Origin of the sequence: Bradyrhizobium sp. NAS96.2 (assembly GCF_001908235.1) — a bacterium.
GTDB lineage: Bacteria > Pseudomonadota > Alphaproteobacteria > Rhizobiales > Xanthobacteraceae > Bradyrhizobium.
Genome location: NZ_LGHK01000019.1, coordinates 1 through 57,671 on the forward strand (window position 1 = coordinate 1; position 57,671 = coordinate 57,671).

Annotated in this window: 48 protein-coding genes and 1 pseudogene (1 of these 49 running past the window's edge); 28 read left to right on the top strand and 21 right to left on the bottom strand. The window is 64.7% G+C overall.

The genetic code is table 11. From position 1 onward, the window contains the following. The first annotated feature begins 282 nt into the window (after positions 1–282). From dapF to AC628_RS04810, 3 genes are all read left to right on the top strand, one after another. Positions 283–1,161 (top strand): diaminopimelate epimerase, encoded by an 879-nt coding sequence (dapF, locus tag AC628_RS04800; RefSeq protein ID WP_074125600.1) that lies wholly within the window; start codon positions 283–285, stop codon positions 1,159–1,161. 5 nt (positions 1,162–1,166) lie between these two features. Next, positions 1,167–2,438, top strand: coding sequence for a tRNA (N(6)-L-threonylcarbamoyladenosine(37)-C(2))-methylthiotransferase MtaB (gene mtaB / locus AC628_RS04805; protein ID WP_074125601.1), 1,272 nt, complete (start codon positions 1,167–1,169; stop codon positions 2,436–2,438). 269 nt (positions 2,439–2,707) lie between these two features. Continuing rightward, complete coding sequence (locus AC628_RS04810) at positions 2,708–6,175, top strand: ATP-binding protein (protein WP_074125602.1); 3,468 nt, start codon at positions 2,708–2,710, stop codon at positions 6,173–6,175. Positions 6,176–6,341: 166 nt separating this feature from the next. On the opposite strand, the gene AC628_RS04815 is transcribed toward AC628_RS04810, so the two are convergent. Together AC628_RS04815 and AC628_RS04820 are read right to left on the bottom strand one after the other, a co-directional pair. Further along, positions 6,342–7,481 carry a DUF2336 domain-containing protein gene (locus AC628_RS04815; RefSeq protein WP_074125603.1) on the bottom strand — a complete coding sequence of 380 codons (1,140 nt, stop codon included), beginning with the start codon at positions 7,479–7,481 and terminating at the stop codon, positions 6,342–6,344. 105 nt (positions 7,482–7,586) lie between these two features. After that, positions 7,587–8,288, bottom strand: coding sequence for an RluA family pseudouridine synthase (locus AC628_RS04820; protein ID WP_074125604.1), 702 nt, complete (start codon positions 8,286–8,288; stop codon positions 7,587–7,589). 49 nt (positions 8,289–8,337) lie between these two features. On the opposite strand from AC628_RS04820, the gene ftsY reads away from it, so the two are divergent. Then, positions 8,338–9,285 carry a signal recognition particle-docking protein FtsY gene (gene ftsY, locus AC628_RS04825; RefSeq protein WP_074125605.1) on the top strand — a complete coding sequence of 316 codons (948 nt, stop codon included), beginning with the start codon at positions 8,338–8,340 and terminating at the stop codon, positions 9,283–9,285. A gap of 37 nt (positions 9,286–9,322) precedes the next feature. After that, positions 9,323–9,922, top strand: coding sequence for a septation protein A (locus AC628_RS04830; RefSeq protein ID WP_074125606.1), 600 nt, complete (start codon positions 9,323–9,325; stop codon positions 9,920–9,922). Between the two features lie 178 nt (positions 9,923–10,100). On the opposite strand, the gene AC628_RS04835 is transcribed toward AC628_RS04830, so the two are convergent. The 6 genes from AC628_RS04835 to ccmA all read right to left on the bottom strand — a co-directional run bounded on the left by AC628_RS04835 (position 10,101) and on the right by ccmA (position 13,888). Then, a complete protein-coding gene (locus AC628_RS04835; RefSeq protein WP_074125607.1) occupies positions 10,101–10,478 on the bottom strand; it encodes a ComEA family DNA-binding protein in 378 nt (125 codons plus the stop codon). 169 nt (positions 10,479–10,647) lie between these two features. Then, a complete protein-coding gene (locus AC628_RS04840; RefSeq protein WP_074125608.1) occupies positions 10,648–11,241 on the bottom strand; it encodes a DsbE family thiol:disulfide interchange protein in 594 nt (197 codons plus the stop codon). Next, entirely contained in the window at positions 11,238–11,417 is a 180-nt protein-coding gene (ccmD, locus tag AC628_RS04845; protein ID WP_083632584.1) for a heme exporter protein CcmD, read from the bottom strand. The genes AC628_RS04840 and ccmD overlap by 4 nt, the downstream gene beginning before the upstream one ends. Before the next feature lie 2 nt (positions 11,418–11,419). Continuing rightward, positions 11,420–12,223, bottom strand: coding sequence for a heme ABC transporter permease (locus tag AC628_RS04850; protein ID WP_074125610.1), 804 nt, complete (start codon positions 12,221–12,223; stop codon positions 11,420–11,422). A gap of 64 nt (positions 12,224–12,287) precedes the next feature. Then, on the bottom strand, positions 12,288–12,956 hold the full coding sequence (gene ccmB / locus AC628_RS04855) for a heme exporter protein CcmB (protein WP_074125611.1): 669 nt from the start codon (positions 12,954–12,956) through the stop codon (positions 12,288–12,290). A gap of 329 nt (positions 12,957–13,285) precedes the next feature. Further along, a complete protein-coding gene (ccmA, locus tag AC628_RS04860) occupies positions 13,286–13,888 on the bottom strand; it encodes a heme ABC exporter ATP-binding protein CcmA (protein WP_074125612.1) in 603 nt (200 codons plus the stop codon). Between the two features lie 242 nt (positions 13,889–14,130). Here ccmA and acnA point away from each other — a divergent pair, with 242 nt between their 5' ends. The 3 genes from acnA (at position 14,131) to AC628_RS04880 (ending at position 19,115) form a co-directional block, all read left to right on the top strand. Then, the gene (gene acnA, locus AC628_RS04865) at positions 14,131–16,851 is read left to right on the top strand and encodes an aconitate hydratase AcnA (RefSeq protein WP_074125613.1); all 2,721 of its coding nucleotides are present in this window, start codon (positions 14,131–14,133) and stop codon (positions 16,849–16,851) included. A 202-nt stretch (positions 16,852–17,053) separates the two neighbouring features. Next, positions 17,054–17,815, top strand: a complete 762-nt coding sequence (locus AC628_RS04870) for a DUF1223 domain-containing protein (RefSeq protein ID WP_074125614.1) — start codon at positions 17,054–17,056, stop codon at positions 17,813–17,815. A gap of 928 nt (positions 17,816–18,743) precedes the next feature. Next, a complete protein-coding gene (locus tag AC628_RS04880) occupies positions 18,744–19,115 on the top strand; it encodes a DUF2794 domain-containing protein (RefSeq protein ID WP_050400886.1) in 372 nt (123 codons plus the stop codon). Positions 19,116–19,340: 225 nt separating this feature from the next. Here AC628_RS04880 and AC628_RS04885 read toward each other — a convergent pair whose 3' ends face one another. From AC628_RS04885 to AC628_RS04895, 3 genes are all read right to left on the bottom strand, one after another. After that, positions 19,341–20,132: a Bax inhibitor-1/YccA family protein gene (locus AC628_RS04885; RefSeq protein WP_050424276.1), complete on the bottom strand. Its 792-nt coding sequence runs from the start codon at positions 20,130–20,132 to the stop codon at positions 19,341–19,343. 234 nt (positions 20,133–20,366) lie between these two features. After that, positions 20,367–22,949 carry an ABC transporter permease gene (locus AC628_RS04890; protein WP_074125616.1) on the bottom strand — a complete coding sequence of 861 codons (2,583 nt, stop codon included), beginning with the start codon at positions 22,947–22,949 and terminating at the stop codon, positions 20,367–20,369. Continuing rightward, positions 22,946–23,665: an ABC transporter ATP-binding protein gene (locus AC628_RS04895; RefSeq protein ID WP_074125617.1), complete on the bottom strand. Its 720-nt coding sequence runs from the start codon at positions 23,663–23,665 to the stop codon at positions 22,946–22,948. The genes AC628_RS04890 and AC628_RS04895 overlap by 4 nt, the downstream gene beginning before the upstream one ends. Positions 23,666–23,720: 55 nt before the next feature. Between AC628_RS04895 and AC628_RS04900 the strand changes: the two genes are divergently transcribed. From AC628_RS04900 to AC628_RS04955, 12 genes are all read left to right on the top strand, one after another. Further along, positions 23,721–24,380, top strand: coding sequence for an arylesterase (locus AC628_RS04900; RefSeq protein ID WP_074125654.1), 660 nt, complete (start codon positions 23,721–23,723; stop codon positions 24,378–24,380). A gap of 168 nt (positions 24,381–24,548) precedes the next feature. Next, positions 24,549–25,085 (top strand): RNA 2',3'-cyclic phosphodiesterase, encoded by a 537-nt coding sequence (thpR, locus tag AC628_RS04905; RefSeq protein WP_074125618.1) that lies wholly within the window; start codon positions 24,549–24,551, stop codon positions 25,083–25,085. Between the two features lie 149 nt (positions 25,086–25,234). Next, positions 25,235–26,422: a cell division protein ZapE gene (gene zapE / locus AC628_RS04910; RefSeq protein WP_074125619.1), complete on the top strand. Its 1,188-nt coding sequence runs from the start codon at positions 25,235–25,237 to the stop codon at positions 26,420–26,422. Positions 26,423–26,656: 234 nt separating this feature from the next. Further along, on the top strand, positions 26,657–27,625 hold the full coding sequence (mdh, locus tag AC628_RS04915) for a malate dehydrogenase (RefSeq protein ID WP_021078790.1): 969 nt from the start codon (positions 26,657–26,659) through the stop codon (positions 27,623–27,625). 160 nt (positions 27,626–27,785) lie between these two features. Continuing rightward, positions 27,786–28,982 (top strand): ADP-forming succinate--CoA ligase subunit beta, encoded by a 1,197-nt coding sequence (gene sucC, locus AC628_RS04920; protein WP_074125620.1) that lies wholly within the window; start codon positions 27,786–27,788, stop codon positions 28,980–28,982. 2 nt (positions 28,983–28,984) lie between these two features. Then, positions 28,985–29,461: a DUF1579 family protein gene (locus AC628_RS04925; protein WP_074125621.1), complete on the top strand. Its 477-nt coding sequence runs from the start codon at positions 28,985–28,987 to the stop codon at positions 29,459–29,461. Between the two features lie 93 nt (positions 29,462–29,554). Continuing rightward, positions 29,555–30,436 carry a succinate--CoA ligase subunit alpha gene (gene sucD / locus AC628_RS04930; RefSeq protein ID WP_074125622.1) on the top strand — a complete coding sequence of 294 codons (882 nt, stop codon included), beginning with the start codon at positions 29,555–29,557 and terminating at the stop codon, positions 30,434–30,436. A 256-nt stretch (positions 30,437–30,692) separates the two neighbouring features. Further along, the gene (locus AC628_RS04935) at positions 30,693–33,653 is read left to right on the top strand and encodes a 2-oxoglutarate dehydrogenase E1 component (RefSeq protein WP_074125623.1); all 2,961 of its coding nucleotides are present in this window, start codon (positions 30,693–30,695) and stop codon (positions 33,651–33,653) included. Positions 33,654–33,826: 173 nt separating this feature from the next. After that, positions 33,827–35,065: a 2-oxoglutarate dehydrogenase complex dihydrolipoyllysine-residue succinyltransferase gene (gene odhB, locus AC628_RS04940; RefSeq protein ID WP_074125655.1), complete on the top strand. Its 1,239-nt coding sequence runs from the start codon at positions 33,827–33,829 to the stop codon at positions 35,063–35,065. 72 nt (positions 35,066–35,137) lie between these two features. Beyond that, complete coding sequence (locus AC628_RS04945; RefSeq protein ID WP_074125656.1) at positions 35,138–35,887, top strand: SDR family oxidoreductase; 750 nt, start codon at positions 35,138–35,140, stop codon at positions 35,885–35,887. Between the two features lie 86 nt (positions 35,888–35,973). Beyond that, the gene (gene lpdA, locus AC628_RS04950) at positions 35,974–37,374 is read left to right on the top strand and encodes a dihydrolipoyl dehydrogenase (RefSeq protein WP_074125624.1); all 1,401 of its coding nucleotides are present in this window, start codon (positions 35,974–35,976) and stop codon (positions 37,372–37,374) included. Between the two features lie 138 nt (positions 37,375–37,512). Next, positions 37,513–38,052, top strand: coding sequence for a hypothetical protein (locus AC628_RS04955; RefSeq protein WP_074125625.1), 540 nt, complete (start codon positions 37,513–37,515; stop codon positions 38,050–38,052). A 144-nt stretch (positions 38,053–38,196) separates the two neighbouring features. Here the strand turns inward: AC628_RS04955 and AC628_RS04960 are convergent, their stop codons facing one another. After that, a complete protein-coding gene (locus AC628_RS04960) occupies positions 38,197–38,787 on the bottom strand; it encodes a DUF4337 domain-containing protein (protein WP_074125626.1) in 591 nt (196 codons plus the stop codon). A gap of 146 nt (positions 38,788–38,933) precedes the next feature. After that, positions 38,934–39,905 (bottom strand): tyrosine recombinase XerC, encoded by a 972-nt coding sequence (locus AC628_RS04965; protein WP_074125627.1) that lies wholly within the window; start codon positions 39,903–39,905, stop codon positions 38,934–38,936. A gap of 123 nt (positions 39,906–40,028) precedes the next feature. Between AC628_RS04965 and AC628_RS04970 the strand changes: the two genes are divergently transcribed. Continuing rightward, positions 40,029–42,239: a primosomal protein N' gene (locus AC628_RS04970; RefSeq protein ID WP_074125628.1), complete on the top strand. Its 2,211-nt coding sequence runs from the start codon at positions 40,029–40,031 to the stop codon at positions 42,237–42,239. Between the two features lie 102 nt (positions 42,240–42,341). Here AC628_RS04970 and AC628_RS04975 read toward each other — a convergent pair whose 3' ends face one another. Then, the gene (locus tag AC628_RS04975) at positions 42,342–42,833 is read right to left on the bottom strand and encodes a septal ring lytic transglycosylase RlpA family protein (RefSeq protein WP_074125629.1); all 492 of its coding nucleotides are present in this window, start codon (positions 42,831–42,833) and stop codon (positions 42,342–42,344) included. A 630-nt stretch (positions 42,834–43,463) separates the two neighbouring features. Here AC628_RS04975 and AC628_RS04980 point away from each other — a divergent pair. From AC628_RS04980 to AC628_RS05010, 7 genes and pseudogenes are all read left to right on the top strand, one after another. Beyond that, positions 43,464–44,024: a F0F1 ATP synthase subunit delta gene (locus tag AC628_RS04980; RefSeq protein WP_074125630.1), complete on the top strand. Its 561-nt coding sequence runs from the start codon at positions 43,464–43,466 to the stop codon at positions 44,022–44,024. Continuing rightward, entirely contained in the window at positions 44,024–45,553 is a 1,530-nt protein-coding gene (gene atpA, locus AC628_RS04985; RefSeq protein ID WP_074125631.1) for a F0F1 ATP synthase subunit alpha, read from the top strand. Before AC628_RS04980 ends, atpA begins: the two co-directional genes overlap by 1 nt. A 91-nt stretch (positions 45,554–45,644) precedes the next feature. Further along, positions 45,645–46,523, top strand: coding sequence for a F0F1 ATP synthase subunit gamma (locus tag AC628_RS04990; protein ID WP_074125632.1), 879 nt, complete (start codon positions 45,645–45,647; stop codon positions 46,521–46,523). A 26-nt stretch (positions 46,524–46,549) separates the two neighbouring features. Continuing rightward, a complete protein-coding gene (gene atpD, locus AC628_RS04995; RefSeq protein ID WP_074125633.1) occupies positions 46,550–47,992 on the top strand; it encodes a F0F1 ATP synthase subunit beta in 1,443 nt (480 codons plus the stop codon). 116 nt (positions 47,993–48,108) lie between these two features. Then, a complete protein-coding gene (locus AC628_RS05000; protein ID WP_074125657.1) occupies positions 48,109–48,516 on the top strand; it encodes a F0F1 ATP synthase subunit epsilon in 408 nt (135 codons plus the stop codon). A gap of 205 nt (positions 48,517–48,721) precedes the next feature. Continuing rightward, a pseudogene (locus AC628_RS05005) lies at positions 48,722–50,376 on the top strand (adenylate/guanylate cyclase domain-containing protein). Between the two features lie 151 nt (positions 50,377–50,527). Beyond that, the gene (locus tag AC628_RS05010) at positions 50,528–51,526 is read left to right on the top strand and encodes an AraC family transcriptional regulator (RefSeq protein WP_074125634.1); all 999 of its coding nucleotides are present in this window, start codon (positions 50,528–50,530) and stop codon (positions 51,524–51,526) included. Between the two features lie 82 nt (positions 51,527–51,608). On the opposite strand, the gene AC628_RS05015 is transcribed toward AC628_RS05010, so the two are convergent. The 7 genes from AC628_RS05015 to rsfS all read right to left on the bottom strand — a co-directional run. Further along, positions 51,609–52,109, bottom strand: a complete 501-nt coding sequence (locus tag AC628_RS05015) for an RNA pyrophosphohydrolase (protein ID WP_074125635.1) — start codon at positions 52,107–52,109, stop codon at positions 51,609–51,611. Between the two features lie 45 nt (positions 52,110–52,154). Beyond that, complete coding sequence (locus AC628_RS05020; RefSeq protein ID WP_074125636.1) at positions 52,155–52,658, bottom strand: RNA pyrophosphohydrolase; 504 nt, start codon at positions 52,656–52,658, stop codon at positions 52,155–52,157. 80 nt (positions 52,659–52,738) lie between these two features. After that, positions 52,739–53,962 (bottom strand): divergent polysaccharide deacetylase family protein, encoded by a 1,224-nt coding sequence (locus AC628_RS05025; RefSeq protein ID WP_074125637.1) that lies wholly within the window; start codon positions 53,960–53,962, stop codon positions 52,739–52,741. 147 nt (positions 53,963–54,109) lie between these two features. Continuing rightward, complete coding sequence (locus AC628_RS05030; RefSeq protein WP_074125638.1) at positions 54,110–55,486, bottom strand: S41 family peptidase; 1,377 nt, start codon at positions 55,484–55,486, stop codon at positions 54,110–54,112. Beyond that, positions 55,483–56,889 carry a murein hydrolase activator EnvC family protein gene (locus AC628_RS05035; RefSeq protein WP_074125639.1) on the bottom strand — a complete coding sequence of 469 codons (1,407 nt, stop codon included), beginning with the start codon at positions 56,887–56,889 and terminating at the stop codon, positions 55,483–55,485. Before AC628_RS05035 ends, AC628_RS05030 begins: the two co-directional genes overlap by 4 nt. Before the next feature lie 37 nt (positions 56,890–56,926). Continuing rightward, entirely contained in the window at positions 56,927–57,409 is a 483-nt protein-coding gene (gene rlmH, locus AC628_RS05040; RefSeq protein ID WP_074125640.1) for a 23S rRNA (pseudouridine(1915)-N(3))-methyltransferase RlmH, read from the bottom strand. A 129-nt stretch (positions 57,410–57,538) separates the two neighbouring features. Further along, on the bottom strand, positions 57,539–57,671 hold the 3' end of the coding sequence (rsfS, locus tag AC628_RS05045; protein ID WP_074125641.1) for a ribosome silencing factor. 236 nt of this gene lie beyond the right edge of the window; the window shows 133 of its 369 coding nt (coding positions 237–369); the start codon falls outside the window, past its right edge; it ends in the stop codon at positions 57,539–57,541.

Consider the following 57,671-nt stretch of genomic DNA (forward strand, 5'->3'; position numbering starts at 1 on the left):
CGGCCGGCGACTGGGCAGGCGCCGGGCTTGCCAATGCGATCGCGGCCAAAGGGAGCAGCGCGACCAGGGCCGCGCGGAGCGTGTTGATACGGTTCATTGATACTTCTCCATCCCCTTCCTCAGACGGCCGCTCGATCTGTCCCGGCGCGCGCGGTCCGCGAGGTGCGATATTCCTAACACGCGAGTTCTGCATTCGTCCCATGACAGATGTGTCATAGGGCCATTCAGACTGGCCTTCCGGCCACCACTCGCCATATAACCGGGCAGAATTTGGGAAAATCGATGAGCGCGCTCGCCAATCACGCATTCGCCAAGATGAACGGCATCGGCAACGAGATCGTCGTCGTCGACCTGCGCGATTCCGAAGGTCGGGCACAAGTCTCGGCGGCGGAGGCGCGCGCGGTGGCGTCGCCGGCCGGAGCGCCCTATGACCAGTTGATGGTGCTGCAGCCGCCACGGCTCGACGGCACCGAAGCGTACATCACGATCTACAACAATGACGGGTCGGAGGCCGGGGCCTGCGGCAACGGCATGCGCTGCGTGGTGCGGCGGATCTTCGAGAAGACCGGCCAGACCACGGCGACGTTCCAGACCCGCGCCGGCCTGCTCAATTGCTGGCAGGGGCCGGCGCCCGATCTCTACACCGTCGACATGGGTGCGCCGAAGTTCGGCTGGCAGGACATTCCGCTGGCTGAGGAATTTCGCGACACCCGCTACATCGAGCTGCAGGTCGGGCCGATCGACAATCCGGTGCTGCATTCGCCCTCGGTGGTCTCGATGGGCAACCCGCATGCGATCTTCTGGGTCGATGACGTCAATGCCTATGACCTCGAACGTTTCGGGCCTCTGCTGGAAAACCATCCGATCTTCCCGGAGCGCGCCAACATCACGCTGGCCCATATCGTCGATCGCGATCACATCACGATCCGCACCTGGGAGCGCGGCGCCGGCCTGACCAGGGCCTGCGGCTCGGCGGCCTGCGCCACGGCGGTCGCGGCGGCGCGGCTGAAGCGCGCCAACCGCATCGTCGAGATCACGCTGCCCGGCGGCAAGCTCGGCATCGAATGGCGCGAGCGCGACGATCACGTGCTGATGACCGGCACCGCCGATTTCGAATATGAGGGCCGCTTCGATCCGGCGCTGTTCGCCAGCGTAGCTTAATTGCGATGGGCGTCGATGTCGTCACCTTTGGCTGTCGCCTCAATTCGTTCGAATCCGAAGTGATTCGGCGCGAGGCCGAGCAGGCGGGACTTTCCGACACCATCGTCATCAATAGCTGCGCTGTCACCAATGAGGCGGTGGCGCAGGCCCGGCAGTCGATCCGCAAGCTGAAACGCGAACGCCCCGAGGCGCGCATCGTGGTCACCGGCTGCGCGGCGCAGACGCAGAGCCGGATGTTTGCCGAGATGGCCGAGGTCGATCGCGTCGTCGGCAATGACGAGAAGATGCGCGGCGACGCCTGGTGCGCGACACGTTCAGCATTCGATATCGGCGCAAGCGAGAAAGTCGCGGTCGCCGACATCATGGCGGTGAGGGAGATGGCACCGCATCTGCTCGACGGATTCGAGCGCGGCCTGCCGCGGGTGTTCGTGCAGGTGCAGAACGGCTGCGACCATCGCTGCACCTTCTGCATCATCCCCTATGGTCGCGGCAATTCGCGCTCGGTGCCGATGGGCGCCGTGGTCGACCAGGTCCGCACGCTGGTCGAGCGCGGCCACGTCGAGATCGTGCTGACTGGCGTCGATCTCACGAGTTATGGCGCCGACCTGCCCGGCGCGCCGAGGCTCGGCCAGTTGACCCGCCAGATCCTGCGCCATGTGCCCGAGTTGAAGCGGCTGCGCATCTCCTCGATCGATTCGATCGAGGCGGATCGTGATCTGCTCGATGTCATCGCCGACGATGCGCGGCTGATGCCGCACCTGCATCTGTCGCTGCAGTCCGGTGACGACATGATCCTGAAGCGGATGAAGCGCCGCCATTCCCGCCGGGACGCGATCGATTTCTGCGCGCAGGTGCGCCGGCTTCGGCCCGATATCGCGTTCGGCGCCGACATCATCGCGGGCTTCCCGACCGAGACTGACGAGATGTTTGCGCGCTCGCTCGATCTGGTCGAGGAATGCGATCTCACCTTCCTGCATGTGTTCCCCTATTCGAAGCGCCCCGGCACGCCGGCCGCCCGGATGCCGCAGGTCGCAGGCGGCGCGATCCGGGAGCGCGCGAAACGCCTGCGCGCAGCCGGCGAAGCCGCGCTGGCGCGACGGCTTGCGGCGGAAGTCGGCGCGACCCGCGGGGTGCTGATCGAAAGCGATAGGCAGGGCCGCACCGAACATTTCCTGCCCGTCGCGATCGATGGCGATGTGCCCGGCGTGGTGCGCCGGCTTGTGGTGACAGGCCATGATGGTGCCCGTCTCGTTGGGTCGTGCGACGACGCCACCTAGAGCACGATCCGAAAAGTGCGAAGCGGTTTTCCTCGCGACAAACGCGGAGCGTTTGCGGGAAGATCATGGTTAAACAACGAGCTGAAGCGCGATGTCCGGTCGATCATCCAGTTCGCTCAACGGTGTTGCAAGAGGGCAGAGCGCCTCCTTGATCGGCCTGGGTCATTGTTTTCACGCTTTGTGAACGCGTCCAGTCTGAGGTAAACCATGCTCCGGCCTCGTCGTATGAGGCCCGTAGTCGCCGATCGCCCGCAGTCGGACGGATCACCATGCCGGAGAAACAGCCAAGCGCGGATATGGAGGCTGCTCTCAAGCACTGGCTCGAAACCGTTGACCTCGGCCAGTACAGCGAGCTCTTTGTGCAGCATCGTATCGGTTTGGACGTCCTGCCCGATCTGACCGAGCAGGATCTGATCGAACTTGGACTTCCACTCGGAGATCGCAAGCGCTTGCAGCGCGCGGTCGCTTCCCTGACCCGTTCAGCAAAAAGTGCGGCCGGCAGTCGGAGCGATGTAGAAAGCGTAGCGGCGAGCGCCGAGCGGCGCCAGCTCACCGTGATGTTCTGCGACATGGTCGGATCGACCTCGCTGTCCGAACAGTTCGATCCCGAAGACGTCCGCGACATGATCGCGAGCTTCAGGGAAAAGTGCGTCAGCGTGGTCAAGCGGTACGAAGGCTTCGCGGCGCGCTACCTCGGGGACGGCATTCTGGTCTATTTCGGCTATCCGAGCGCCCATGAGGATGACGCAGAGCGGTCGGTGCGCGCAGCGCTCGAAATTGTGCGGAGCCTGTCGACGGCGAGAGCGAATGACGTCCACGGAGTCGCCAGTCATGGGCCCAGTGTGCGCATCGGGATTGCGACCGGCCTTGTTGTCGTCGGAAATCTGGTTGGGCGGGACACCGAAGAGCGCGATTCAGCAGTCGGCGAGACGCCAAATCTGGCTGCCCGTCTGCAGACCCTGGCACCTCCAGACGGCGTCGTCATAGCGTCTTCGACGCAAGCCCTGCTGAAAGGAAAGTTCGACTACCAGGACCTCGGATTTCACGCGCTGAAGGGGATATCCGCGAGGGCTCGGGCCTGGCTCGTAGTTCGACCCTCCCGCGCGGAAACGCGATTTGCGGCAGCCATGGGCCCCAGACTGACGCCGCTGGTCAACCGCACCGAAGAGGTGGCGTTGCTGCTCACGCGCTGGCAGCAAGCGAAAGCCCGTGCGGGCCAGGTCGTGCTGCTGACGGGCGAGCCGGGGATTGGAAAGTCCCGGATCGTCCAAGAGCTGCGGGAGCGGATCGCAAGCGATCCGCATGGACAGGTTTCGTTCCAGTGCTCTCCGTATTACAGCAGCACCGCCTTTCACCCCTTCATCGAGCAGCTCAAATTCGCGCTCGGCCTTGATGGCGAGAACGCATCTGCGCTGTGGCTGACAAACCTCGAAGCTGATGTCGCCGCCTCGAACGGAAATGCGGAGACAGTGGTACCGATCCTTGCGGCATTGCTTTCAATTCCCACCGGGGATCGATATGCAGCCCTCGATCTCTCGCCGCAACAGCAGAAGGATGCGACCGTTGCCGCGCTCGTCAACCGTCTGCTCGCGCAAGCACGCAAGCAGCCGCTGCTGATCGATTTTGAGGACGTGCATTGGATCGATCCCACCTCGCAGGACGTGCTCGATCTCCTGGTGGAGAACGTTCGCAACGCGTCGATCCTCATCGTGGTCACCGGTAGATCGGAGTTTCAGCCCGGCTGGACCGGTCACGCGCATACCATGACTGCGAACCTGAAACGCCTCGGTCGACAAGTCCGCACGACACTGGTCGAACGCGTGGCGGGAGACAGGCAACTCCCCCGGGAGGTGGTCGAGGATATCATCGTCAAGACGGATGGTGTGCCACTCTTCCTTGAAGAACTGACCAAAGCCGTCCTTGAGTCGGACGTCCTGACCGAGCAGCATGGACACTACGTCTTGTCCGGTCCATGGCATCAGCTCGCGATTCCCGCAACACTGAACGATTCCCTCATGGCCCGCCTTGATCGGATGGGGCCGTTCAAGAAAATCGCGCAGATCGGCGCCACCATCGGCCGTGAGTTTTCCTACGAGATCCTTTGCGCGGTTGCCGATGCGCCAGCGGACCAGATCGAAGCTGCCCTGGACCATCTGGAGGCGGCCGGATTGATCGTCCGCTTCGGTTTCCTGCCGGAGGCGTTGTACTCATTCAGGCATGTGATGATCCAGAATGCGGCGCATGAAAGCCTGTTGCACAGGGAAAGACGAACGCTGCATGCGAACATCGCGCGTGTGCTGGCCGATAAATATCCGGAAAAGACCGAACGCGAGCCGGAACTCCTCGCCTACCACCTGACCGAATCTGGCCAGAGCGAGCCGGCCGCGAGTTTCTGGCTCAAGGCAGGCAAGCAGGCCGCCATGAAGGGCGCCACTTTGGAGGCGATCGGCCATCTCCGTCGTGGGCTTGCCGTTCTGCAAGCCTCGCCCGGCATGCAGGGCCGAAACGAGTCCGAGCTCGAGCTTCGCATCGCCCTGGGCACGGCCCTGATCGCGGCCAAGGGATATGCCGTGCAGGAGGTCGAGGAAAATTATGTTCGAGCGCTCGAGCTCGGCCGGCATCTCGACGACAAGGCGAAGATCTTTGCGGCGACGCGCGGACTTTGGGTGTGCCATTTCATTCGCGGCGATCTCGCGCGGGCGCATGAGCTGAGCGCAGAGCTTCTGAAGTTCGCGAGGCGCGAGGCATTGAACCGAAAAATATCTCAGGCGCAACAGACCGGATATCTGATCGAGGCGCATCGGGCGATTGCGATGACCATGCTGTACCGCGGGCGATTTGTCGCCGCCGAACATCATCTTCGGCGCTTCAGGAGCCTGTACAGTCCGGAACTGCATGGCGCGCTCACGGCAACGCACGGCATCCACCCTGGCGTCGTCTCGCTGTCGTACATGGGATATCTCTTGTGGTTTCTCGGCCATCCTGACGCGGCGCGCCAGTATAGCCAGCAGGCCATTTCGGAGGCTGAAAACCTTCGCCACCCATTCACGCTGTCGTTTGCTTTGACTTTCGGCGCTTACGTTTGCCAGCATCTCCGCGATGTCGAAGGGACCCGCGATTACACCAACAGGGCACTAGCCTTGTCATCGGAACACGGCTTCCTGCATTGGAAGCATCAGACGACCATCCTGCGAGGATGGGCGATGACCGAGCTTGGAGATGTCGATGAGGGATTGAACCAGATGCGAATGGGCATCGACGGCTACGAGGACATGAATGCCTGGCTCGCCAGTTGCTGGTTCAGGAGCCTGCTCGCGAAGGCTTTTGCAAGTGCCGGCTTGCTGGATGCTGCCTTGCGCGAACTCGACACCGCATCGGCGATCGGCGGAAGAACGGGAGAGCATTTTTACGAAGCCGAGATCTATCGGCTGCAAGGTGAGATGACCCTCAATTACGCGAAACCATCGTCCGTCGAATACGCCGAGCGATTATTCCTCGCCTCGGTCGAGCTGGCGCGCAGGCAAAGCGCGCGGTCCTTTGAGCTGCGGTCAGCTGTCAGCCTGGCGCGCCTATGGCGGCATTCCGGCAAACACGCGCGAGCGAGCGAGCTGCTCCTACCCGTCGTCCGAACGTTCACGGAAGGTCTGCTTACGTCCGACGTCAAGGAAGCGCTCGAGCTGGCGAATGAACTTGGCGCGGAAATGCCCGGAGATCATGAATGGAGCAGGCGTGACTGAGGCTACCGAGGTACCCTAGGGCGGGCGACCCAGTACGCCGCGGCCTCTCGATTCAAGCTCCGGTGTCTCTGCATGCGCGGGTGATGACACCGAGAGCGTGGCTGTTTGACAGGTCACGTCGGAATGGGGCCGCGTCATCGCGCATGATGTACTCGGCGTGACGCACTCAGTGCGTGCGTCCGCCGGGTCTTGCAGGCTGCGACGAGCGAACCTGCCAGAATCGCAGCAGGCGATCGGCGTTTTCGCGGGTCATTTTCGTGAACTGGCCTTTCGCATGGGCGAGCTCGACGGGGCCCATGGAGCCGGTCGTGTACCGGCATTCCATCACCGCGGCGGTGGTTTCCCAGCTCAGGCCAGCCGCGCGGCACGGCACCAGCAGGCCCTCACTGCGCAGGCTTTGCATCAGCGAGCGGATCACCTCGATGCTCGACTGCGCAAGATCCGCCAGCGCGACGACGGTCTCTTCATATTTTCGCTGCCTGGCAAAGCCGAGCAGGGCCGCCTCGTCGAGCTCGCCGCTGTCTTTGAGCTTGGCGATGTGGCGCCTGGCCGCGGTGAAATCGCGGACCTGCGACATATCGCGCTCGACGCCGGCGGCGACCGCGGCGATCGCGTGCCGGATTTCCTCGAACAAATACGGCGGGGCGCGTTCCAGCAGACGGCCGCGAACCTCTTCCGTCGCGCGGCGCAGGAGCTGAAGGCGGAGCTCCGACGGCAGGTCGGCGCGGATGCCGGTCTCGACGGCGAGGACCGGATCGTACTCGGCCTGCGCGAGGATGACGGCAAATCCGTCCGGCGATACCTTGGCGCCGGGATTGCTGACCAGGCGGTGGCTCACGCTGGCAAAGCGACGCGCCAGAAGCGCATCGGTGACGACTTCCTTCAACCACCAGCGGCCGGCGACGGCGAGCAGATGCTGCTCGCTCTTGGTCTGCGCGATCTCGACCAGGTCGTCCGCGCTGAGCCGCGACGACTCCTGCAGAACCGGCCGCGCGATCCTGATCTCGTCATTGCCAGCGAGACGGCGAATGATCGCGGGCGGAGCCTGGGTCACCGGTGCGAGCTGCTCGCTGATGTCGGTGAGCGCCATCCGGGCGCTGATGTCGGCGAGCGCCCTCAGCTCGATGGTCTTGACCAGCCGATCAAGCACGTTGTCGAACAGCTCGACCTGCTCGCTGTTGAAACTGCCGGCGGAGGCGAGGAAGAGGTCGGTGACGCGCTTGGCGCTCGCGATGCATTTTTCGGCGGAGCCGGCGCGTATCGCCGCCTCGACTTCGTCGATAATTGCCTGCCCGGCAGTCAGCATTGCTCGTCCTGAGCCCGTCGTGATGCGCTTTTCTAAGCCGCCTGCAGGACTATCGGACGAGGCTGAAAGTTCCGTAAAGGATAATGGTCCGTAAAACCCCGGAGATCACTGGCCGGTCCAGCCGCAGGCCCTGAGCCGCTGCCACATATGCTCCGGCGCCGGTGCGACCACATGGACCGGGTCCTTGTTGCGGGAAATCGGGATGCCGATTTCGCGGGAATGCAGATGCAGGGTCGGTTCGCCGAAGCGGGGGCCATTGCCATAGATATTGTCGCCGACGATCGGCCAGCCCATCGCCGACGCATGCACCCGGAGCTGATGGGTGCGGCCGGTGACCGGCTCCATCGCCAGCCAGGCGAGACCGTCGCCGCGTCCCAGCACCTTCCAGTTGGTGATCGCCTTCTGCCCGTCCGGATCCGGCTTCTGCCACCAGCCGCGCTCGGCGTTGAGCCGGCCGAGCGGCATGTCGATGGTGCCCTCGTCCTCGGCGGGGCCGCCCTCGACCACGGTCCAGTAGGTCTTCGAGATCTTGCTGTGCTTGAACAGCAGCCCGAGCGAGGCGGTCGCCTTGCGGTGACGTCCGAGGACGAGGCAGCCGGAGGTGTCCTTGTCCAGCCGATGCGCCAGCACCGGCGGCCGCGGCAGGCCGAACCGCAACGCGTCGAAGGAGGCCTCCAGATTGGGGCCGCCCTTGGGGCCGCGATGCACCGGCATGCCGGCCGGCTTGTCGATCACCAGCATCAACCCGTCACGGTGGAGCACCCGGCCCAGGATTTCTTCCGCGGTCAATTGGGGAACATCGATCAATTCGTCGAGACTTTCGTTTGTGAGCCGAAACGGCTAACACGTCCGCGCCATGAACGATACCACTGCAGGAACTCCAAAACAGAGCTGGTGGCAGCGCCTGAAGGGCGGCCTGAAGCGGACCTCGAGTTCGATCGGGACCGCGGTCGCGGACCTCGTCACCAAACGCAAGCTCGATTCGGCCATGCTCGATGACATCGAGGATGTGCTGCTGCGCGCCGATCTCGGGACCGATGTCGCGGTCCGCATTGCGGAGGCGGTCGGCAAGGGCCGCTACGACAAGGCGATCTCCGCCGACGAGGTCAAGGACGTCGTCGCGACCGAGGTCGAGAAGGTGCTGGCGCCGGTGGCGAAGCCGCTCGAGATCGATGGCTCGAAGCAGCCGTTCGTCATCCTGGTCGTCGGCGTCAACGGCTCCGGCAAGACCACGACGATCGGCAAACTGTCAGCCAAATTTGCCGCCGAGGGCCGCAAGGTCATGCTGGCCGCCGGCGACACCTTCCGCGCCGCCGCGATCGAGCAGCTGAAGGTCTGGGGCGAGCGCACCAAATCGCCGGTCATCGCGGGCGCCCAGGGCTCGGATTCGGCAAGCCTCGCCTTCAGCGCGCTGACCGCGGCCAAGGAGCAGCAGCGCGACGTGCTGCTGATCGATACCGCCGGCCGGCTGCAGAACAAGTCCGAGCTGATGAACGAGCTCGAGAAGGTCGTGCGCGTCATCAAGAAGGTCGATGCATCGGCGCCGCACGCGGTGCTGCTCGTGCTCGATGCCACCGTGGGACAAAATGCGCTGTCGCAGGTCGAAGCGTTTCATCGTACGGCAGGCGTCACCGGCCTCGTGATGACCAAGCTTGACGGCACGGCGCGCGGCGGCATCCTTGTCGCGCTGTCGGAGAAGCACAAACTGCCGGTGCATTTCATCGGCGTCGGCGAAGGCGTCGAGGACCTCGCGCCCTTCACGGCGAAGGATTTTGCCAAGGCGATTGCCGGGATCGAGGCATGACCTCGAAAATCATGCCTCAAACCAACACAGAGAATTAATGGACAAGACCCAGCCGCATCCGCTGTTCAAACTTGCGACCGAGCTCGGGCCGCTGCTCGTGTTCTTCATCGCGAACGCCAAGTACCATCTGTTCGTCGCGACCGGCGCATTCATGGTGGCGATCGTCGCGGCGATGATCGCATCCTATGTGGTGACCAGGCACGTGCCGATCATGGCGCTGGTGACCGGCGCGATTGTGCTGGTGTTCGGCACGCTGACATTGGTGCTGCACGATGAGACCTTCATCAAGGTCAAGCCGACCATCATCTACGGCCTGTTCGCGGCCGTGCTCGGCGGCGGGCTGTTGTTCGGGCGCTCCTTCATCGCCGTGATGTTCGACCAGATGTTCAACCTGACGCCGCAGGGCTGGCGCATCCTCACCATGCGCTGGGCGCTGTTCTTCGCCGGCATGGCCATCCTCAACGAGATCGTCTGGCGCACCCAGACCACGGATTTCTGGGTGAACTTCAAGGTGTTCGGCGTGACGCCGCTGACCATGATCTTCGCCATCGCGCAGATGCCGCTGACCAAGCGCTATCACCTGGAGCCGGTCTCGCTGGAAACCAGCGAGGCCGACGCCGGCGATTTGCGGAAGTAGATCGAAACGCAGCGCGGGCAATTGCGCCGCGCTGCGTTCGAGGTCTCAAAGCGCGATGAGATTGGGTTGAATCGGCATCGCGCTTTGGCTTCGTGTTTGAGCATGATCTCCGCGCAAACGCTTCGCGTTTGTCGCGAGGGAAAACCGCTTCGCACTTTTCCGGATCATGCTTCAGAGCTCAGCTCCTCTGCTTGGCGACGATCTTGTCCTTGATCTTGTCGTAGGTCGCCTGCGGCAGGATGTTCTTCTGCACCAGTTCATCCTTGCCCTTGTAGGGGCGGCCCTTGATGATCGCGGCCGAATAGGCCTTGCCGACGCCAGGCAGCGCGTCGAGCTGGTCGGCGCTGGCGCTGTTGATGTCGAGCAGGTCGTCCTTCGCCATCCCCGTCGTCTTCGCGTCGGGTGCCGCCGTCTTCGGCGCCGGCGCCATCTTGCCGGTTTCCGATTTGGTGGCGGGCGTAGCCGGCTGAACGCTCTGGGCTATCGACGGCGTGGCCGTCAGCATGCCGAGCGTAAGCGCGGTGGCGAGCAGTGAAGCGAGCGTGGTCTTGCGCATATGTCCCCTCCAAAGGAACGTTGATGTCAACGCTGCTGAGTTGGGGTTGCGTTCGTGGCGTTGCCGTGGCCGCGAAATGAACCGCAGATAAACGTGTCGAATTATTTTGTCGCAGGCATTTCGCTCGCCATTCACCAGCGGTTCACGGCACCGCTGAATGACGATGCGCTTACTGTCCGGCGCGCAGCGCCTTCTCGATCTCGGCCTTGAGCACGCTGTTGACGTTCTCGTGCGTCACCGGTCCGACCAGCTTGTAGATGATGGTGCCCTCGCGTCCGACCAGGAAGGTCTCGGGCACGCCATAGACGCCCCATTCGATCGAGGCGCGGCCGTTGCCGTCGACGCCGACGATGCCGAACGGGTTGCCGTAGCGGCCGAGGAAGCGCCGCGCGTTCTCGGGCGAGTCCTTGTAGTTGATGCCGATGATCTGGAAGCGCTTGTCCTGGCCGAGCTCGGTCAGCAGCGGCGCTTCGTCGTGGCAGGGTACGCACCAGGACGCCCAGACGTTGACGACCGAGACTTTGCCCTTGAACGCGGCGGGATCGAGACCGGGGACAGGTGCGCCGTCCTGCACCAGCCCGTCGAGCGCGGGCAGCGCGGTCTGCGGCGCCGGCCGTCCGATCAGCGCCGACGGAATCCGCGAAGGATCGCCGCCATAGAGCCGCAGCAGGAACAGCCCTGCGAGGCCGAGGAAGATCAGCAGCGGCAGCACCACCAGCAGGCGGCGGGCTTGCGGCGGGCTGTTGGTCGCCTGTTCGCTCATCTGATATCCGCCGCGCTGCGGCCGGAGCGGCGCATGACGCCGCTGGCCTCGATCTCCTTGAGGCGTGCCTGCTGGCGGCGATAGTCGGCGATGATCCAGACGATCAGGAGCAGCACCACGGCTGCGACCAGCGCATAGGACGTCACGATGAAGGAAGCGTAGGGACCAAGCGACATCGTCACGCCGCTCCAATTTCTTTCGAGGCGCCGGCATCACGCGAGCCGGCACCCGCCTCGCTCGTGAACGAGACGCGGCTGGCCTGCATCATCTGCAGGCTGCGCACACGCCGGCGCAGGATCTCGTTGCGCATCGCCGCGAGGTGCAGGGTGATGAACAGCAGCGAGAACGCGATCGCCATCACCAGCAGCGGCCACAGGAACGCCTTGTCGAGCGTCGATCCGCCCATCCGGAGCACGGATGCCGGCTGATGCAGCGTGTTCCACCAGTCGACCGAGAACTTGATGATCGGGATGTTGATCGCGCCGACCAGGGTCAGCACCGCCGCCGCCCGTGCCGCGCGCGAGGGATCCTCCACCGCGCGCCACAGCGCCATCAGGCCGAGATACATCAGGAACAGGATCAAGACCGAGGTCAGCCGCGCATCCCACTCCCAATAGGTGCCCCACATCGGGCGGCCCCACAGCGAGCCGGTGACGAGCGCAAGGAAGGTGAAGGCGGCGCCGATTGGAGCTGCGGCTTTCGCGGCGACGTCGGCGAGCGGGTGCCGCCACACCAGCGTGCCGAGCGCAGCCACGCTCATGACGCTCCAGACGAACATCGACAGCCAGGCGTTCGGCACGTGGATGAACATGATCTTAACCGTGGCGCCCTGCTGGTAGTCGTCGGGCGCCATCGCCGACTGGTAGAGCCCGATCGCGAGCAGGAACGCGGTTGCACCCGCGAGCCAGGGCAGGATGCGCGCGGTCAGCGCCAGAAACCTGGTCGGGTTGGCGAGGTCGGTCAGCGTCTCGGTCAGCTTCATGGCACCCTGATAGTCGTCCGCTGTGAGCGAGGCAATTGGCCGAATTCCCCTCGGCGAGATTTGATCAGTCCAGCCCGTGCCGCAGGCTCGCGGCGGCCGCAAACGGGCCGATCACGAGGCTGGCAAGCGACAGCGCGCAGAGGATCGAGAACGGTGTTCCAAACGGCAGCGGCCCCGAAATCGCCGCCTGCGAGGCCGCGACGCCGAAGATCAGCACCGGGATCGACAGCGGCAGCACCAGCACCGCCAGCAAGAGGCCGCCGCGATGCAGCGTCACCGCCAGCGCTGCCCCGATCATGCCGGTGAAGGTCAGTGCCGGTGTTCCCGCCAGCAGCGTGGCTCCGACCGCAAGCGTCGCGGTGCCGTCGAGATTGAGCAGCAGGCCGAGCACCGGGGTTGCGACGATCAGCGGCAGCCCGGCGGCGATCCAATGCGCCAGCGCCTTGGCCGCGCAGGCGAGTTCCAGCGGTGTCCGGCTCATCACGATCAGGTCGAGCGAGCCGTCCTCATGGTCGGCCGTGAACAGCCGGTCGAGGGTCAATAGGCTCGCCAGCAATGCGCCGAGCCACAGGATGGCGGGGCCGAGCCGCGACAGCAGCGCGAGATCGGGCCCCACCGCAAACGGCATCAGCACCGTGACGGTGAGGAAGAACAGCACGCCGATCAGCGCGCCGCCGCCGACGCGCAGCGCAATGCGGATGTCGCGGCGGATCAATGCGGCCAGCGCGCTCATGCCGCGCCTCCGTGTTGATGGCCGTGTGAGCCGATATCGTGCCGCGCGACTGGTGCGCTCCCTCCCCCACGCAACCGGGGTTTACCCCGGTTGCTCGTCGTAAGTTTGCGCAAGTCGGGCAGGCCCGACTTGCGTCGGGGGGAGGGCTGGGGAGAGGGGTGGCCCCGGGCGAGATCGTCGGCAGAGATGTCGCTTTTGCAATCTCGGTCGCTTGACGTTGAAGGTTGTGCGGGGAGCGCGTGCCGTGTGGCACCCCCCTCCCTGACCCTCCCCCACAAGGGGGGAGGGAACGGAGAGACCGGTGCTCGGCGCTGAGACGTGCTGCTTGCTCATACCGTGCCTCCCATCCGCAGGTCGCGCGCTTCGATGCCGAGCGGCAGATGGGTCGCGGCGACGATCAGGCCGCCGCTGGCCAGATGGTCGCGCATCAGGGCGACGAACAGCGCCTGTCCGGCCGTATCGAGCGCCGATGTCGGTTCGTCCAGCAGCCAGACCGGCCGCCGCACCGAGAGCAGGCGCGCGATCGAGAGGCGGCGGCGCTGGCCCGCGGAGAGGTAGGCCGCCGGCAGATGCGCGGCGTGGTCGAGCCCCACGGCGGCAAGGCACCGGCCGGCATCCTCGGTCTTGCCGCCGAGGAATTCCCGCCAGAAGGAAAGATTTTCCGCGACGTTGAGCGCCGGCTTCAGGGCATCGCGGTGGCCGAGATAGTGGGCCTGCTCGGGCAGGCTGAGCTCGGCGTCGCCGCCTTCGAGCGCGACCGTCCCCTCGGCTGGAACCAGGAGCCCGGCGAGCACCCGCAGCAACGAGGTCTTGCCCGCGCCGTTAGGGCCGGTGACGGCGAGCGCCTCGCCGGCCGTAGCCGAAACGTCGAGGCCGGAAAACACCTCGCGTCCGCCGCGCACGCATTTCAGATTTCGTCCCGAGAGCCGCATGGTTCGTCTTGTCACAGCCCTCTGAAATCTTTCGCTACCGCGTGAGAATTTTTGGGTCGCGCGATGCCGGCGCACGCTTGTCGGTGTGGCGGTGCCTCTAGAAAGGTTCTATAAGCCCGGAACTTGATGCAGCACACACAATCGGCGGCCGCAACCCACCCCCCGGGCCATCCCTCGGCCAGTGTCGTTCGCCGGTGTTTAGTTACCCTTGCCGGGTATAACTGAGAATTGGGATTCCTCGTATGACCTCACTCGACAGCTTCAAATGCCGCAAGACCATGAAGGTCGGCGCCAAGTCCTACGTCTATTACAGCCTGCCCCAGGCAGAGAAGAACGGACTGAAGGGTATTTCGAAGCTGCCGTACTCGATGAAGGTTCTGCTCGAGAACCTGCTGCGCAACGAGGATGGCCGCACCGTCAAGAAGGAAGACATCGTCGCGGTGTCGAAGTGGCTGAAGAAGCGCCAGCTCGAGCACGAAATCGCATTCCGTCCAGCGCGTGTGCTGATGCAGGATTTCACCGGCGTCCCGGCCGTGGTCGATCTCGCGGCGATGCGCAACGCGATGCAGAACCTCGGCGGCGATGCCGAGAAGATCAATCCGCTGGTGCCGGTCGACCTCGTCATCGACCACTCGGTGATCGTCAACTTCTTCGGTGACAACAAGGCGTTCGCGAAGAACGTCACCGAGGAATACAAGCAGAACCAGGAGCGCTACGAGTTCCTGAAGTGGGGCCAGAAGGCGTTCTCGAACTTCTCGGTCGTGCCGCCCGGCACCGGCATCTGCCACCAGGTCAATCTCGAATATCTCGCCCAGACGGTCTGGACCAAGAAGGAGAAGATGACGGTCGGCAAGAAGACCGGCACCTTCGAGGTCGCCTATCCCGACTCGCTGGTCGGCACCGACTCGCACACCACGATGGTCAATGGCCTTGCCGTGCTCGGCTGGGGCGTCGGCGGTATCGAGGCCGAGGCCTGCATGCTCGGCCAGCCGCTGTCGATGCTGCTGCCCGAAGTGGTCGGCTTCAAGCTCAAGGGCCAGCTCAAGGAAGGCGTCACCGCGACCGACCTCGTGCTCACCGTCACCCAGATGCTGCGCAAGCTCGGCGTGGTCGGCAAGTTCGTCGAGTTCTTCGGCCCCGGCCTCGACTATCTCTCGGTCGCGGACAAGGCGACCATCGGCAACATGGCGCCCGAATACGGCGCGACCTGCGGCTTCTTCCCGGTCGATGCAGCGACCATCGATTATCTGAAGACCTCGGGCCGCAAGGCCGATCGCGTCAAGCTGGTTCAGGCCTATGCCAAGGCGCAGGGCCTATTCCGCACCGCCAAGTCGACCGACCCGGTGTTCACCACCACGCTGACGCTCGATCTCGGCGACGTCGTGCCGTCGATGGCCGGACCGAAGCGTCCCGAAGGCCGCATCGCGCTGCCGGCGGTGTCGACCGGTTTCGCGACCGCGCTGGTTGGCGAATACAAGAAGCCCGAGGGCGAGCAGAAGCGCTACGCCGTCGAAGGCCGTGACTTCGATCTCGGCCATGGCGACGTCGTGATCGCGGCGATCACCTCCTGCACCAACACCTCGAACCCGAGCGTGCTGATCGGCGCCGGCCTTTTGGCGCGCAAGGCGGCCGCCAAGGGCCTGAAGGCCAAGCCGTGGGTGAAGACCTCGCTCGCGCCGGGCAGCCAGGTGGTGGCCGAATATCTCGCCAATTCCGGCCTGCAGGCCGATCTCGACAAGGTTGGCTTCAACCTGGTCGGCTTCGGCTGCACGACCTGCATCGGCAACTCCGGCCCGCTGCCGGAGGACATCTCGAAGTCGATCAACGAGAACGGCATCGTCGCCGCCGCGGTGCTCTCCGGCAACCGCAACTTCGAAGGCCGCGTCTCGCCCGACGTCCAGGCGAACTACCTCGCCTCGCCGCCGCTGGTCGTCGCGCATGCGCTGGCCGGCACCGTGACCAAGGATCTCGCAGTCGAGCCGCTCGGCATCGGCAAGGACGGCAAGCCGGTGTTCTTGAAGGACATCTGGCCGACCGCCAAGGAGATCAACACCTTCATGAAGAAGTACGTCACCGCGACGATCTTCAAGAAGAAGTACGCCGACGTGTTCAAGGGCGATACCAACTGGCGCAAGATCAAGACCACGGAAAGCGAGACCTATCGCTGGAACATGGGCTCGACCTATGTGCAGAACCCTCCTTATTTCGAAGGCATGAAGAAGCAGCCGGACCCGGTCACCGACGTGGTCGACGCGCGGATCCTCGCGATGTTCGGCGACAAGATCACCACCGACCACATCTCGCCGGCCGGTTCGATCAAGCTGACCTCGCCCGCCGGCAAGTTTCTCAGCGAGCACCAGGTGCGTCCCGCCGACTTCAATCAGTACGGCACGCGGCGCGGCAACCATGAAGTGATGATGCGCGGCACCTTCGCCAACATCCGCATCAAGAACTTCATGCTGAAGGGTGCCGACGGCAATATTCCGGAAGGCGGTTTGACCAAGCACTGGCCCGACGGCCAGCAGATGTCGATCTACGACGCCGCGATGAAGTATCAGGCGGAAGGCGTGCCGCTGGTGGTGTTCGCCGGCGCCGAATACGGCAACGGCTCCTCGCGCGACTGGGCCGCGAAGGGCACGCGTCTGCTCGGCGTGCGGGCGGTGATCTGCCAGAGCTTCGAGCGCATCCATCGCTCCAACCTGGTCGGCATGGGTGTGCTTCCGCTCACCTTCCAGGACGGCACCTCATGGTCCTCGCTCGGCCTCAAGGGCGACGAGAAGGTCACGATCCGCGGGCTGCAGGGCGATTTGAAGCCGCGCCAGACGCTGACTGCGGAAATCGTGTCCGCTGACGGTGGCAAGCGGGATGTCCCGCTGCTCTGCCGCATCGATACACTGGACGAGCTCGATTACTATCGCAACGGCGGCATCCTGCATTATGTGCTGCGCAAACTCGCGGCCTAAGGCCTTTTGTTTGAGCATGGTCCATTCGGGCCATGCTCCAACGCGGATTTGTGATCGGTGCCTCACTGCTTAGTGAGTAGCGGCTAAAAAGAAGGCGGCCTATGAAAAGGCCGCTTTCTCGCGTTTTGGGGCACGCAAGTTCAGGGACAGACTTCATGCTCCGTACAATTACGGATGGAAATCATCACGACTGGTTCGCAGTATGACAGCGATGATGGCCTATAATTCGATCTCGCGATGGTCCAGTGCGCTCGGTATCTGCGCGATCGTCGCGATCATCCGCCCCGCTCACGCCGATCCGCGTGCTGTCGTTGAACTCTTCACCTCGCAGGGATGCTCGTCCTGTCCGCCCGCGGACAAGATCATCGGTGATCTCGCCAAAGACCCCAACGTCATCGCGCTCAGCATGCCGATCGACTATTGGGACTATCTCGGCTGGAAGGACACGCTGGCCGATTCCCGCTTCAGCGCGCGCCAGAAAGCCTATTCCCACATGCGCGGCGATCGCGACGTCTACACGCCGCAGGCCGTGATCAACGGCTCCGCGCATGTCATCGGCAGCGATCGCGCCAGCATCGAGGACGCCATCGAGAGCACCGAGAAGAGCGGCACCGTGATGTCGGTGCCAGTGACGATGACGCTGACCGGCAAGCAGATCAACGTGTCGGTCGCGGCGTCGAAGTCGCCCGCGGTGTCGCGCGGCGAAGTCTGGATCTGCTCGATCTCGAAGTCGGTGCCGATCTCGATCTCGCGCGGCGAGAACCGTGGCCACGAGATCACCTACCACAATGTGGTGCGCAATCTGCTGAAGGTTGGTGACTGGAACGGCTCGTCCGGCAGCTGGACTGTGCCGCTGGAGAACATCACGCGCGATGGCGTCGATGCCGCCGCGGTGTACGTCCAGGACGGCAATCGCGACAAGCCGGGCCCGATGCTCGGCGCCGCATTCACCTCGCTGCACTAGCGCGTTGCTGCGCGTTAGTCGCGTCGTTGAGCCGCACGCAGCTGCCGTGCAGCCTTTGCGTGGCGGCGAACATGCATTCAGAAATCTGCTGCAATGAAAGCGCCGAGGCTTGCGAGCCTCATCGCGCTGGTCGAGCAGGCCCCAAAAACAAAAAGGACCAACTTTCGTTGGCCCAGTGTTGGGATTTAACTCCCCTGCGAACAGGCCCGATCCCGACGGCCCCGGGGGGCTGGGGGCTGAGGAATCCGGAACCGAAAGGACCGGGCCAACGCAGGATTTCCTTTTCGCAGGGCAGCGGGGCGGGCGATGGGCGGAAGTGGGGCAGCAATATGATTCCGCTAACGTTCCCGTGAATCTTTTGGCGCGGCCCTGATTCAATCCCGCGGGGCCTAATTCGTGTTTGGGCGGCTTAATTCAAGCGGCCAGCCCCCTGGCTCTCGATTCCCGATCTGAACCAAGTACCGCAGCCGGTATTGTTTCAGCGGGAATTACTGAGGAGGAAGCCATGACGAAAGTTTTGGCGCTTGTTGCTGCGGTCGGCCTTATGGCCGCGACGTCTTCAACCGGCTACGCGCGCGGCGGAGGGGCCTCAATGGTCGCGCCCGGAACATCGTTCCATACACGTGGAGCGGTTGCAGGCCATCCGGGAGCGTCGGGTTATGCGCCGGGTCATTTGTTCCGCGCGCATGGTAGCCTTCGCGGCCATCCGGGCGCTTCGGGCTACGCGCCCGGACACAGGGCTATGAGGTAACGAAGCCGGACCAAGGCGCAGATGGCGGGGGCCGGACTTGCGATGGCGTCGTCAGTCACCGACTGGGCACTTGCGGCGCCCCGCGCTTAGCGCGATCATGTCACTCTCGTGGCGATCCCGAAGCAGGGGGCACCAGCCTTCGGAACCGATCGTCACCGGGATGACAGGAGGCGCTCGATGAGTTTGATCTCGGAGGACACCGATCCGAGCGGGAGCCGTGCCGCGGCGCGCCCCGCCGCCGCGACACCCCAGCCCAACCGCGTGACATTCAATCGACTTGAGCTCAACCGCATTCTCAATCTCTACGGCCGCATGGTCGCCGACGGCGAGTGGCGCGACTATGCGATCGACTTCCTGAAGGACCGCGCCGTGTTCTCGGTGTTCCGGCGCGCCTCCGAAATGCCGATCTACCGGATCGAGAAGGATCCGCGGCTGGCGCGCAAGCAGGGCATGTACAGCGTGATTTCGGCGACCGGCCTGATCCTGCGCCGCGGCCACGAACTCGAGCGCGTGCTGTTCGTGATCGACCGCAAGCTGTCGCTGGTGTAGGCCGCGCCGGCCAGCTTCGTAGCCCGGATGCAGCGAAGCGCAATCCGGGGGCTGTCCCCGCGGATGATGCTGCCCCGGATTACGCGGAGTCCGTCATCGGGCGCGCGTTCGCGCGACCCGTCGGCTTCATCCGGGCTACGCCGTCTCTGATCTCATCCTTTCCACGCAAAACAAAAGCCCCGGCCGTGCGGCCGGGGCTTGGATCCGTTTGCCTTGCTCGGGCGCTTAGTCGCGCTGGCCGAGCAGCTGCAGCAGCAGCGTGAACAGGTTGATGAAGTTCAGGTAGAGCGACAGCGCACCAGTGATTGCCGCACGCTCTGCCATCACGCCGCCCTGCGAGGCGTAGCCGTAGATGTAGTCGTTCTTCAGCCGCTGGGTGTCCCAGGCGGTGAGGCCCGCGAACACCAGCACGCCGACGATCGAGACGATGAACTGCAGCGCCGAGCTCGCCAGGAACAGGTTGACCAGGCTCGCGATGATGATCCCGATCAGGCCCATGAACAGGAACGAGCCCATGCCGCTCATGTCACGCTTGGTGGTGTAGCCGTAGAGGCTCAGCGCACCGAACGTCGCCGCGGTGATGAAGAACACGCGCACGATCGAGGTGTGCGTGTACACCAGGAAGATCGACGACAGCGACAAGCCCATCAGCGCCGAGAACACCCAGAACAACAGCTGGGCGGTCGCAGGCTGCAGGCGGTTGATGCCGGCCGAGATGACGAACACCATCGCAAGAGGGGCGAGGATGAACAGCCACTTCAGCGGGCTTACGAACATCGCGTAGCCGAACTGCGTCAGATAGGCGTTGCCGAACTTGGCGACGGCGGCCGACTGATCGGTGGTCACCGCGCCCATGTAGACGCCGAGCGCGGCCAGGCCGGTGATGGCGAGGCCGATGCTCATGTAGTTGTAGATGCGCAGCATGTAGGCGCGCAGACCGGCGTCGACGGCCGCAGCGTCAATGCGCCCGGCGGCCCGGCCGAAAGGAGAAGCGTAGTTGCGGTCTAGGTCCGACATGGTCGAATTCCCGTGGTTGGTCCCGGTGGAGCGCAAGGGATTTGCGGCGCCGGTTATAAATCTATCTCAGATGGCTCGGTTTGCGGAGCATTAATTCCGTGTCATTCAAACCGACTATCCGACCCGATTGGTATGTGGGAAATTAACACATCCGACGCAAGCTTCCACGCGCGGCCGAATGTCGCTCTGGCCTAGCATGACAGGCAAAAATGGCGCTTCCGCCGCTACAAATTGTCACAAATTCCGCAACACCGAGGCCGGCTTCTGGTTCAGCGCGAGCAGCGTCCCGGCCAGCCCCAATCCGACGGTGACGACCAGCGCGGCGGCCACGACCAGGGCGGCGCTGCCGGCCTGCCAGATGAAACTGAGCGTCATCAGCCGCGTCACGATCAGCCAGGCCGCGACCGAGCCGGCGATCACGCCGAAAATCGCGGTTGCAAAACCGATCATCAGATACTCCAGCGCGTAGGCGCCGAGCAATCGCACCCGTGTGGCACCGAGCGTCTTGAGGATCACGGCATCATAGACGCGGTGGCGATGCCCTGCGGCGAGCGCGCCGCCCAGCACCAGGATCGCCGAGATCAGCGTCACGGCGCTGGCGCCGCGGATCGCGAGCACGAGGTTGCTGACGACGCTGCCGATGGTCTCCAGCGCCTCGCGGACCCGCACGCTGGTCACCATCGGAAATGCGTCGGCGACCTGCTTGATGATGCGCGCGTCGTCGTTAGGGCTGGCAGGTTGTTCCGTCAGGGTCGCGACGTGGCTGTGCGGCGCGCCCTTGAAGGCGTTCGGCGAGAACACCAGCACGAAGTTGATGCCGAGGCCCTGCCAGTCGATGTTGCGCAGATTGGCGATCTTCGCCGGCACATCGCGGCCGAGCACGTTGACCACGATCTCGTCGCCGATCTTCAGGGACAGGCCGTCGGCGATCTTCTTCTCCATCGAGACCAGCGGAGGCCCGCTGTAGTCCGGCCCCCACCATTCACCCTCGACGATCTTCGATCCCTTGGGAATTTCACCGGTATAGGTCAGGCCGCGGTCGCTTTGCAGCACCCACTCGGAATCGACCGACGGCTTGAGCTGGTCGGCCTTGACGCCGCGCGCGGCGACGATGCGCCCGCGCAGCATCGGCACGTCCTCGACGGTCGAGCCGGCGGCGATCTGCGCCAGGAAGGCATTGAAGCGGTCGGCCTCGGTGGAGGGAATGTCGATGAAGAAGAACGACGGCGCCCGTTCCGGCAATGCGGCCAGGAATTGCCGGCGCAGATTGCCGTCGATCTGGGTGATGGTGACGAGCACGGCGAGCCCAAGGCCGAGCGACAGTACGACCGACGGCGTCAGCGCGCCCGGCCGGTGGATGTTGGCGATGGCGAGCCGCAGCATGGTCATGCGGCTGCGCGGCAGCCGCCGTGCCACCGCCATCAGGATCTCGGCAATCCCGCGCAGCAGCAGGAACACCGCGATCGAGGCGACGACGAACACGGTGGCGACCCGCTTGTCATAGGCAAGCCCGATCGCGACGCCGATCAGCAGCGCGACCACCACGGCCATCAGCGCAAGATAGCTCCAGCGCGGCCGGTGCCACTCGCTGGCGACGGTCTCGCGGAACAGCGCGGCGACCGGCACGTCGTGGACCCGGCCGAGCGGCCACAGCCCGAACGCCAGCGCGGTGAGCTGGCCGTAGATGAAGGACAGCGCGAGCTCGTCGGGATGCAGGGCCGGCACCACCGGCAGCGGCAGCAGCTTGCCGAACAGGCCGACGATGACGAAAGGCAGCGCGGCGCCGAGCACGAGGCCGATCACCGAGCCGATCCCGGCCAGCACCACGACTTGCGTGCAGTAGATCGTGAAGACGTCGCGGCCGGTGGCGCCGAGCGCCTTGAACGAGGCGATGACGTCGCGGCGGCGGTCGATATGGCTCTTCACCGCGTTGGCGACGCCGACACCGCCGACCAGGAGCGCGGCAAGACCCACGAGGGTCAGGAACTGGGTGAAGCGGTTGATGGTGCGCTCGAGCTGCGGCGAGGCGTTGCTGCGGCTACGGACCTCCCAGCCGGCCTCCGGTGCTGCGGCGCGCGCGCCGTCGATCAACGCGGTGGTGGCGCGATCGTCGTTGGCGCCGTCGGGCAGCTTTACCCGGTAGATCCAGCGCACCAGGCTGCCGGGCTGCAACAGGTCGGTGGCGCGCAGGCTGGCTTCGCTGATCAGGAAGCGCGGGCCGAGGCCGACGCCGCCGGCGAGCTTGTCGGGCTCGGCCGCCACCACGCTGCGGATCTGGTAGGTCGCGCTGCCGATGGTGACGCGGTCGCCGAGCTTCAGGTCGAGCCGCGCCAGCAGGGTCGAGTCGGCAGCCGCGCCAAAAACGCCGTCGCGCTCAGTGAGCAGATCGGCGATCGGCATGTTCGGCTCGAGCGTCAGCTCGCCGAGCATCGGATATTTGCCGTCGACCGCCTTGAGCTCGACCAGCGCCAGCTTGCCGTCGCCGCTGCGCGCCATTGCGCGGAGCGTGGCCGCAACCGAAACCTCGCCGCGGGTGCGCAGGTAGGCGACCTCGTCGGGCTTGGCCTCGCGTGAGATCAGCGAGAACGCGACGTCGCCGCCGAGCAGCGTGCGGCCCTCGCGCGACAGGCCATCGCCGAGACTCGCGGCGACCGAGCCGACGCCGGCAATCGCCATCACGCCGAGCGCGATGCAGGCGATGAACACGTAGAAGCCGCGCAGGCCGCCGCGCAATTCGCGCAGCGCGTAACGGAAGGCAAGCGACGACGCGCGGCCCTGGGTACGGACCTGCACCGCGACTTCGGACGCGATGCTCATGTCGTGGATTGTCCGTCGATGCGGCCGGAGCGCAGCCGCACCACGCGGTCGCAGCGCTGCGCGAGCGCGAGATCATGCGTCACCAGCACCAAGGTCATGCCGCGCTCGGCGTGCTTGGTGAACAGCAAATCGACGATCTGCTTGCCGGTCGTCTCGTCGAGATTTCCGGTCGGCTCGTCGGCGACCAGGATCGCCGGATCGGGCGCGAGCGCACGTGCGATCGCGACGCGCTGCTGCTCGCCGCCGGAAAGCTGCGTCGGATAGTGATGCAGCCGTTCGCCGAGACCGACCGATTGCAGCTCCTGCGCGGCGCGCGCGGCGGCATCGGGATTGCCGGCGAGCTCGAGCGGCACCGCGACGTTCTCCAGCGCGGTCATGGTCGGGATCAGATGGAACGACTGGAAGACGATGCCGACCTGGCGGCCGCGGAAGCGCGCCAGCGCATCTTCATCGAGGGCATTGAACGAGGTGCCGTCGACGACCACCTCTCCGCTGTCAGGACGTTCAAGCCCCGCCATCACCATCAGCAAGGTCGACTTGCCCGAGCCCGACGGGCCGATCAGGCCGATGGCCTCACCCGCTGCCACACGAAGGCTGATATCTTTCAGGATATGAACCCGTGCCGCGCCGGTGCCGAGCGAGAGATTGACGTTCCTGACGGCAATGGTGTCCGGCTCGACGTCGGTCAGTGAAGAGGATTCGATGAGACTGTCCATGGTTCGGTCATATGGCACTTCCGCGGCTGCGGTCGAGGCCCGGTTGAGAATCTTCGTGCACATACTCGTGTTGCTTATGGGCTTGATGACGACGGCCAGCGCGCAGACGCCAGACCCGGAGAAACCTCCCGGGAAAGCTTCCGCGAAACCGATCAAAATGGTGGTTCTGGGCGATTCCCTGAGCGCCGGTTACGGCCTTCCGGCCGAGGCGGCCTTTCCGGTCCGGCTGCAAAAAGCCTTGGAAGCCAAGGGGATAAAGGTCGACATGACCAACGCCGGGGTGTCGGGCGACACCGCCTCGGGCGGCCGTGAGCGGCTCGACTGGTCGGTGGCCGACGGAACCGATGCGGTGATTGTCGAGCTCGGCGCCAACGATGCCTTGCGCGGCATCGATCCCGCGGTGACGCGTGCCGCGCTCTCGGACATCATCACAAAGTTGCAGACGCGCAAGATCGCGGTGCTCTTGTGCGGCATGCTCGCGCCACCGAACTATGGCAGTGAGTATGCGGCGAAGTTCAACGCGATCTATCCGGATCTGTCGAAATCGCTTGGCGTGCCGCTCTATCCGTTCTTCCTCGACGGCGTTGCTGCTAATCCGAAGATCAATCAGGCCGACGGCATGCATCCGACGGCGGAAGGTGTGGACATCGTCGTGAAGAACATGCTGCCCACGGTGGAGGCATTTCTCGGCGCATTATCAGGGCAACGCAGTTGAATCGCGGGCAGTGCGCCGCGTTGTGTCCGTAGGTTTACGAGCTGTTAACGCCTCATGCTTCGCAGAGTCACATATCTCGGGTACAAATAGGCATCGGTGATTCGTCACCGGGGTCGTTATAGGCGCGGGCTCCCAAAACTCGCGCCACTGCATCGGAGGGTTCTTGCGATGCCGCGTTTGTTCACTGGACTGGAAATCCCGGCCGAAATTGGCCAGACGCTTTCCAATTTGCGTGGCGGCCTTCCTGGCGCACGCTGGATCGATCCCGAAAACTATCACGTCACTCTGCGCTTCATCGGCGACATCGATGGCATGTGGGCCAACGAGATCGCGACGATGCTGTTTCGGGTGAACCGCAAACCGTTCGAGGTCAAATTGCAGGGCCTGTCAAGCTTCGGCGGACGCAAGCCGCGCGCGGTGGTTGCCGCCGTCGAGCCGAGCCGGCCGCTGATCGAACTGCAGGCCGAGCTCGAGCGGATGATGCAGCGGATGGGGCTCGATCCCGAGGGCAGGAAATTCACACCACATGTCACGCTCGCGCGTTTGCACGACGCGTCGAGCCAGGACGTCGCGGATTATCTGTCCGTGCGCGGCTACTTCCCGAGCCGCACCTTCCTGGCGGACCGCTTCGTGCTGTTCTCGTCGCGTGCGTCGACAGGCGGCGGCCCCTACGTGGTCGAGGATGCTTACGAGCTCTGCGCGTAAGGCCTCCTAAGATCACGGTTTGAGGCGCCGGCGAGGCGCGTGCGGTCGGCCATGGTATGCAAGGGTTCGCGCTTGCATACCTGCTGCATGCCCATTGGCACAATTCACGGCTTGCAATTTGCCGCGCACTAGGGCCGTAAGGTGGGCTGATGCTGTCCGCCTCGCCCAGTTCGTTCCTCGAACACTACAAATCCCTGGTCGCCTCCGGCGCGATCGAGGCTGATCCCGCGCAGGCCGTTGCCGCCGATGCGTTCGGCGCGCTGGAGGAGCGGCTCGCGAGCTACAAGCCGCAGCGCAAGCAGGGTCTGTTCGGGCGGCTGTTCGGCGGCGACAAGGACGACAAGCCGCCGCGCGGGCTCTACGTCCATGGCGAGGTCGGCCGCGGCAAGACCATGTTGATGGATCTGTTCTTCCAGCAAAGCACGGTCGAGCACAAGCGCCGCGCGCATTTCCACGAATTCATGGCCGAGGCGCATGAGCGCATCTACGGCTACCGCCAGCAGATCGCGCGCGGCGAGATCGCGGACGGTGACGTGATCGCGCTCACCGCGCAGGCGATCTTCGACGAAGCCTGGCTGCTCTGCTTCGACGAATTCCACGTCACCGATATCGCCGATGCGATGATCCTCGGGCGGCTGTTCGCAAAGCTGTTCGATCTCGGCACCGTCGTGGTCGCGACCTCGAACGTCGCGCCTGACGATCTCTACAAGGGCGGTCTCAATCGCGCGCTGTTCCTGCCGTTCATCGCACAGATATCAGAACACATGGACGTGCTGCGGCTCGATGCGCGCACCGACTTCCGGCTGGAGAAGCTCGTCGGCGTGAAAATGTGGCTGGTGCCCGCGGACGATGCGGCCGATGCCGCGCTCAACGCGGCCTGGCGCAAGATGACCGGCAATGCGCCGTGCAAGGCGCGCCTCATTCCGATCAAGGGACGCATCCTGAACGTGCCGTGCTCGGCGCACGGCGTCGCGCGCTTCAGCTTCATGGATATCTGCGAGAAGCCGCTTGCCGCGTCCGATTATCTGAGGCTTGCGCACGACTACCACACGATCCTGATCGACCATATTCCGGTGATGGACTACGCCGAGCGCAACGCCGCCAAGCGCTTCATCTCGCTGATCGACACCCTCTATGACAATGCCGTGAAGCTGATGGCCTCCGCCGAGGCCGATCCGGTGTCGCTGTACCTTGCTGAGGAAGGCGTCGAGGCGATGGAGTTCAAGCGCACGTCCTCGCGCCTGATCGAGATGAGCTCGGAGTCCTACCTGGCTTTGCCGCACGGCCGGAAGGATTCGTCGGCGAGCGGTTCGACGACCGGACTGGTCGAGACCTGACATTCGGCCTGATATTTGGTCTCGAAATTTGCTCTTGCCCGCGGCCCGGTTCGGAGCAACTTTTCGTGTCTCCGGGCGGACGTTGCTGGCATGCCTGACCGAATTGCAGGCAGGGCCCGCAATCGGGCAGGCGCGACTTGCAGGCCCTGACTTGAATGGATCATTCGAAAGGGATAACCACCCTTGCAACCGACTTCCCTCCCTCCTGCATCCAGTTCAAAGGACTGATTTCCCATGGCACGCGACAAGATTGCACTGATTGGCTCCGGACAGATCGGCGGAACGCTGGCGCACCTCGTTGGCCTCAAGGAACTCGGAGACGTCGTGCTGTTCGATATCGCCGAGGGCGTGCCGCAGGGCAAGGCGCTCGACATCGCGCAGTCGTCGCCGGTCGACGGCTTCGACTCCAATCTGGTCGGCGCCAACTCCTATGAAGCGCTCGACGGCGCCAAGGTCTGCATCGTCACCGCCGGCGTGCCGCGCAAGCCCGGCATGAGCCGCGACGATCTCTTGTCGATCAACCTCAAGGTCATGGAGCAGGTCGGCGCCGGCATCAAGAAGTACGCGCCCGACGCCTTCGTCATCTGCATCACCAACCCGCTGGACGCGATGGTGTGGGCGCTGCAGAAGGCCTCGGGCCTGCCGCACAAGAAGGTGGTCGGCATGGCCGGCGTGCTCGACTCCGCGCGCTTCCGCTATTTCCTGGCCGACGAATTCAACGTCTCGGTCGAAGACGTCACCGCCTTCGTGCTCGGCGGCCACGGCGACACCATGGTGCCGCTGACCCGCTACTCGACGGTTGCCGGCATTCCGCTGCCCGACCTCGTCAAGATGGGCTGGACCTCGCAGGCGCGCATCGACGAGATCGTCGATCGCACCCGCAACGGCGGCGCCGAGATCGTCAACCTGCTCAAGACCGGCTCGGCGTTCTACGCGCCGGCCGCGTCTGCGATCGCGATGGCCGAGAGCTATCTGAAGGACAAGAAGCGCGTGCTGCCCTGCGCCGCCTATCTCAACGGCGAGTACGGCGTGAAGGACATGTATGTCGGCGTGCCCACCGTGATCGGCTCCAAGGGTGTCGAGCGCGTGGTCGAGATCGAGCTGGCCGGCAAGGACCGTGAAGCCTTCGACAAGTCGGTCGGCGCGGTGCAGGGCCTGGTCGACGCCTGCAAGAAGATCGCGCCCGATCTGCTCGGCAAGTAATCTCGATCGGCAATGACCCGATAGGCGATTCCAATCGCCTGTCGGGTGCAAGATGATGAAATTCTGGCGGATTTTGTAGTTGCGCGAGCATTGGTATATGGTATGCCAGCGTCAGGGCTGACGTTAAGTTCGCCGCACGAGGGTTTGGGAGCGTCTTTCCATGAATATCCATGAATACCAGGCCAAGGCACTGCTGCATGAATTCGGCGTGCCGATCTCGCGTGGCGTTCCGGTGCTGAAGCCGGAAGAAGCCGACGCGGCGGCCAAGCAGCTCCCCGGCCCGATCTGGGTGGTGAAGAGCCAGATCCATGCCGGTGGCCGCGGCAAGGGCAAGTTCAAGGAAGCATCCGCCGGCGACAAGGGCGGCGTCCGCATCGCCAAGTCGGTCGCCGAGGTCGGCGAGTTCGCCAAGCAGATGCTCGGCGCGACGCTGGTCACGGTGCAGACCGGCCCGCACGGCAAGCAGGTCAACCGCCTCTACATCGAGGAAGGCTCCGACATCGACAAGGAGTTCTACCTCTCGATCCTGGTCAATCGCGAGACCTCGGAAATCTCCTTCGTGGTGTCGACCGAAGGCGGCGTGAATATCGAAGAGGTCGCCCATTCGACCCCGGACAAGATCGTCTCCTTCTCGGTCGATCCCGCCACCGGCATCATGGCCCATCACGGCCGCACCGTCGCCAAGGCGCTGAAGCTGACCGGCGATCTCGCCAAGCAGGCCGAGAAGCTGACCGCCCAGCTCTACGCAGCCTTTGCCGCCAAGGACATGGCGATGCTCGAGATCAACCCGCTGGTCGTCACCAAGGAGGGCCAGCTCCGCGTGCTCGACGCCAAGGTGTCGTTCGACAGCAACGCGCTCTACCGCCACCCGGACGTGGTCGCGCTGCGCGACGAGACCGAGGAAGACGCCAAGGAGATCGAGGCGTCGAAATACGACCTCAACTATGTCGCACTCGACGGCACGATCGGCTGCATGGTCAACGGCGCCGGTCTCGCCATGGCGACGATGGACATCATCAAGCTCTATGGCATGGAGCCGGCGAACTTCCTCGATGTCGGCGGCGGCGCCAGCGTCGAGAAGGTCGCGGCCGCGTTCAAGATCATCACCGCCGATCCGAACGTGAAGGGCATCCTGGTCAACATCTTCGGCGGCATCATGAAGTGCGACGTGATCGCCGAGGGTGTGGTCGCCGCGGTGAAGCAGGTCGGCCTCAAGGTGCCGCTGGTGGTGCGCCTCGAAGGCACCAATGTCGAGCAGGGCAAGAAGATCATCCGCGACAGCGGTCTCAATGTTCTGCCCGCCGACAACCTCGATGACGCCGCACAGAAGATCGTGAAAGCCGTCAAGGGAGGCTAACGATGGCCGATCATCTCGACGCTCCGACACCACTGGAAGAACACCGCAAGCTCGCGGTTTTCGCCGGCGAGTGGAACGGCGAAGAGATGGTCCTTCCGTCGCGCTGGACCGCCGGCGGTCCAGCCACCTCGCACGTCGTTGCGCGCATCGCGCTCAACGGCTTCTATCTGATCCAGGACAGCGTGCAGACCCGCGACGGCAAGGAAAGCTTCGCCACCCACGGCGTCTTCACCTACGACCGCGACGATCGGGCCTACAAATTGTTCTGGCACGATTCGCTCGGCTACTACCCGCCGTCGCCGGCCTCCGGCGGCTGGGCGGGCAAGTCGCTGATCCTGGTGCGCGGCTCGCTCCGCGGCAATGCCCGTCACGTCTACGAGGTCGTCGACGACAACACCTACAACATGAAGATCCAGTTCTCGCCTGACGCGGAAGGGTGGGCCGACGTGCTCACCGGCGTGTACCGGCGTATCCACTGAGCATGATCCGGAAAAGTGGCCCCCGGTTTTCCGATATGATCATGCTCAAATCATAGTGTCCTTCACCGCTGTCTCGCGAAAGCATCTCGAACCATGTCCATTCTGATCGACAAGAACACCAAGGTCATCTGCCAGGGCTTCACCGGCAAGAACGGCACGTTCCATTCGGAAGCGGCGATCGCTTACGGCACCAAGATGGTCGGTGGCGTCGCGCCGGGCAAAGGCGGCTCGACCCATCTCAATTTGCCGGTGTTCGACACCGTCGCCGAAGCGCGCGAGAAGACCGGCGCCGACGCCAGCGTGGTCTATGTCCCGCCGCCGGGCGCGGCGGATGCGATCTGTGAGGCGATCGATGCCGAGATCCCGCTGATCGTCTGCATCACCGAGGGCATCCCGGTGCTCGACATGGTGCGCGTGAAGCGCTCGCTGTCGGGCTCGAAGTCGCGGCTGATCGGGCCGAACTGCCCCGGCGTGATGACCGCCGGCGAGTGCAAGATCGGCATCATGCCGGCCAACATCTTCAAGCCCGGCTCGGTCGGCATCGTCTCCCGCTCCGGCACCCTGACCTATGAAGCGGTGTTCCAGACCACCCAGGAAGGCCTCGGCCAGACCACCGCGGTCGGCATCGGCGGCGACCCGGTCAAGGGCACCGAATTCATCGACATGCTGGAGATGTTCCTGGCCGACGAGAAGACCAAGTCGATCGTCATGATCGGCGAAATCGGCGGTTCCGCCGAGGAAGACGCTGCCCAGTTCCTCAAGGACGAGGCCAAGCGCGGCCGCAAGAAGCCGATGGTTGGCTTCATCGCCGGTGTCACAGCACCTCCCGGCCGTCGCATGGGCCACGCCGGCGCGATCATCTCCGGCGGCAAGGGCGACGCCGGTTCCAAGACCGCGGCGATGGAAGCCGCCGGCATCAAGGTCTCGCCGTCCCCGGCGCGGCTCGGGCACACCTTGGCCGAGATGCTGAAGTAATCGCCGTCCGGCGAGGTTCCCTTCGAGATTGGCGCGATTTCGGGCGGGTTCTCCTTGGAGAACCCGCCTTTTTTCATGCGCTTTGCCGTCAGAACGCCGATCAATAAAATATGAAAATAGATTCATTCTTTAGTTCTTTTAGGCAGGAATATCCGACCTAGATAGGGTAAGGATATCCATCCAGCCGGCGCTCTTCCCAGACCGGCACTTGCGCCGTCTCCTACGCGCGAACCGAAAAAATCACCAGGACTGCCTCATGTCTCGCCAAGACGCGAACGCCGCTTTTGCTCTCTCCTCATTCCTGCAAGGCACCAACGCCGCCTATATCGACGACCTCTATGCCCGCTACGAGCAGGACCCGTCGTCGGTCGACGCCGAATGGCAGGATTTCTTCAAGAGCCTGAAGGACGCCCCGGCCGACGTGCAGAAGAACGCCGAAGGCGCCTCGTGGGGCCGGGCCAACTGGCCGGTGACACCGCGCGACGAGCTGACCTCGGCGCTCGACGGCAACTGGGCCCAGGTCGAGAAGGCGGTCGGCACCAAGCTCGCGGCCAAGGCGCAGGCCAAGGGCGCCGAGCTCTCCGACGCCGACGTGCACCAGGCTACGCGCGATTCGGTCCGCGCGCTGATGCTGATCCGCGCCTACCGCATGCGCGGTCATTTCCACGCCAAGCTCGATCCACTCGGCATCGAGGCGCCGCGCGATCGCGAGGAACTCGATCCGCGCTCCTACGGCTTCACCGAGGCCGACTTCGACCGCAAGATCTTCCTCGATCACGTGCTCGGCCTCGAATACGGCACGCTGCGCGAGATCGTGCAGATCTGCGAGCGCACCTACTGCCAGACGCTCGGCGTCGAGTTCATGCACATCTCCAACGCCGCGCAGAAGGCGTGGATCCAGGAGCGCATCGAAGGTCCGGACAAGGAGATCAGCTTCACGCCCGAGGGGCGCCGCGCGATCCTCAACAAGCTGATCGAAGCGGACGGCTTCGAGAAGTTCTGCGACACCAAGTTCACCGGCACCAAGCGCTTCGGCCTCGACGGCGGCGAATCGCTGATCCCGGCGCTCGAGCAGATCATCAAGCGCGGCGGCAATCTCGGTGTGAAGGAGATCGTGTTCGGCATGCCGCATCGCGGCCGCCTCAACGTGTTGACCCAGGTGATGGGCAAGCCGCACCGCGCGCTGTTCCATGAGTTCAAGGGCGGTTCGGCCAACCCGGACTCGGTCGAAGGCTCCGGCGACGTCAAGTATCACCTCGGCGCCTCCTCGGACCGCGAGTTCGACGGCAACAACATCCATCTGTCGCTGACCGCAAATCCCTCGCATCTCGAGATCGTCGATCCCGTCGTGATGGGCAAGGTGCGCGCCAAGCAGGACCAGCACGGCGATCCGCCGGACATGCGCATCTCCGTGCTGCCGCTCTTGATGCACGGCGACGCGGCGTTCGCCGGCCAGGGCGTGGTGGCGGAGTGCTTCAGCCTGTCCGACCTGAAGGGTTACCGCACCGGCGGCTCGCTGCACTTCATCGTCAACAACCAGATCGGCTTCACCACCTATCCGCGCTACTCGCGCTCGTCGCCCTATCCGTCCGACGTCGCGAAGATGATCGATGCGCCGATCTTCCACGTGAATGGCGACGATCCGGAAGCCGTGGTGTTCGCGGCCAAGGTCGCGATCGAGTTCCGGCAGAAATTCCACAAGCCGGTCGTCATCGACATGTTCTGCTACCGGCGTCACGGCCACAACGAAGGCGACGAGCCGGCGTTCACCCAGCCGGTGATGTACAAGAAGATCGCCTCGCATCCGTCGACGCTCGAGATCTACGCTAAGCGGCTGGTCGCCGACGGCGTATTGACCGAGGGCGAGGTCGACAAGGCCAAGGCCGACTGGCGCGCACGGCTCGATGCCGAGCTCGAGGCCGGCGCCGGCTACAAGCCGAACAAGGCCGACTGGCTCGACGGCAAGTGGGCGGGCTTCAAGATCGCCGACCAGGAAGAAGACGCCCGCCGCGGCGTCACCGGCGTCGATCTCGCGGTGCTCAAGGACATCGGCCGCAAGATCACCAAGGTGCCCGATGGTTTCCGGGTTCACCGCACGATCCAGCGCTTCCTGGACAATCGTGCCAAGGCCATCGATACCGGCGAAGGGATCGACTGGGCGACCGGCGAGGCGCTGGCGTTCTGCACGCTGCTGCAGGAAGGCCATCATGTGCGGCTGTCCGGCCAGGATTCCGAGCGCGGCACCTTCTCGCAGCGCCATTCGGTCCTGATCGACCAGGAGGATGAGAGCCGCTACACGCCGTTCAACCATCTCGGCGGCGAAGACACCGGCCATTACGAGGTCATCAACTCGCTGCTGTCGGAAGAGGCGGTGCTCGGCTTCGAATATGGCTACTCGCTGGCCGAACCGAATGCGCTGGCGCTCTGGGAAGCGCAGTTCGGCGATTTCGCCAACGGCGCCCAGGTGGTGTTCGACCAGTTCATCTCGTCGGGCGAACGCAAGTGGCTGCGCATGTCGGGCCTCGTCTGCCTGTTGCCGCACGGCTATGAAGGGCAGGGACCGGAGCACTCTTCGGCGCGCCTCGAGCGTTATCTGCAGATGTGCGCCGAGGACAACATGCAGGTGGTCAATCCGACCACGCCGGCGAACTACTTCCACGTGCTGCGGCGCCAGCTGCATCGCGAAATCCGCAAGCCGCTGATCCTGATGACGCCGAAGTCGCTGCTGCGCCACAAGCGCGCGGTGTCGCGGCTCGACGAGCTCGGCAAGAACGCCACCTTCCACCGCATCCTGTACGATGACGCGCAGATGCTGCCGGACGAGAAGATCAAGCTGGTGCCGGAAGACAAGATCCGTCGCGTCGTGCTGTGCTCCGGCAAGGTCTATTACGACCTGTACGAGGAGCGCGAGAAGCGCGGCATCGACGACATCTATCTGATGCGCATCGAGCAGCTCTATCCGGTGCCGCTCAAGGCGCTGGTGCAGGAGTTCGGCCGCTTCAAGAACGCGGAGATGGTCTGGTGCCAGGAAGAGCCCCGCAACATGGGCTCCTGGCACTTCATCGAGCCCTATCTGGAATGGGTGCTGAACCAGGTCCACGCAGCCAACAAGCGTCCGCGCTATGCCGGCCGTCCGGCATCGGCGGCGACCGCCACCGGGTTGATGTCGAAACATCTCGCGCAGCTCAAGGCGCTGCTCGACGACGCACTGAACTAACGACCTTCACCAACTCCATGCCCCGCCTTGTGCGCAATCGCGCACCGGAGCGGGGCATCCGGTATCCCGCGTCATCCAGCACAAGCGCTGTCGTCACGGAGTACCGGGTCGTTCGCTTTGGCGGATGGTGGCCGGATGAATTTTTCGACCGCAAGGTTATCGAGGAAAAGACCATGACTGAAATTCGCGTTCCAACGCTCGGCGAATCCGTAACCGAGGCCACGATCGGCCGCTGGTTCAAGAAGGCCGGTGAGGCCGTTGCGGTGGACGAGCCGTTGGTGGAGCTCGAAACCGACAAGGTCACCATCGAGGTGCCCGCGCCGGTCGCCGGTACCCTCGGCGAGATCATCGCCAAGGATGGCGAGACCGTCGCCGTCGGCGCGCTGCTCGGCCAGATCAATGACGGTGCTGTCGCGGCGGCCAAGCCCGCTGTCGCGGCCGCCGCTCCCGCCAAGGCCGCAGCGCCAGCTCCCGCCGCGGCGCCTGCCGCACCCAAGGTGCCGCCGGCGGATGCGCCGCTCGCGCCCTCGGTGCGCAAGCTGTCTGCCGAGAGCGGCGTCGACGCCTCCACCGTTCCGGGCTCGGGCAAGGACGGGCGCGTCACCAAGGGCGACATGCTGGCCGCGATCGAGAAGGCCGCCTCGGCGCCCACCCCGATCAACCAGCCGGCCGCCGCCGTGCAGGTTCGTGCGCCGTCGCCGGCGGACGACGCCGCGCGCGAGGAGCGGGTGAAGATGACCCGGCTGCGCCAGACCATCGCGCGCCGCCTCAAGGACGTGCAGAACACCGCCGCGATGCTGACGACCTTCAACGAGGTCGACATGACCGAGGTGATGAAGCTGCGCGCCCTCTACAAGGACACGTTCGAGAAGAAGCACGGCTCGAAGCTCGGCTTCATGGGGTTCTTCACCAAGGCGGTGGTGCAGGGGCTGAAGGACATTCCGGCCGTCAACGCCGAGATCGACGGCTCTGACCTGATCTACAAGAACTACTACCACATCGGCGTTGCTGTCGGCACCGACCGAGGCCTCGTGGTGCCTGTCGTGCGCGACTGCGATCACAAGTCGATCGCCGAAATCGAGAAGTCGATCGCCGATTACGGCAGGCGTGCCCGCGACGGCCAACTCAAGATCGACGAGATGCAGGGCGGCACCTTCACCATCACCAATGGCGGCATCTACGGCTCGCTGATGTCGACGCCGATCCTCAACGCGCCGCAGTCCGGCATCCTCGGCATGCACAAGATCCAGGAGCGGCCGATGGTGGTCGGCGGCAAGATCGAGGTGCGCCCGATGATGTATCTGGCGCTGTCCTACGATCACCGCGTCATCGACGGCAAGGAAGCGGTCACCTTCCTGGTGCGCGTCAAGGAGAGCCTGGAGGACCCGGCCCGCCTGGTGCTGGACCTCTAAGGTCATATCGCACGCGGCGTCCGATCGGATCGGGCGCCGCGATTCGTTGGGTGCTTACCTTTGGGGATCAATGTGACGGACAAGGTCGTTGTCATCACCGGCGGTAGCCGCGGCATCGGCCGCGCCACCGCGCTTGCAGCTGCCGCGCGCGGCTATCGCATCGTCGTCGGCTACGCATCCAACCAGGGTGCGGCCAATGAGGTCGTCGCCGCGATCGAGGCCAAGAACGGCAAGGCGATCGCGGTGAAATGCGACGTCGGCAGCGAGCAGGACATCCTGGCGCTGTTCAAGGCCGCCGATGGCTTCGGCACGCTCGGCGCGCTCGTCAACAATGCCGGCATCGTCGGCAAGAGCGGCGTGCGCGTCGACGAGATGTCCGCCGAGCGCATCCAGCAGATGATGGCGGTCAACGTCACCGGCAGCATTCTGTGCGCGCGCGAGGCGGTGAAGCGGATGTCGACCAAGCACGGCGGCAAGGGCGGCGTCATCGTCAACCTGTCCTCGGTCGCGGCGAAGCTCGGCGCGCCCAACACCTATGTCGACTATGCCGCCTCCAAGGGCGCGATCGATTCCTTCACGATCGGCCTCGGCTACGAGGTCGCGGCTGAAGGCATCCGCGTCGCTGGCATCCGGCCCGGCCTGATCGACACCGACATCCATGCCGCGGGCGGTGAGCCCGATCGCGCGCATCGGCTCGCCCATATGGTGCCGATGAAGCGCGTCGGCACCGCGGATGAAATCGCCAACGCCATCGTCTGGCTGATCTCGGACGAGGCGTCCTACGTCACCAGCGCGATCCTCGACGTGTCGGGCGGCCGCTAGGGCACAATCCAAACGCGGGTGCCGGACTGCCAATCGGCTCGGACCCGCCCAATCTGTCACAGAATTTAGCTACAGGACCTTCCATCATGGCTTCTTACGATCTCGTCGTCATCGGCACTGGCCCCGGCGGTTATGTCTGCGCGATCCGCGCGGCACAACTCGGCATGAAGGTCGCCGTCGTCGAGAAGAATGCGACGCTGGGCGGCACCTGCCTCAATGTCGGCTGCATGCCGTCGAAGGCGCTGCTGCACGCCTCCGAGATGTTCGAGGAAGCCGGGCACTCCTTCGCCAAGATGGGCGTCAGCGTCCCGGCGCCGAAGCTCGATCTGCCCGCGATGATGAACTTCAAGCAGCAGGGCATCGACGGCAACGTCAAGGGCGTCGAGTTCCTGATGAAGAAGAACAAGATCGACGTGCTCAAGGGCACCGGCAAGATCCTCGGCGCGGGCAAGGTCGAGGTCTCCGGTGACGGCAAGTCCGAGACCGTCGAGACCAAGAACATCGTGATCGCCACCGGCTCCGACATCGCGCGGCTGAAGGGCATCGAGATCGACGAGAAGCGCATCGTATCGTCGACTGGCGCGCTGTCGCTGGAGAAGGTGCCGGAGAAAATGTTGATTATCGGTGCCGGCGTGATCGGGCTCGAACTCGGCTCGGTCTGGCGTCGCCTCGGCGCGGAGGTCATGGTCGTGGAATTCCTCGACCGCATCCTGCCCGGCATGGACGGCGAGGTCGCCAAACAATTCCAGCGCATGCTGGAGAAGCAGGGCTTTGTCTTCAAGCTCGGCACCAAGGTCACCGCGGTCGACACCTCGGGCAAGACGCTGCAGGCCAAGGTCGAGCCGGCCGCCGGCGGCGCTGCGGAGACCATCGAGGCCGACGTCGTGCTGGTGTGCATCGGCCGCGTGCCCTACACCGAAGGCCTCGGGCTGAAGGAAGCCGGCGTCGCGCTCGACAATCGCGGCCGCGTCGAGATCGACGCGCACTTCTCGACCAATGTGAAGGGCATCTACGCGATCGGCGACGTCGTCGCCGGGCCGATGCTCGCGCACAAGGCGGAAGATGAGGGCGTTGCCTGCGCCGAGATCATCGCGGGCCAGGCCGGCCATGTGAACTACGACGTCATTCCAGGTGTTGTGTATACCACGCCGGAAGTGTCGTCGGTCGGCAAGACCGAGGAAGACCTCAAGCAGGCCGGCATCGCCTATACCGTCGGCAAATTCCCGTTCACCGCGAACGGCCGCTCCAAGGTCAATCAGACCACCGACGGCTTCGTGAAGGTTCTCGCAGATGCGAAGACGGACCGGGTGCTCGGCGTCCACATTGTCGGCATCGAGGCCGGCGAAATGATCCATGAAGCCTGCGTTCTGATGGAATTCGGCGGTTCGGCGGAGGATCTGGCGCGCACCTGCCACGCACATCCGACCCGCTCCGAGGCGATCAAGGAAGCTGCGCTTGCGGTAGCCAAGCGCGCCATCCATATGTGATGATCGAACGTCCGGCGCGAGCCGGGCTCGAGCATGATCCGGAAAAGTGTGAAGCGGTTTTCCGAGAAGATCATGCTCAAACAAGGAGCTGAAGCGCGATGATTCAACTCGGTCTCATCGCGCTTTAGGATCAAAGCGATGTTGCGCCGCCTGCTTCAGCCGTTCTGGGTCCTGCTTGCGATCATCTTCCTGATCGAGGCTTGGCTGTGGGACCACCTCGAGCCGATCGTGGCCCGGGTGGTCGCCTGGATCCCGCTCCGTGCGCTCAAGCAATGGCTTGCCGACCGGGTCGATTCGCTGTCGCCGGCGATGACGCTGATCGTCTTCGTCGTGCCGCTGATCCCGCTGTTTCCGCTCAAGCTGGTCGGGCTCTGGCTGCTGGCGAACCAATATTGGTTCAGCGCAGTCTCGCTGATCCTGTTCGCCAAATTCCTCGGCGTCGGCGTCACGGCCTTCCTGTTCGACGTGACACGGTCGAAGCTTTTGGAGATGCCCTGGTTCGAGGCGCTCTATAATTACGTGATGGCGCTGCGCGCCAAGGCCACCGCGCTGGTCGACCCGATCAAACTGCGCATCCGCGAGATGATCGGCGGCGACGGCGAGGGCTGGGCCGCGCGCACGCTGCGCCTGATCGCCCGCTTCCGCAAGAGCGTGCATCAGACCAGCAAGGTTCTTTAAGCGGCACTCTCGCTTCCGTCACCCTGAGGCGCGAGCGGAGCGAGCCTCGAAGGATGCACGGCCCCGCTAGTGGCCGTCGACCCTTCGAGACGCGCGCAAATGCGCGCTCCTTCAGGGTGACGGTGAGAGAGAAGCCTCACTCTCTCAATGCAGATGCAGCAGGTGCGGCTGGAGCAGGCCGAGCAACGTCATCGCGACGCCGGCGAGCGTCACGAGGCCCGACACCCAGACGAGCGCGGCAATACCGGTGATGATGGTCGCGGACGCCAGCACAATGGCGATCTGGAAGGCGGCGGAAGCAAGCTCGAAGTGATGATATTTCGCAGTCGCCTCGTCGCGCTCATGCTCGGCGTGCTTGGCGCGTTCGGAGAGCTGCTCTGAACCTTCCCCGGTGTCCGGCTCCGAGCGATAGCGCGCCGCGGTCTTCTGCCAGTCGTCAATCTGCTTCTGCAGCGCAGCCTTGGCCGCCTCGTCGGTGGTGGTCGCGAGGTTCAGCTTGCCCTGTTCGGCGGCGGTCTGCACCGTGGTGCGGCGGATGCTCTTGGCCTGGAAGAAGGCCCAGAGGTTGGAGGCTTCGACGTTCTTGCTGATCGATTCGGTCTGGGCGCCCTTGCCGAGCGTTTCCGACAGCGCCAGGCAGAGCGCGATCACGGCAATCAGGAGCGCGATCTTTTTGTTCTCGCCCGACGCATGCTCGGCATGCTCCGCTTGCTCCATACTTTCATGTGCGCTCATGATTCCCCTCCGATGAGACTGTGCCACGATTGCCGAATGCGGTGCACAAGGCAAGGGGCGGCAGTGTGGGGTTAGCCGCATGAAGATGAACGCAGCATGACGGCGAGCCAAATCCAGCGTCTTATCTGGACCTGGGTCCGGCCGTTTCAGCCGCGCGGGTGCGCGGAGCGATAGACCTCAAGCAGGCGCTCGCTGTCGATGCCGGTGTAGATCTGCGTGGTCGACAGCGACGCGTGGCCGAGCAACTCCTGGATCGCGCGCAGGTCGCCGCCGCGGCTCAGCAGATGGGTGGCGAAGGAGTGCCGCAACGCATGCGGCGTTGCGCTGTCGGGCAGGCCGAGCGCGCCGCGCAGCCGCTCCATGGTGAGCTGGATGATGCGCGGGCCTAACGGGCCGCCGCGCGCACCGACGAACATCGGTCCGGGCGGGCTGAGTTGGTGCGGGCAGATCGCCGCATAGTCCGCGATCAGTTGCAGCACGTTTTGCAGCACCGGCACCATGCGGGTCTTGTTGCCTTTGCCGGTCACGACCAGCACGTCGCCTTCGCCGGGCTTCGGCACGTCGCGGCGCTTCAGCCCCAGCGCCTCGGAGATGCGCAGGCCCGAGCCATAGAGCAGCGCCATCACGGCGGCGTCACGCACCAGGATCCAGGTCTCGCGCTCCTCGCCGGCACGCTCGTCGGCATCGGCAAAGCGTTTCGCCGCTTCCATATGGATTGGCTTCGGCAGGCTCTTCGCCACCTTGGGCGCGCGGATCGCCGAGAGTGCGCCGACCTTGCCCTTGCCTTCGCGTTCCAGGAAACGTCCGAACGAGCGCAGCCCCGCCAGCGCCCGCATCAGCGACCGTCCGCCGATCTCGTCCGCGCGGCGCATCGCCATGAAGGCGCGGACGTCAGTCGCTTGGAGCGCGGAGAAGGCCGCAAGCGTCACGCGTGCGCCCCAGTGCTCGGCCAGGAAGGCCAGGCACTGCCGCACGTCGCGGGCGTAGGCCTCGAGCGTCTTCGGCGACAGCCGCCGCTCCGCACGCAGATGCGACAGCCAGCGCGTCATCTCCTGCGTCACTGATGCGTCGGCGCAGTCGAGCTCGAGCGGTCGGATGGGTTGATCGGTCCGGGCCATCTGTAAAGGGCTATTGGCGCTGCTAATCTCCTGATTATATCGCACTGCCTTCGTTTACCGATCGCTAAGACCGCGCAGCGGTGCTAGCCCGGTGCAAAGTTCCGATTCCAAAGCTCTGATTTAATGGACCACACCACGCGCCCCAGCCCAGCCGCCGCATCGACGACACGTGTCGTCGACGTGCTGGTGCCTGTCGCGCTGAACCAGACCTATTCCTACCGCGTGCCGCGGGGCATGGAGCTTGCGCCGGGCGATGTGATCTCTGTTCCGCTCGGACCGCGCGAGGTCGTCGCGGTGGTGTGGGCCGAGAATGCCAAGCCGGATCCGCGGCTGCACAACCGGCTTAAGGACGTCAGCGAAAAGCTCGATGTTCCGCCGCTCCGAGCGGAGCTGCGCCAGCTGGTCGACTGGGTCTCCACCTACACGTTGTCGGCGCGCGGCATGGTGCTGCGGATGACGCTGCGGATGGGCGAAAACCTCGGGCCGGAGCGGACGCGCCTCGGCGTCCGCCTCATCGGCGAGCCGCCGCGGCGCCTGACGCCGGCGCGCCGGCGGGTGATCGAGGTGCTGTCGGACCGCTTGCTGCACGGCAAGTCGGAGGCGGCACGGGAGGCCGGGGTCAGTTCGGGCGTGATCGACGGCCTGGTCGACGAGGGCACGTTGACGGTCGAGGCGATGCCGCCGCCCGCGGCGCCGCCCGTTCCGGATCCCTCCTACGCCCAGCCGGATTTCTCGCGCGAGCAGCGCAGTGCGGTCGATGTGATGCGGACGCTGGCGGCGAGCGGCAGCTTTCACGTCGCGCTGCTCGACGGCGTCACCGGTTCCGGCAAGACCGAGGTCTATTTCGAGGCGATCGCGGAGAATATCCGTCGCGGCAAGCAGACGCTGATCCTGATGCCGGAAATCGCGCTGACCGGCCAGTTCCTCGACCGCTTCGCGCAACGCTTCGGCGTGCGGCCGCTGGAATGGCATTCGGAGCTGACGCCGCGCACGCGGGCGCGCAACTGGGCGGCGATCTCAGAGGGCAAGGCGCCGGTCGTGGTCGGCGCCCGCTCGGCGCTGTTCCTGCCCTATGCCGATCTCGGGCTGATCATCGTCGATGAGGAGCACGACCAGGCCTACAAGCAGGACGACGGCGCGCATTACCACGCGCGCGACATGGCGGTGGTCCGCGCCCATATCGCAAAAATCCCGATCGTGCTGGCGTCGGCCACGCCGTCGGTCGAGAGTGAGGTCAATGCGCGCAAGGGGCGCTACCAGCGCGTCGCGCTGCCGTCGCGGTTCGGCGGCCAGCACATGCCGCATATCGAGGCGATCGACATGCGCCGCGCGCCGCCACCACGCGGGCGGTTCATTTCGCCCGTGCTGGCCGAGCAAATTCGCCACGCCATCGAGCGCCGCGAGCAGGCGCTGCTGTTCCTCAACCGCCGCGGCTATGCGCCGCTGACGCTGTGCCGCGCCTGCGGCCACCGCTTCGCGTGCACGATCTGCGACGCATGGTTGGTCGATCATCGGTTCCGGCAGCGGCTGGTCTGTCACCACTGCGGTTTCTCGATGCCGCGCCCGAACATCTGCCCGCATTGCGCGGCCGAGGAATCGCTGGTCGCCGTCGGGCCCGGCGTCGAGCGCCTGCAGGAGGAGGCCGCAAGCGTCTTCCCCGAATCCCGCACCATGGTGCTGTCGAGCGATCTCATCACCTCGATCGAGACCATGCGCAGCGAGCTCAACGAGATCGCCGAGGGCCGCGTCGACATCATCATCGGCACCCAGCTGGTGGCCAAGGGGCACAATTTCCCGCGGCTCAATCTGGTCGGGGTCATCGACGCCGATCTCGGCCTCAGCAACGGCGATCCGCGCGCCGCCGAGCGGACGTTCCAGCTGTTGAACCAGGTGGTCGGCCGCGCCGGCCGCGAGCAGGGCCGCGGCGTCGGCTATCTGCAGACCCATCAGCCGGAACATCCGGTCATCAAAGCTCTGATCGCGAACGACCGCGAGGCGTTCTACGCCAGTGAGATCGATATCCGCGAGCGCACCGGCTATCCGCCGTTCGGCCGGCTGGCGAGCCTGATCGTCTCCGCCGGCGATCGCCCGACCGCGGAAGGATTTGCCCGCAAGCTCGCCGCGGTGGCGCCGCTCGATGAGCGGATCCAGGTGCTCGGTCCCGCCGAGGCGCCGCTGGCGGTCATCAAGGGCCGCTACCGGTTTCGCCTGCTGGTGAAGTCGCTGCGCAATGTCGACTTGTCGCAATATCTGCGCGAATGGCTCGAGGCGGGCCCGAAGACCAAGGGCAATCTGAAGCTCGAGATCGACGTCGATCCGCACAGCTTTCTGTAGGAGTGCCTGCAAAGAAAAAGCCTGCCGTCATTCGCGACGGCAGGCCCTTTTGGCGCGAAGCAGGCCTCGCGGCCGTTACGCAACGCAACGCTTACTGAACGCTTAGGACACGACCTCGGCGGTGACGCGGCCGACGCCGGCGCCGGTCAGGCCGATGGCGCGGGCTGCGCCGGTCGAGAGGTCGAGCACGCGGCCGCGGACGAACGGGCCACGATCGTTGATGGTGACGACGACGCTGCGGCCGCCATGGGTGACGCGGACTTTGGTGCCGAACGGCAGCGAGCGGTGGGCGGCGGTCATGGCGTTCTGATTGAAGCGCTGACCGGAAGCGGTGCGGCTGCCCGACTCATTGCCGTAGAACGAGGCCATCCCCGAGAACGTGTGGCCGCCGGACGGCTGGATCGATGCATTGGCGTCGCGCCAGGAGGAACCTTCGGCGCGGGCCTGGTGATGATGGTGGTGGCGATGATGATGGTGCCTGGACTTCGCGGACGCCTCGGTCACGCTGCCCCCGACCAGGATAGTTGCGGCTACAAACGCAAGCGCCGTGCGCGAGCGGGTTACATTGCCCGCCGCCTTCTTGATATTCAGCATTGATAAGACCCTCAGACAGTATTGCCACTAACGCGGCAAGTGGAACCCCCGTCCCTTCGTTGACCAAGGCCGTTTGATTTCGCAATGAGGCACGAATTAGGCAGTAAATCCTGATTGTCTCGGGCTGAAATATCTTGTTACCGCTTTGCGGTATTCAATCGAGGTTCCGTAACCTTGGCCGTTAACGAATTTTTAATGATATGAATACTTGCGAATACTGATTATCCGCTCGCTTGTAAGGTTTCGGTAAGTAATCGCGAAATGAAACTGCGGCCCGCTCAGGGTTCCTTGCGCCTGAGCCCACAGGCCCATGCAAATTCCGATGGAACAAAATCGAGGGACGCGAATCGGAGGCGCTTGGGCCGGATTTCCGGGCGTCGATTTTTTCCGATTTGACCGCCGGCCGCGGTCGCGAAAAACCACATGCGACAAGGCGGCTCTCACGATGCCGTCATGTTGCACCTGCGCGATTGCTATGTTAGCAAAGCCGCGATTTTAACGGTCCCGGCATGTCCTGTGCCGGTCGAAAATCGAAGTCCCGCTTGAATTCCAAGGGCTTGGATCGCTAGGCGCTGCTTTGGTGGCGACGGTTTTTCCCTTGCGAATTTGACAGCAAAAAAGAGCGAGCTCGTGGCTGCTGAAGATCCGTCCGTTTCGGGAGTTTCCGGTCGTTATGCAACGGCCCTGTTCGAGTTGGCGCGCGACGAGCAATCCGTCGATCAAGTCAGGGCCGATCTCGACAAATTCGAAGCCATGCTCAACGACAGCGCCGATCTGAAGCGCCTCGTTCGCAGCCCGGTGTTTGCCGCCGAGGCCCAGCTGAGGGCGCTGACCGCGGTGCTCGACAAGGCCGGCATCGCCGGCACGTCGGCAAAATTCCTCAAGGTGCTCACCGCCAATCGCCGGCTGTTTGCCGTATCCGATGTGATCCGCGCCTATCGCGCGCTGGTGGCGAAGTTCAAGGGCGAGGCGACTGCGGAAGTCACCGTCGCCGAGCAGCTCAGTGACAAGAATCTCGACGCCCTGAAGACCGCACTGAAATCAGTGACGGGCAAGGACGTCGCGCTCAACGTGAAGGTCGATCCCTCCATTATTGGTGGCCTGGTGGTCAAGCTCGGCAGCCGGATGGTGGATAGTTCGCTTCGCACCAAACTCAATTCGATCAAGAACGCGATGAAAGAGGCAGGCTGATGGACATCCGCGCCGCAGAAATTTCTGCGATCCTCAAGGACCAGATCAAGAATTTCGGCCAGGAAGCCGAGGTCACCGAAGTTGGCCAGGTGCTGTCGGTCGGTGACGGTATCGCCCGCGTCTACGGTCTCGACAACGTTCAGGCCGGTGAAATGGTCGAGTTCGAGAACGGCACGCGCGGCATGGCGCTGAACCTCGAAACCGACAACGTTGGTATCGTGATCTTCGGCGCCGACCGCGAGATCAAGGAAGGCCAGACCGTCAAGCGCACCCGCGCGATCGTGGACGCGCCGGTCGGCAAGGGCCTGCTCGGCCGCGTCGTCGACGCGCTCGGCAACCCGATCGACGGCAAGGGCCCGATCCAGGCTACCGAACGCAAGCGCGTCGACGTCAAGGCGCCCGGCATCATTCCGCGCAAGTCGGTGAACGAGCCGATGGCCACCGGCCTCAAGGCAATCGACGCGCTGATCCCAATCGGGCGCGGCCAGCGCGAGCTGATCATCGGCGACCGTCAGACCGGCAAGACCGCGATCGCGCTCGACACCATCCTGAACCAGAAGCCGCTGAACGCCCAGCCGGACGAGAACCTCAAGCTGTATTGCGTCTACGTCGCGATCGGCCAGAAGCGCTCCACCGTCGCGCAGTTCGTCAAGGTGCTCGAGGAGCAGGGCGCGCTGGAATACTCGATCATCGTCGCGGCGACCGCGTCCGATCCGGCGCCGATGCAGTACATCGCGCCGTTCACCGCCTGCACCATGGGCGAGTACTTCCGCGACAACGGCATGCACGCCGTGATCATCTATGACGACTTGTCCAAGCAGGCCGTCGCCTACCGCCAGATGTCGCTGTTGCTGCGCCGCCCGCCGGGCCGCGAGGCCTATCCGGGCGACGTGTTCTATCTGCATTCCCGCCTGCTCGAGCGCGCCGCCAAGCTCGGCAAGGACCATGGTTTGGGCTCGCTGACGGCGCTGCCGGTCATCGAAACCCAGGCCAACGACGTGTCGGCCTACATCCCGACCAACGTGATTTCGATCACCGACGGTCAGATCTTCCTGGAAACCGACCTGTTCTTCCAGGGCATCCGCCCCGCGGTGAACGTCGGTCTGTCGGTGTCGCGCGTCGGTTCGTCGGCGCAGACCAAGGCCACCAAGAAGGTCGCCGGCAAGATCAAGGGCGAGCTCGCGCAATACCGCGAAATGGCGGCGTTCGCGCAGTTCGGCTCCGACCTCGACGCCTCGACCCAGCGCCTGCTCAACCGCGGCTCGCGCCTGACCGAACTTTTGAAGCAGCCGCAGTTCTCGCCGCTGAAGATGGAAGAGCAGGTCTGCGTGATCTGGGCCGGCACCAACGGCTATCTCGACCCGCTGCCGCTCAACAAGGTGAAGGCGTTTGAGGATGGTCTGTTGTCGCTGCTGCGCGGCAAGCACGTCGACATCCTCAACGCGATCCGCGACAGCCGCGACCTGTCCGATGACAGTGCCGCCAAGCTGAAGTCGGCGGTCGATAGCTTCGCCAAGACGTTTGCATAACGAATGGGGCGTCGCCCGGCTCGCCGCCGGGCGTGACGAACGGAGGCTTGCGGTCTGACCATTGTGGTCGGATCGCCGGGGTGAACGAAGAATGGCGTCACTAAAAGACATGCGGGTCCGCATCGCCTCGACCAAGGCGACGCAGAAGATCACCAAGGCCATGCAGATGGTCGCAGCCTCCAAGCTGCGCCGCGCGCAGAACGCCGCCGAAGCGGCGCGGCCCTATGCCACCAAGATGGATGCGGTGATTTCCAACATCGCAGCCGCGGCCAATGGCACGCCCGGCGCGCCGGCGCTGCTCGCCGGCACCGGCAACGACCAGGTCCACCTGCTTCTGGTCTGCACCGGCGAGCGCGGCCTGTCCGGCGCGTTCAACTCGGCCATCGTGCGTCTGGCGCGCGAGCGGGCGAACGCGCTGCTCGCGCAGGGCAAGGAAGTGAAGTTCTTCTGCGTCGGCCGCAAGGGCTACGAGCAGCTGCGGCGCACCTTCGAGAAGCGGATTGTCGAACATCTCGACCTGCGCTCGGTGCGGCAGATCGGTTTCGTCAACGCTGAGGACATCGCGAGCAAGGTGCTGGCGCGGTTCGAGGCCGGCGAGTTCGATGTCTGCACGCTGTTCTATTCGCGCTTCCAGTCGGTGATCGCGCAGATCCCGACCGCGCAGCAGATCATCCCGCTCGAGGTTGCCGCGCCCGCGGCCAATGCGGCGCCCGCGACGTCGTATGAATACGAGCCTGAAGAGGACCAGATCCTCGGCAGCCTGCTGCCGCGCAACCTCGCGGTGCAGATCTTCCGCGCGCTGCTGGAGAACAACGCCTCGTTCTACGGCGCCCAGATGAGCGCGATGGACAGCGCGACGCGCAACGCCGGCGAGATGATTCGCAAGCAAACCCTGATTTACAACCGAACCCGTCAGGCCCAGATCACGAAGGAGCTGATCGAGATCATCTCCGGCGCTGAGGCGGTCTAAGGCAGATTTTCGAAGGAGAACAGTCCATGGCTACAGCAGCCAACCAGATCGGTCGCGTTACCCAGGTCACGGGCGCCGTGGTCGACGTGCAGTTCGAAGGCCACCTTCCCGCGATTCTGAATGCGCTCGAGACCAAGAACGGCGGCAACCGCCTGGTGCTCGAAGTCGCGCAGCATCTCGGTGAATCGACCGTCCGTACCATCGCGATGGATATCACTGAAGGTCTGGTGCGCGGCCAGGAAGTGACCGACACCGGCGAACCGATCCGGGTGCCGGTCGGCGAGGGCACGCTCGGCCGCATCATCAACGTCATCGGCGAGCCGATCGACGAGGCCGGCCCGATCAAGGCCGACGGCGTGCGCGCCATCCACCAGGAAGCGCCGACCTACACCGATCAGTCCACCGAAGCTGAAATTCTCGTCACCGGCATCAAGGTCGTCGATCTGCTTGCTCCGTACGCCAAGGGCGGCAAGATCGGCCTGTTCGGCGGCGCCGGCGTCGGCAAGACCGTGCTGATTCAGGAACTGATCAACAACGTCGCGAAGGCGCACGGTGGTTACTCCGTGTTCGCCGGCGTCGGCGAGCGCACCCGTGAAGGCAACGACCTCTATCACGAGTTCATCGAATCGAAGGTCAACGCCGATCCGCACAATCCGGATCCGAGCGTGAAGTCGAAGTGCGCGCTGGTGTTTGGCCAGATGAACGAACCGCCGGGCGCCCGTGCCCGCGTCGGTCTGACCGGTCTGACGGTCGCCGAGCACTTCCGCGATCAGGGCCAGGACGTGCTGTTCTTCGTCGACAACATCTTCCGCTTCACCCAGGCGGGTTCGGAAGTGTCGGCGCTGCTCGGCCGTATTCCTTCGGCGGTGGGCTATCAGCCGACGCTCGCGACCGACATGGGCGCGCTGCAGGAGCGCATCACCACCACCCAGAAGGGCTCGATCACCTCGGTGCAGGCGATCTACGTGCCGGCCGACGACTTGACCGACCCGGCGCCCGCCACCTCGTTCGCGCATTTGGACGCCACCACGGTGCTGTCGCGCGCGATCTCGGAAAAGGGCATCTATCCCGCGGTGGACCCGCTCGACTCGACCTCGCGCATGCTGTCGGCGCTGGTCGTCGGTGAAGAGCACTACAACACCGCGCGTCTCGTCCAGCAGATCCTCCAGCGCTACAAGTCGCTGCAGGACATCATCGCCATTCTCGGCATGGACGAACTGTCGGAAGAGGACAAGCTGACGGTCGCCCGCGCCCGCAAGGTCGAGCGCTTCCTGTCGCAGCCGTTCCACGTCGCTGAAGTGTTCACCGGCTCGCCGGGCAAGTTCGTCGACCTCGCCGACACCATCAAGGGCTTCCGCGATCTCTGCCAGGGCAAGTACGACCATCTGCCGGAAGCGGCGTTCTACATGGTCGGCACCATCGAAGAAGCCGTCGAGAAGGGCAAGAAGCTCGCCGCCGAAGCGGCCTAAGCTTTGGGATGTCGTCATCGCCGGACTTGATCCGGCGATCCATCGAACGAGAAGTATTTTGACTGATGGACCCGCGGGTCAAGCCCGCGGGTGACAGCGCAAAGAACGGAAAGACCATGGCCACCTTCCACTTCGATCTCGTCTCTCCCGAAAAGCTCGCCTTCTCCGGCGAGGTTGATCAGGTCGACGTTCCCGGCGTGGAGGGTGATTTCGGCGTGCTCGCCGGCCACGCTCCCGTCGTCGCCACCGTTCGTCCGGGAATCCTGACGATCACGACCGCCGGCAAGCGCGACAAGGTGATCGTGCTCGGCGGCCTTGCCGAGATGTCGGACAAGGGCCTCACCGTACTCGCCGACGTCGCGACCACGATTGCCGAACTCGACCGCGCGAAGTTCGCCGAGACCATCAAGGAGATGGAAGAGAAGCTCGCCGAGAAGGAGGGCTCCGAGCTCGACCACGCGATCGAGCGGCTCGACCACTTCAAGAGCATCCAGAACGAGCTCAACACCACGGCTATGCACTAAGGCGCGATTGCCGACCAGCGATCGCGCCGATGTGTCGAGTGAGCCGGCTCCCTTTGTGAAATCGCTCACAGTTTTCCAGTCATCGTCCGCCAGGACTTGAGTTGTTCAACGCTCGCCGCACCCCGGCGGGCGTTGAATGCTTATTGCACCCGCGAACGTCTGGCGGCATTCTCCCCGGCATATTTGGATTCCGGGGCTGGTGCTCATGAAGCGCAAGATCGCGGCGATCTTTGCGGCCGATATTGCAGGCTATAGTCGATTGGTTGCCGAGGATGAGGAAGAGACGCTGCGGCGGCTCGCCTCCTATCGTCAGGTCACCGATGACTTCATTGCAAAATGCGGTGGCCGCATCTTCAACACCGCGGGCGATGCGGTGCTCGCCGAATTTCCCAGCGCCGTCGAGGCCGTGCGTTGCGCGATCGACATCCAGGAAAGCCTGCGCACGCGCAACATGGCCTATCCGCCAAGCCGGCAGATGTCGTTCCGGATCGGTATCACCATCGGCGATGTGGTCGAGCGCGACGGCGATCTGCTCGGTGACGGCGTCAATATCGCAGCCCGGCTCGAGGGCCTCGCCGAGGTCGGCGGCATCTGCGTGTCGCGCGCCGTGCACGAGCAGGTCGCCAACAAGCTGTCGGTGCAATTCGCCGACATCGGTGCGCAGGAAGTGAAGAACATCCCGACCCCGGTGCACGCCTACATGGTGGCGATGCGGCGCGAGGACGGCAGCTACGCAACGCCGCAGGTCAAGAAGCCGGTCAAATCAGCGCCGTCAGCTGCGTCAGCCTGGATGTGGCCCGCTGCCATCACCGTGGTGCTGCTGGCCGCGATCGGCGTCGGCGGCTTCCTCTATTACACCAAGCTGGAGACCTCGGCGGCGAAGCCCGCTTCCGTGGCGAGTTCTACGCCGGCGTCCACGCCCCTGGTATCGGCTTCACCGGCGCCGTCGCCGCCGGCATCGACGGCGCCATCTGCCCCTTCGAAACCCGCGCCGGCATTGGCGGCGACGGCTTCGACTGCGCCAAGTGATAAACTCGGTGACAAACTCGCGGCCGACATCGTTCCGTTCGTCAGCGACCGCACCCGCAACATGCTCGCGACCGAGTATTTGCCCGCAGGCGATTCCAAGGCGGTCGCTCTCAACATCAATGGCTTCGTCGGCTGGAGCGTCGCGCAGCCCAGTGAGGACGCGGCGAAGACGGCTGCGCTGGATCTGTGCCAGAAGCGCGCCGACAATGCGGCTCGCCGCGCAAATGCGAACTGTACGCCGTCGGCAACACGATCGTGTACACCCATGGCCAGCCTCCGGTGCCGGCCTTGCCGTGGGTCAAGCGTGACGTGCTGGTCGAGAAGCCGTACGCCACCAAGGACGTGCCGCTGCTGCGCGACGCGGCCAGGGCCCGGCTCGACAGCCTGTTCGTGCCGGGCCGCAAGACGCGAACCATCGCGCTCGGTCCGGGCGGTCACTACTTCTTCAATGCCGGCATCGATTCGCTGGAGGAATCGGCGCGGCGCAATCTGCAAGCCTGTGGCGCGGTCGCCGGCGTGCCCTGCACGATCGTCGTGGTCGACGACGTCTTCGTGGTGCCGATTCCGGCGACGTTGCGCGTCACCGGCTTCCTCAGGGCGGCTGACAGCTCGGTCATCGCTCCGAGCGAGCGGGCCGATGTCGTCCGCAAGCTTGCCGATGCGACGGCAGGCTGGAATGCGGTCGCGGTCGGGACGCAGGGACGGCCGGGACTTGGATTGAAGGCGGAGAACGAGCAGGGCGCCGTCGACGCCGCGCTCGGCGCGTGCGCCAGGCGCGACAGCGATTGTCATGTCATCGCGATCGGCCCGTTCACGGTCGGCCCGAACTAGAACATGGTCCGCAACGTGCAAAGCGGTGAACCATCCGGAAAATGTGAAGCAGCTTACAGCTGAGATCGGGCACAAATGACAAGCTGCAGCGCAACGACGAGCCGACTCGATCGGGTCGCGATTCCACTTTGGACGTAATGGACAAGATTCCGTGCTGACCTTCTCCACCGATGCGCTCCGCCCGCAGGATCGTTTCGAGCACTGGTGCGATGTGCGCGGCAGGAGCCTGTTCGGGGTCACGATCGAGCTCGAGCGCGACAAGCGGCCTGATTTCCGCGGGCATTTTTCCGCGACGCCGGTCGGCGATGCCGTGCTGGCGGAAATGTCGGCGTCCTCCTATCGGGTCAGCCGTACCTCATCGGACATTACGCGCGTCCCGAGCAACAGCCTGCAGCTCGCCTGGCAGGTGCGTGGCCCCGGCCGGCTGAATATCGGTCGCGATCGTGTCCAGTTCGTGCGCAACGGAGATCTGGTGTTCGGCCACTCCAATCGCCCGTATTTCTCGACGCCCGAACGGACCGACGGTTTTCATTTCTTCAGCCTCAAGATCCCCGTCACCAGCGAGCTCGTGCTCGGTGCGCGAATCGAGGATGCGCCGCCAGTCGCGCTGGCGCGTGATGCGCGCCTGACCCGGCTGGTCGGCGCCATGTTCCGCGCCATGACCCGCGATCCGGCGCAAGCCGGGCAGTTCGCCGACGAAGTCACACATATGGTGCGCCTGGCGCTGCTCGCGCGCGGACGCCTGCGGCCGCGGCAGGATGAAATCCGTGCCGCGCTGCATGCGGGCTACCTCCATGCCGCGCGCGAAATCCTGCTGCGCGATCTGCATCGCGCCGCGCTGATGCCGGCCGCGGTCGCCACCGAGCTCGGCATTTCACTGCGGCAATTGCATGCGCTGTTCGAGCCGACCGGCCTGTCGTTCGCGCGAACGCTGACGGCGACGCGGTTGCGGGAGGCGAGGCGGCTGCTCTACGGCATGCAGGAACGCGGCATCGACGAGATCGCGTTCGCATGCGGCTTCGCCAGCATCGCGACCTTCTATCGTGTGTTCCGCGCGACCTACGGCATGACGCCAGGCGATGCGCGGCGCATTCCGCCGCCAGAGCGAGATGACGTTTCTTCGAATCGTCATCCCGCCCTGGCTCTTTGATTCGAGCATGGTCTCCGCGCAAACGCGTTCCGCGTTTGTCGCGAGGGAAAACCGCTACACACTTTTCCGGACCATGCTCAGATCAGTCGGCGAACTCCGCGAACCGGACAGCGACCGCGCGATAGACGTCGCGGCGGAACGGCACCACGAGGTCGGCGACGCGATCGAGGCGCTCCCAGCGCCATTGATCGAATTCCGCAGGCTGGCCGTTGCGCGGCGTCAACGGATCGATCTCCTGGTCGCGTCCGGTGAAGCGCAGCGCAAACCATTTCTGGCGCTGGCCGCGGAATTTGGCCAGCCGATGCGATGCCGGTCCGTCATAGGCGGGGAATTCGTAGGTCATCCAGTCGGTCTCGCCGAGATAGTCGGCGCTGACCGCCCCGGTCTCTTCCCACAATTCGCGCATCACGGCCTGGCGCGGATCCTCGCCCGCGTCGATGCCGCCCTGCGGCATCTGCCATTCGAGGCCGGGCAGCACGATCTCCGGACCATCGTCCTTGATCCGGTGGCCGATCAGCACGCGTCCAAAGCTGTTGAACAGCGCGATGCCCACGTTGGGGCGATAGGGCTTATCCGATGACATCTCGATGGCTGCGCCGCGCGTTGATTGGGCCGGTCCCCCGGCCACCTACTTCGCCGCCAGACCGGCGAATTCCTGCACGACGCGCTCATAGACCGGGCGCTTGAACGGCACAATCAGTTCCGGCAAATTCTTCATCGGCTCCCAGCGCCAGGTGACGAACTCGGCCTTGTGGCCGCCGCCGGGGTTGGCGACGTTGATCTCGTTCTCGTCGCCGGTGAAGCGCAACGCGAACCACTTCTGCCGCTGGCCGCGATAGCGGCCCTTCCAGGCACGGCCCGCAACGGTGCGCGGGATGTCGTAGATCAGCCAATCGGAGACCTCGCCGAGCTTCTCCACCGACTTGACGCTGGTCTCTTCATAGAGCTCGCGCCGTGCGGCCTGAAACGTATCCTCGCCGGGATCGACGCCGCCTTGCGGCATCTGCCAGACATGCGCGTCGTCGACATGCTCGATGCCGCCCGCGCGGCGTCCGATGAAGACCAGCCCGGCCGTATTCAGCAGCATGATGCCGACGCAGGTTCGATAGGGCAGGTCCTCATAACGTGCCATGCTGCCGCTACCTCGCATTTCCTGATGCCGCCTGACCCGGCCCCCCGGCAAGGTCGAAAGCGGCACCAACAGATTGATCTCTAGCCCGATTTTGATTTCAGCATCGCCGTTGTCAATGGCACAAGCATAATGCCCTTGGAATCCAGTGTCTTGAGCCAGGCGCTGAGCCGCTCGATCGAGACCGGCAGCGCCGAGGCGACGCCCACGGCGGTGCCGCGCTCCTTGGCGATGGTTTCCAGCTTGACCAGCGCGCGGTCGATCTCCGCCGAGGTCGGCACCGCGTCGATGGCGAAATCAGCCTTGGCGAACGGCAGCGACTGGCCGGCGGACAGGGTCTGCGCGACGCTGCGCGGGGTGGAACCGTCGTCGAAATAGCTCAGGCCGCGCTTGGCTGCTTCGCGCACGATGGGCTGCATCACGGGATCGGTCGCGACGAACCGGGCGCCCATGAAATTGGCGATCCCGGCATAGCCCTGCAGGCGGCTGAGGTGCCAATAGAGCCGGTCGAGGTTCTGTTCGCCGCTCAGCGTGGTGAGCAGGGTCTGCGGCCCCGGATCGTTGTCGGGATAGTCGAACGGCTCCATCGGGATCTGCAGCAGGATCTCGTGGCGCTGCGCCCGGGCGCGTTCCGCGAGCTTGCCGGGGTCGGCGCCATAGGGCGTGAAGGCCAGCGTCACGGCCGGCGGCAGCTTCATGATCGCATCGGCCGTCTTGGCGGCGCCGACGCCGAGGCCGGCGACCACGACGGCCACCACCGGCATCCGGGCCGCCTTGGCGCGGTCAGCCTCAGCCGCATAGACCGTGAACGGCTTCAGGCCGTCGGCGACCACGGGGATCATGCCGTAGCGCGACTTTTCCAGCAGGCGCGGGTCGATGCCGGTCATCGCGAGCGGCGGGGTGTCGCCATCGACCTTCTCAGCCGGGTCGCCGGCGCCGATCACCACGTCCTGACGCTTGCCGCTGGAACCGTCGATGATGGTGACCGTCCTGGCGTCGTTCTTCGTGTCGTTCTTGGCATCGCCGGCCGCGGCCGGTGCCGTGGCGGCGGATTTGACCGCCGGTTCGGCCGGGGCGTGCTTGTCGTCGGCGGACGCGGGTGGCGGATTGCGGAGGGCGATCCGGGCCATCGGCTCGCCGCCGAGCGGGTTGTCATTGAACAGCGCAACGCCAACGAAACCGACCAGCACGAGCCCCAGCAGCACGGCGAGCGCCTGCATCGCCGTGAATGGCAGGCGGAAACGGCGCGTCCTGCCCGCGGTCTGCTGCCCAAGCGGCGTGCTCAGTTCGTCGGCCGCTTCTGCCATGACCCTCCCCGAATCAACAGCGCGAACGATAGCACGATGCGGTGCATTCCCGCGCGCCGGCCTCCCCGGCAAAGCACGGGTGGGTGGATCCAACAGCAGAAAGGGCGGCCCGAGGGCCGCCCTTTTCGCCTAGACGATTGAATTGGATCAGTTCGCGGACTTGTTGGCCGGCTTGTCGGCGGCGGCCTTGTCACCGGGCGCCTTGTCACCGGCCGGTGCCGGCGTGGCGTTCGAGGTCGACTTGATGCCGTGCAGCAGGTCGTCCGCCATCTTCAGCGCCTTGTCGTCCTTGGCGTCCGGCGGAACGTAGGACTGCGAGCCGGTCTTCTCGTCGCCGTCGTTCTTCAGATGGCCGCGCAGCGAAGCCTCGCCCTTGGTGTCGGTGCGCGCCTTCAGCTCGTCCGGCACGTCCTGCAGCACCTCGATATCGGGCACGATGCCCTTGGCCTGGATCGACTTGCCCGACGGCGTGTAGTAGCGCGCGGTGGTCAGGCGCAGCGCGCCGTTGCCGGAGCCGAGCGGAATGATGGTCTGCACCGAGCCCTTGCCGAACGAGCGGGTGCCGACCAGCGTCGCACGCTTGTGGTCCTGCAGCGCGCCGGCGACGATTTCGGAGGCCGACGCCGAGCCGCCGTTGATCAGCACGATGACCGGCTTGCCCTTGGTCAGGTCGCCGGGATGCGCAGCGCGGCGCTGGGTTTCCTCGGCATTGCGCCCGCGAGTCGAGACGATCTCGCCACGCTCCAGGAAGGAGTCGGACACGGTGACCGCTTCCTCGAGCAGGCCGCCGGGATTGTTTCTGAGGTCGATGATGTAGCCCTTCAGTTTGTCGCCGATCTGGCCCTGTAGATTGGCGACCTCCTTCTTCAGGCCTTCGGTGGTCTGTTCGTTGAAGGTGGTGATGCGGATATAGGCGATGTCGTCGGCCTCGACGCGCGCACGCACCGAGCGGACGCGGATGTTGTCGCGCACCAGCGTGACGTCGATCGGATTGTCCTGGCCCTTGCGGATGATCTTGAGCTTGATCTTGGTGTTGACCGGACCGCGCATCTTCTCGACGGCCTGGTTCAGCGTCAGGCCCTGCACCGCCTCGTCGTCGAGATTGGTGATGATGTCGTTGGCCATGATGCCGGCCTTCGAGGCCGGGGTATCGTCGATCGGCGAGACGACCTTGATCAGCCCGTCTTCCATCGTGACTTCGATGCCGAGGCCGCCGAACTCGCCGCGGGTCTGCACCTGCATGTCGCGGAAGCTCTTGGCGTCCATGTAGCTCGAATGCGGATCAAGGCCGGACAGCATGCCCGAGATCGCGGATTCGACCAGCTTGGAGTCGTCGGGCTTCTCGACATAGTCGCTGCGCACACGCTCGAACACGTCGCCGAACAAATTGAGCTGGCGGTAGGTGTCCGACGTCGCGGCGCGCGCGCTCGATCCCATCAGCACAGCGCGGGGCTGCGTGACGAAAAGCGTCAGGGCCGCGCCGGTGGCGGCGCTAAGGAGAATTACCGAAGTCTTGCGCATCATCCGCGAACCTTTTCGCCTTCATTTGTGGCCCACCATGGACCTGGATCGATTGGAGTGCCGTCTTTCCGGAACTCTACATAGAGCACTGGCTGGCTCGCATTGGTCGCGAGAATGGATGCAACTTGGGACGTCGACCCCATGGTCGCAACCGGCTCCCCCGTAAGTACAAACTGGCCGATGTTTACCGAAATACGCTCCATCCCGGCGATCAGGACATGATACCCGCCCCCGGCATTGAGGATCAAGAGTTGTCCATAGCTGCGGAAAGGACCCGCGTAAACAACCCAGCCGTCACACGGGGTTGTGACCTGCGCGCCCGGTTTGGCCGCCAAAGAAATGCCTTTTTGTACGCCCCCCGCGCCGTCGGAACCGCCAAATTCGCGAATCTTGGTGCCATTCACGGGATAGGCGAACAGGCCTTTGGCCGAGGCGAAGGCGACCGCCGGGCTCATGCGCGCCGGGTCCTTGAGCGCCCCGAGATTGGGTTTACCGTTAACGGTCGCCGGCGCCCCCTGGAGGCTGGCCGTGGCGGCGGCCTTGGCCGCGCTCTTGAGGTCCTGCTCCATCTTGGCGATCAGGCTCTGCAGATTGTCGGCCTGCTTCGACAGCGCGATGGCGCGGGCGCCCTCCGCCTCCATGTCCTTTTCGGCCGCGCTCTGCTGCCGCTGCCGCTCATCGACCAGCGCCGCAAGGCGGGTCTGGTCTTCCCTGAGCTTGTCGCGGTCGGCCGCCAGCGCGTCGCGCTCGGTCGAGATGGTCTTGCGCAGCGCGACCAGTTCGCCGAGATCGGCGGCAAGCTTCTCGGCGCGGACGCGCAACTCGGGCACCACGGCGCCGAGCAGCATCGCGGTGCGCAGCGATTGCAGCGCGTCCTCGGGCCGCACCAGCAGTGCCGGCGGGGTGCGCCGTCCGGCGCGCTGCAAGGCGGCCAGCACCTCGATCACTTCGGAGCGGCGTGAATCGAGCGAGCTGCGGATCTCGCGCTCGCGGCCGTCGAGCGGCTGCAGGCGTGTCTCAGCGTCGGCGATCCTTGTCTCGACGCCGCGCACCTGGCCGGCAATGTCGATCAGCTGCTGATTGAGCTTGCTGCGGTCCTGGCCCATCGCGGCGATGTCGGCCTTCAGCTTCTCCTGCAACTCGGTCGCCTTGCGCTGCTGCTCGCGCGCGGCCTCGAGCTCCTGCTCGCGCTGCTTGATGGCGTCGGGCGACGTCTCCGCGGTCGCGGCCTGCTGTGCAGGTGGCGCGGCTTGCTGTGCGGCTGGTGTCGCTTGCGCATGCAGCGCGGCCAGCGGAGCAGCGGCGAACAGGGCGATCGACAAAGGCAGCGACACCGGCAGCCAGCGGCGGCGCGCGGCGCCGAGAGCCGAAGGCAAATACGAAGCTATGTCCTGCCGGTGCTGCATTCGTTTGCGTTCACGCTTTCGACGGTCCGTCACCGCGTCACGCGCGGTGGTAGGGATGGCCGGCCAATATGGTCGCGGCCCGATAAATCTGTTCCAGAAGCATGACGCGGACCATTTGGTGCGGCCAGGTCGCGGAGCCGAATGCAATACGCAACGAAGCCTTGCGCTGCAATTCAGGCGAAAGTCCGTCGGCGCCGCCGATCACGAAGACCGTATGTGCTGCCCCCTCATCGCGCCAGCGGCCGAGCTGCTGCGCAAAGCTTGCGCTGTCGATGCTCTTGCCGCGTTCGTCGAGCGCGACCAGCATGTGCTTGTCCGGCACCAGCGCCGCGATCGCCGCAGCTTCTTCCGCGATGCGCGCGGCCGTATCGCGCGCGCGGCTCTCCGCGATCTCATGAATCTCGAGGCCGCGAAAGCCGAGCTTGCGGCCGATATCCTCGAAGCGCTCGCGGTAACGCTCCGCGAGCTCCCGTTCAGGGCCCTGTTTCAGACGGCCGATGCAAATCACGACGAGGCGCATACACGCGTTTTCCGGCAAAGTGGAATCCGGTTTGCCGTAGAAAACGCGTCAAGTCCATGACTCGCACGCCTCAGGGCGCGCGCATAAGCTATATGCGCCGCAGCCGATTCGCATCGGCTTCGATACCCCTTAGACCGCCGCGACCGCCGGGTTCTGAGTCCACAACCGTTCGAGATTGTAGAACTCGCGCACCTCAGGCCTGAATACGTGCACGATCACCTCGCCGGAATCGATCAGCACCCAGTCGCAATTGGGCAAGCCC

What these genes read in the sequence shown, in the direction of transcription:
- ccmA (WP_074125612.1), bottom strand. Translation starts at nt 13,888, where the DNA reads ATGCGGCTCTCGGGACGAAATCTGAAATGCGTGCGCGGCGGACGCGAG.
- AC628_RS05035 (WP_074125639.1), bottom strand. Translation starts at nt 56,889, where the DNA reads ATGCAGCACCGGCAGGACATAGCTTCGTATTTGCCTTCGGCTCTCGGC.
- rlmH (WP_074125640.1), bottom strand. Translation starts at nt 57,409, where the DNA reads ATGCGCCTCGTCGTGATTTGCATCGGCCGTCTGAAACAGGGCCCTGAA.
- mdh (WP_021078790.1), top strand. Translation starts at nt 26,657, where the DNA reads ATGGCACGCGACAAGATTGCACTGATTGGCTCCGGACAGATCGGCGGA.
- AC628_RS04990 (WP_074125632.1), top strand. Translation starts at nt 45,645, where the DNA reads ATGGCGTCACTAAAAGACATGCGGGTCCGCATCGCCTCGACCAAGGCG.
- AC628_RS04970 (WP_074125628.1), top strand. Translation starts at nt 40,029, where the DNA reads ATGGACCACACCACGCGCCCCAGCCCAGCCGCCGCATCGACGACACGT.
- mtaB (WP_074125601.1), top strand. Translation starts at nt 1,167, where the DNA reads ATGGGCGTCGATGTCGTCACCTTTGGCTGTCGCCTCAATTCGTTCGAA.
- lpdA (WP_074125624.1), top strand. Translation starts at nt 35,974, where the DNA reads ATGGCTTCTTACGATCTCGTCGTCATCGGCACTGGCCCCGGCGGTTAT.
- AC628_RS05030 (WP_074125638.1), bottom strand. Translation starts at nt 55,486, where the DNA reads ATGATGCGCAAGACTTCGGTAATTCTCCTTAGCGCCGCCACCGGCGCG.
- AC628_RS04885 (WP_050424276.1), bottom strand. Translation starts at nt 20,132, where the DNA reads ATGTCGGACCTAGACCGCAACTACGCTTCTCCTTTCGGCCGGGCCGCC.
- AC628_RS04850 (WP_074125610.1), bottom strand. Translation starts at nt 12,223, where the DNA reads ATGAAGCTGACCGAGACGCTGACCGACCTCGCCAACCCGACCAGGTTT.
- AC628_RS04880 (WP_050400886.1), top strand. Translation starts at nt 18,744, where the DNA reads ATGAGTTTGATCTCGGAGGACACCGATCCGAGCGGGAGCCGTGCCGCG.
- ccmB (WP_074125611.1), bottom strand. Translation starts at nt 12,956, where the DNA reads ATGAGCGCGCTGGCCGCATTGATCCGCCGCGACATCCGCATTGCGCTG.
- atpA (WP_074125631.1), top strand. Translation starts at nt 44,024, where the DNA reads ATGGACATCCGCGCCGCAGAAATTTCTGCGATCCTCAAGGACCAGATC.
- AC628_RS04975 (WP_074125629.1), bottom strand. Translation starts at nt 42,833, where the DNA reads ATGCTGAATATCAAGAAGGCGGCGGGCAATGTAACCCGCTCGCGCACG.
- odhB (WP_074125655.1), top strand. Translation starts at nt 33,827, where the DNA reads ATGACTGAAATTCGCGTTCCAACGCTCGGCGAATCCGTAACCGAGGCC.
- AC628_RS04815 (WP_074125603.1), bottom strand. Translation starts at nt 7,481, where the DNA reads ATGCTGACTGCCGGGCAGGCAATTATCGACGAAGTCGAGGCGGCGATA.
- AC628_RS04810 (WP_074125602.1), top strand. Translation starts at nt 2,708, where the DNA reads ATGCCGGAGAAACAGCCAAGCGCGGATATGGAGGCTGCTCTCAAGCAC.
- AC628_RS04965 (WP_074125627.1), bottom strand. Translation starts at nt 39,905, where the DNA reads ATGGCCCGGACCGATCAACCCATCCGACCGCTCGAGCTCGACTGCGCC.
- zapE (WP_074125619.1), top strand. Translation starts at nt 25,235, where the DNA reads ATGCTGTCCGCCTCGCCCAGTTCGTTCCTCGAACACTACAAATCCCTG.
- AC628_RS04960 (WP_074125626.1), bottom strand. Translation starts at nt 38,787, where the DNA reads ATGAGCGCACATGAAAGTATGGAGCAAGCGGAGCATGCCGAGCATGCG.
- AC628_RS04840 (WP_074125608.1), bottom strand. Translation starts at nt 11,241, where the DNA reads ATGAGCGAACAGGCGACCAACAGCCCGCCGCAAGCCCGCCGCCTGCTG.
- AC628_RS04955 (WP_074125625.1), top strand. Translation starts at nt 37,513, where the DNA reads ATGTTGCGCCGCCTGCTTCAGCCGTTCTGGGTCCTGCTTGCGATCATC.
- AC628_RS04925 (WP_074125621.1), top strand. Translation starts at nt 28,985, where the DNA reads ATGGCCGATCATCTCGACGCTCCGACACCACTGGAAGAACACCGCAAG.
- AC628_RS04895 (WP_074125617.1), bottom strand. Translation starts at nt 23,665, where the DNA reads ATGGACAGTCTCATCGAATCCTCTTCACTGACCGACGTCGAGCCGGAC.
- AC628_RS04830 (WP_074125606.1), top strand. Translation starts at nt 9,323, where the DNA reads ATGGACAAGACCCAGCCGCATCCGCTGTTCAAACTTGCGACCGAGCTC.
- dapF (WP_074125600.1), top strand. Translation starts at nt 283, where the DNA reads ATGAGCGCGCTCGCCAATCACGCATTCGCCAAGATGAACGGCATCGGC.
- sucC (WP_074125620.1), top strand. Translation starts at nt 27,786, where the DNA reads ATGAATATCCATGAATACCAGGCCAAGGCACTGCTGCATGAATTCGGC.
- AC628_RS05000 (WP_074125657.1), top strand. Translation starts at nt 48,109, where the DNA reads ATGGCCACCTTCCACTTCGATCTCGTCTCTCCCGAAAAGCTCGCCTTC.
- AC628_RS05015 (WP_074125635.1), bottom strand. Translation starts at nt 52,109, where the DNA reads ATGTCATCGGATAAGCCCTATCGCCCCAACGTGGGCATCGCGCTGTTC.
- AC628_RS04935 (WP_074125623.1), top strand. Translation starts at nt 30,693, where the DNA reads ATGTCTCGCCAAGACGCGAACGCCGCTTTTGCTCTCTCCTCATTCCTG.
- AC628_RS04890 (WP_074125616.1), bottom strand. Translation starts at nt 22,949, where the DNA reads ATGAGCATCGCGTCCGAAGTCGCGGTGCAGGTCCGTACCCAGGGCCGC.
- ftsY (WP_074125605.1), top strand. Translation starts at nt 8,338, where the DNA reads ATGAACGATACCACTGCAGGAACTCCAAAACAGAGCTGGTGGCAGCGC.
- AC628_RS05020 (WP_074125636.1), bottom strand. Translation starts at nt 52,658, where the DNA reads ATGGCACGTTATGAGGACCTGCCCTATCGAACCTGCGTCGGCATCATG.
- ccmD (WP_083632584.1), bottom strand. Translation starts at nt 11,417, where the DNA reads ATGTCGCTTGGTCCCTACGCTTCCTTCATCGTGACGTCCTATGCGCTG.
- AC628_RS04835 (WP_074125607.1), bottom strand. Translation starts at nt 10,478, where the DNA reads ATGCGCAAGACCACGCTCGCTTCACTGCTCGCCACCGCGCTTACGCTC.
- AC628_RS04870 (WP_074125614.1), top strand. Translation starts at nt 17,054, where the DNA reads ATGACAGCGATGATGGCCTATAATTCGATCTCGCGATGGTCCAGTGCG.
- atpD (WP_074125633.1), top strand. Translation starts at nt 46,550, where the DNA reads ATGGCTACAGCAGCCAACCAGATCGGTCGCGTTACCCAGGTCACGGGC.
- thpR (WP_074125618.1), top strand. Translation starts at nt 24,549, where the DNA reads ATGCCGCGTTTGTTCACTGGACTGGAAATCCCGGCCGAAATTGGCCAG.
- AC628_RS05025 (WP_074125637.1), bottom strand. Translation starts at nt 53,962, where the DNA reads ATGGCAGAAGCGGCCGACGAACTGAGCACGCCGCTTGGGCAGCAGACC.
- acnA (WP_074125613.1), top strand. Translation starts at nt 14,131, where the DNA reads ATGACCTCACTCGACAGCTTCAAATGCCGCAAGACCATGAAGGTCGGC.
- sucD (WP_074125622.1), top strand. Translation starts at nt 29,555, where the DNA reads ATGTCCATTCTGATCGACAAGAACACCAAGGTCATCTGCCAGGGCTTC.